The organism is Acinetobacter terrae (genome assembly GCF_002135195.1).
Lineage (GTDB): Bacteria > Pseudomonadota > Gammaproteobacteria > Pseudomonadales > Moraxellaceae > Acinetobacter > Acinetobacter terrae.
The window spans coordinates 1-57,671 of record NZ_NEGF01000007.1; the positions used below are offsets into that span (position 1 = coordinate 1).

Annotated in this window: 57 protein-coding genes (1 of these 57 running past the window's edge); 23 read left to right on the forward strand and 34 right to left on the reverse strand. The window is 41.1% G+C overall.

Features of this window, described 5'->3' with window-relative positions:
- Positions 1-648 precede the first annotated feature (648 nt).
- The 3 genes from B9T23_RS09100 to def form a co-directional block, all read right to left on the reverse strand.
- Positions 649-2,712: a TonB-dependent copper receptor gene (locus B9T23_RS09100; protein ID WP_086193888.1), complete on the reverse strand. Its 2,064-nt coding sequence runs from the start codon at positions 2,710-2,712 to the stop codon at positions 649-651.
- Between the two features lie 88 nt (positions 2,713-2,800).
- The gene (locus tag B9T23_RS09105) at positions 2,801-3,226 is read right to left on the reverse strand and encodes a DUF2946 family protein (protein ID WP_086193889.1); all 426 of its coding nucleotides are present in this window, start codon (positions 3,224-3,226) and stop codon (positions 2,801-2,803) included.
- A 91-nt stretch (positions 3,227-3,317) separates the two neighbouring features.
- Complete coding sequence (gene def, locus B9T23_RS09110) at positions 3,318-3,848, reverse strand: peptide deformylase (RefSeq protein ID WP_086193890.1); 531 nt, start codon at positions 3,846-3,848, stop codon at positions 3,318-3,320.
- Positions 3,849-3,967: 119 nt separating this feature from the next.
- On the opposite strand from def, the gene B9T23_RS09115 reads away from it, so the two are divergent.
- The 3 genes from B9T23_RS09115 to B9T23_RS09125 all read left to right on the forward strand — a co-directional run bounded on the left by B9T23_RS09115 (position 3,968) and on the right by B9T23_RS09125 (position 6,988).
- Positions 3,968-5,125, forward strand: a complete 1,158-nt coding sequence (locus tag B9T23_RS09115; protein ID WP_086193891.1) for a LysM peptidoglycan-binding domain-containing protein — start codon at positions 3,968-3,970, stop codon at positions 5,123-5,125.
- A 90-nt stretch (positions 5,126-5,215) separates the two neighbouring features.
- Positions 5,216-6,373: a DNA-processing protein DprA gene (dprA, locus tag B9T23_RS09120; protein ID WP_086193892.1), complete on the forward strand. Its 1,158-nt coding sequence runs from the start codon at positions 5,216-5,218 to the stop codon at positions 6,371-6,373.
- Positions 6,374-6,418: 45 nt separating this feature from the next.
- Positions 6,419-6,988, forward strand: a complete 570-nt coding sequence (locus B9T23_RS09125; protein ID WP_086193893.1) for an L-threonylcarbamoyladenylate synthase — start codon at positions 6,419-6,421, stop codon at positions 6,986-6,988.
- A gap of 418 nt (positions 6,989-7,406) precedes the next feature.
- Here B9T23_RS09125 and B9T23_RS09130 read toward each other — a convergent pair whose 3' ends face one another.
- Positions 7,407-8,321, reverse strand: a complete 915-nt coding sequence (locus B9T23_RS09130) for a DMT family transporter (RefSeq protein ID WP_086193894.1) — start codon at positions 8,319-8,321, stop codon at positions 7,407-7,409.
- Positions 8,322-8,483: 162 nt separating this feature from the next.
- On the opposite strand from B9T23_RS09130, the gene B9T23_RS09135 reads away from it, so the two are divergent.
- The 5 genes from B9T23_RS09135 to B9T23_RS09155 all read left to right on the forward strand — a co-directional run bounded on the left by B9T23_RS09135 (position 8,484) and on the right by B9T23_RS09155 (position 12,090).
- The gene (locus B9T23_RS09135; RefSeq protein WP_378321002.1) at positions 8,484-9,263 is read left to right on the forward strand and encodes a helix-turn-helix transcriptional regulator; all 780 of its coding nucleotides are present in this window, start codon (positions 8,484-8,486) and stop codon (positions 9,261-9,263) included.
- Positions 9,264-9,465: 202 nt separating this feature from the next.
- Positions 9,466-10,014 carry a hypothetical protein gene (locus B9T23_RS09140; RefSeq protein ID WP_086193896.1) on the forward strand — a complete coding sequence of 183 codons (549 nt, stop codon included), beginning with the start codon at positions 9,466-9,468 and terminating at the stop codon, positions 10,012-10,014.
- A gap of 175 nt (positions 10,015-10,189) precedes the next feature.
- Positions 10,190-10,735, forward strand: coding sequence for a glutathione peroxidase (locus B9T23_RS09145; RefSeq protein ID WP_086193897.1), 546 nt, complete (start codon positions 10,190-10,192; stop codon positions 10,733-10,735).
- 210 nt (positions 10,736-10,945) lie between these two features.
- A complete protein-coding gene (locus B9T23_RS09150) occupies positions 10,946-11,323 on the forward strand; it encodes an RcnB family protein (protein ID WP_086193898.1) in 378 nt (125 codons plus the stop codon).
- 146 nt (positions 11,324-11,469) lie between these two features.
- On the forward strand, positions 11,470-12,090 hold the full coding sequence (locus B9T23_RS09155) for a hypothetical protein (protein ID WP_086193899.1): 621 nt from the start codon (positions 11,470-11,472) through the stop codon (positions 12,088-12,090).
- 58 nt (positions 12,091-12,148) lie between these two features.
- On the opposite strand, the gene adhP is transcribed toward B9T23_RS09155, so the two are convergent.
- On the reverse strand, positions 12,149-13,183 hold the full coding sequence (gene adhP, locus B9T23_RS09160; protein ID WP_086193900.1) for an alcohol dehydrogenase AdhP: 1,035 nt from the start codon (positions 13,181-13,183) through the stop codon (positions 12,149-12,151).
- Between the two features lie 348 nt (positions 13,184-13,531).
- On the opposite strand from adhP, the gene B9T23_RS09165 reads away from it, so the two are divergent.
- Positions 13,532-13,975 carry an AAA family ATPase gene (locus B9T23_RS09165; protein WP_086193901.1) on the forward strand — a complete coding sequence of 148 codons (444 nt, stop codon included), beginning with the start codon at positions 13,532-13,534 and terminating at the stop codon, positions 13,973-13,975.
- An 81-nt stretch (positions 13,976-14,056) separates the two neighbouring features.
- Positions 14,057-15,001 carry a hypothetical protein gene (locus tag B9T23_RS09170; RefSeq protein ID WP_086193902.1) on the forward strand — a complete coding sequence of 315 codons (945 nt, stop codon included), beginning with the start codon at positions 14,057-14,059 and terminating at the stop codon, positions 14,999-15,001.
- 119 nt (positions 15,002-15,120) lie between these two features.
- On the opposite strand, the gene B9T23_RS09175 is transcribed toward B9T23_RS09170, so the two are convergent.
- The 11 genes from B9T23_RS09175 to B9T23_RS09225 all read right to left on the reverse strand — a co-directional run bounded on the left by B9T23_RS09175 (position 15,121) and on the right by B9T23_RS09225 (position 23,948).
- Positions 15,121-15,606, reverse strand: coding sequence for a DUF2846 domain-containing protein (locus tag B9T23_RS09175; RefSeq protein ID WP_086193903.1), 486 nt, complete (start codon positions 15,604-15,606; stop codon positions 15,121-15,123).
- A gap of 134 nt (positions 15,607-15,740) precedes the next feature.
- Positions 15,741-16,160, reverse strand: coding sequence for a F0F1 ATP synthase subunit epsilon (locus B9T23_RS09180; RefSeq protein WP_067725905.1), 420 nt, complete (start codon positions 16,158-16,160; stop codon positions 15,741-15,743).
- Between the two features lie 27 nt (positions 16,161-16,187).
- Entirely contained in the window at positions 16,188-17,582 is a 1,395-nt protein-coding gene (gene atpD / locus B9T23_RS09185) for a F0F1 ATP synthase subunit beta (RefSeq protein WP_067725903.1), read from the reverse strand.
- A 26-nt stretch (positions 17,583-17,608) separates the two neighbouring features.
- Positions 17,609-18,478 carry a F0F1 ATP synthase subunit gamma gene (atpG, locus tag B9T23_RS09190; protein ID WP_067725901.1) on the reverse strand — a complete coding sequence of 290 codons (870 nt, stop codon included), beginning with the start codon at positions 18,476-18,478 and terminating at the stop codon, positions 17,609-17,611.
- Positions 18,479-18,566: 88 nt separating this feature from the next.
- Positions 18,567-20,111: a F0F1 ATP synthase subunit alpha gene (gene atpA, locus B9T23_RS09195; RefSeq protein ID WP_067725899.1), complete on the reverse strand. Its 1,545-nt coding sequence runs from the start codon at positions 20,109-20,111 to the stop codon at positions 18,567-18,569.
- A 60-nt stretch (positions 20,112-20,171) separates the two neighbouring features.
- Positions 20,172-20,708, reverse strand: a complete 537-nt coding sequence (locus tag B9T23_RS09200) for a F0F1 ATP synthase subunit delta (protein WP_086193904.1) — start codon at positions 20,706-20,708, stop codon at positions 20,172-20,174.
- 11 nt (positions 20,709-20,719) lie between these two features.
- Positions 20,720-21,190: a F0F1 ATP synthase subunit B gene (locus tag B9T23_RS09205; protein ID WP_067725895.1), complete on the reverse strand. Its 471-nt coding sequence runs from the start codon at positions 21,188-21,190 to the stop codon at positions 20,720-20,722.
- 38 nt (positions 21,191-21,228) lie between these two features.
- Positions 21,229-21,474, reverse strand: a complete 246-nt coding sequence (atpE, locus tag B9T23_RS09210; RefSeq protein ID WP_000424060.1) for a F0F1 ATP synthase subunit C — start codon at positions 21,472-21,474, stop codon at positions 21,229-21,231.
- An 83-nt stretch (positions 21,475-21,557) separates the two neighbouring features.
- On the reverse strand, positions 21,558-22,433 hold the full coding sequence (atpB, locus tag B9T23_RS09215) for a F0F1 ATP synthase subunit A (RefSeq protein WP_067725893.1): 876 nt from the start codon (positions 22,431-22,433) through the stop codon (positions 21,558-21,560).
- Positions 22,434-22,538: 105 nt separating this feature from the next.
- A complete protein-coding gene (locus B9T23_RS09220) occupies positions 22,539-22,937 on the reverse strand; it encodes an ATP synthase subunit I (protein WP_086193905.1) in 399 nt (132 codons plus the stop codon).
- Between the two features lie 171 nt (positions 22,938-23,108).
- Positions 23,109-23,948 carry a metal ABC transporter substrate-binding protein gene (locus B9T23_RS09225; RefSeq protein ID WP_086193906.1) on the reverse strand — a complete coding sequence of 280 codons (840 nt, stop codon included), beginning with the start codon at positions 23,946-23,948 and terminating at the stop codon, positions 23,109-23,111.
- 141 nt (positions 23,949-24,089) lie between these two features.
- On the opposite strand from B9T23_RS09225, the gene B9T23_RS09230 reads away from it, so the two are divergent.
- Genes B9T23_RS09230 through znuB form a run of 3 tightly spaced genes read left to right on the forward strand, consistent with a single transcriptional unit; the run spans position 24,090 to position 26,155 of the window.
- Entirely contained in the window at positions 24,090-24,587 is a 498-nt protein-coding gene (locus B9T23_RS09230; RefSeq protein ID WP_067725886.1) for a transcriptional repressor, read from the forward strand.
- Complete coding sequence (gene znuC / locus B9T23_RS09235) at positions 24,560-25,351, forward strand: zinc ABC transporter ATP-binding protein ZnuC (RefSeq protein WP_086193907.1); 792 nt, start codon at positions 24,560-24,562, stop codon at positions 25,349-25,351. Before B9T23_RS09230 ends, znuC begins: the two co-directional genes overlap by 28 nt.
- A 3-nt stretch (positions 25,352-25,354) precedes the next feature.
- Entirely contained in the window at positions 25,355-26,155 is an 801-nt protein-coding gene (znuB, locus tag B9T23_RS09240; RefSeq protein ID WP_067725882.1) for a zinc ABC transporter permease subunit ZnuB, read from the forward strand.
- 88 nt (positions 26,156-26,243) lie between these two features.
- On the opposite strand, the gene B9T23_RS09245 is transcribed toward znuB, so the two are convergent.
- Positions 26,244-26,864: a LysE family transporter gene (locus tag B9T23_RS09245; RefSeq protein ID WP_086193908.1), complete on the reverse strand. Its 621-nt coding sequence runs from the start codon at positions 26,862-26,864 to the stop codon at positions 26,244-26,246.
- 162 nt (positions 26,865-27,026) lie between these two features.
- Here B9T23_RS09245 and B9T23_RS09250 point away from each other — a divergent pair, with 162 nt between their 5' ends.
- Positions 27,027-27,947: a Dyp-type peroxidase gene (locus tag B9T23_RS09250; protein ID WP_086193909.1), complete on the forward strand. Its 921-nt coding sequence runs from the start codon at positions 27,027-27,029 to the stop codon at positions 27,945-27,947.
- A 149-nt stretch (positions 27,948-28,096) separates the two neighbouring features.
- On the opposite strand, the gene B9T23_RS09255 is transcribed toward B9T23_RS09250, so the two are convergent.
- From B9T23_RS09255 to B9T23_RS09270, 3 genes are read right to left on the reverse strand one after another with little or no spacing between them, the layout of a single operon-like run.
- A complete protein-coding gene (locus B9T23_RS09255) occupies positions 28,097-28,495 on the reverse strand; it encodes a lysozyme inhibitor LprI family protein (RefSeq protein ID WP_086193910.1) in 399 nt (132 codons plus the stop codon).
- Positions 28,479-30,047, reverse strand: a complete 1,569-nt coding sequence (locus tag B9T23_RS16960) for a pesticin C-terminus-like muramidase (protein WP_228145915.1) — start codon at positions 30,045-30,047, stop codon at positions 28,479-28,481. Before B9T23_RS16960 ends, B9T23_RS09255 begins: the two co-directional genes overlap by 17 nt.
- The gene (locus B9T23_RS09270; protein WP_086193911.1) at positions 30,047-32,911 is read right to left on the reverse strand and encodes a type VI secretion system Vgr family protein; all 2,865 of its coding nucleotides are present in this window, start codon (positions 32,909-32,911) and stop codon (positions 30,047-30,049) included. Before B9T23_RS09270 ends, B9T23_RS16960 begins: the two co-directional genes overlap by 1 nt.
- Before the next feature lie 225 nt (positions 32,912-33,136).
- Between B9T23_RS09270 and B9T23_RS09275 the strand changes: the two genes are divergently transcribed.
- The 5 genes from B9T23_RS09275 to B9T23_RS09295 all read left to right on the forward strand — a co-directional run bounded on the left by B9T23_RS09275 (position 33,137) and on the right by B9T23_RS09295 (position 40,472).
- Positions 33,137-34,291 (forward strand): methionine aminotransferase, encoded by a 1,155-nt coding sequence (locus B9T23_RS09275; RefSeq protein WP_086193912.1) that lies wholly within the window; start codon positions 33,137-33,139, stop codon positions 34,289-34,291.
- 139 nt (positions 34,292-34,430) lie between these two features.
- Positions 34,431-35,798 carry an MATE family efflux transporter gene (locus tag B9T23_RS09280; protein WP_086193980.1) on the forward strand — a complete coding sequence of 456 codons (1,368 nt, stop codon included), beginning with the start codon at positions 34,431-34,433 and terminating at the stop codon, positions 35,796-35,798.
- A gap of 173 nt (positions 35,799-35,971) precedes the next feature.
- Positions 35,972-37,342 (forward strand): LLM class flavin-dependent oxidoreductase, encoded by a 1,371-nt coding sequence (locus B9T23_RS09285; RefSeq protein WP_086193913.1) that lies wholly within the window; start codon positions 35,972-35,974, stop codon positions 37,340-37,342.
- A 309-nt stretch (positions 37,343-37,651) separates the two neighbouring features.
- Positions 37,652-39,013, forward strand: a complete 1,362-nt coding sequence (locus B9T23_RS09290; RefSeq protein ID WP_086193914.1) for an LLM class flavin-dependent oxidoreductase — start codon at positions 37,652-37,654, stop codon at positions 39,011-39,013.
- Positions 39,014-39,107: 94 nt separating this feature from the next.
- Entirely contained in the window at positions 39,108-40,472 is a 1,365-nt protein-coding gene (locus tag B9T23_RS09295; protein ID WP_086193915.1) for an LLM class flavin-dependent oxidoreductase, read from the forward strand.
- Between the two features lie 114 nt (positions 40,473-40,586).
- Here B9T23_RS09295 and B9T23_RS09300 read toward each other — a convergent pair whose 3' ends face one another.
- A complete protein-coding gene (locus B9T23_RS09300) occupies positions 40,587-41,414 on the reverse strand; it encodes an ABC transporter ATP-binding protein (RefSeq protein WP_086193916.1) in 828 nt (275 codons plus the stop codon).
- A 37-nt stretch (positions 41,415-41,451) separates the two neighbouring features.
- Positions 41,452-41,667 (reverse strand): TOBE domain-containing protein, encoded by a 216-nt coding sequence (locus tag B9T23_RS09305; RefSeq protein WP_086193917.1) that lies wholly within the window; start codon positions 41,665-41,667, stop codon positions 41,452-41,454.
- Positions 41,668-41,891: 224 nt separating this feature from the next.
- On the opposite strand from B9T23_RS09305, the gene B9T23_RS09310 reads away from it, so the two are divergent.
- Positions 41,892-42,989 carry a sigma-54 interaction domain-containing protein gene (locus B9T23_RS09310; RefSeq protein WP_086193918.1) on the forward strand — a complete coding sequence of 366 codons (1,098 nt, stop codon included), beginning with the start codon at positions 41,892-41,894 and terminating at the stop codon, positions 42,987-42,989.
- Positions 42,990-43,188: 199 nt separating this feature from the next.
- Here B9T23_RS09310 and B9T23_RS09315 read toward each other — a convergent pair whose 3' ends face one another.
- The 9 genes from B9T23_RS09315 to B9T23_RS09355 all read right to left on the reverse strand — a co-directional run bounded on the left by B9T23_RS09315 (position 43,189) and on the right by B9T23_RS09355 (position 52,943).
- Positions 43,189-44,019, reverse strand: coding sequence for an ABC transporter permease (locus tag B9T23_RS09315; protein ID WP_086193919.1), 831 nt, complete (start codon positions 44,017-44,019; stop codon positions 43,189-43,191).
- 22 nt (positions 44,020-44,041) lie between these two features.
- Complete coding sequence (locus B9T23_RS09320) at positions 44,042-44,875, reverse strand: ABC transporter ATP-binding protein (protein ID WP_086193920.1); 834 nt, start codon at positions 44,873-44,875, stop codon at positions 44,042-44,044.
- Positions 44,876-44,896: 21 nt separating this feature from the next.
- Positions 44,897-45,925 (reverse strand): ABC transporter substrate-binding protein, encoded by a 1,029-nt coding sequence (locus B9T23_RS09325; RefSeq protein ID WP_086193921.1) that lies wholly within the window; start codon positions 45,923-45,925, stop codon positions 44,897-44,899.
- An 11-nt stretch (positions 45,926-45,936) separates the two neighbouring features.
- Positions 45,937-46,749 (reverse strand): ABC transporter permease, encoded by an 813-nt coding sequence (locus B9T23_RS09330; RefSeq protein ID WP_086193922.1) that lies wholly within the window; start codon positions 46,747-46,749, stop codon positions 45,937-45,939.
- A gap of 2 nt (positions 46,750-46,751) precedes the next feature.
- Positions 46,752-47,594 carry an ABC transporter permease gene (locus B9T23_RS09335; RefSeq protein WP_086193923.1) on the reverse strand — a complete coding sequence of 281 codons (843 nt, stop codon included), beginning with the start codon at positions 47,592-47,594 and terminating at the stop codon, positions 46,752-46,754.
- Complete coding sequence (locus B9T23_RS09340; protein ID WP_086193924.1) at positions 47,591-48,841, reverse strand: MFS transporter; 1,251 nt, start codon at positions 48,839-48,841, stop codon at positions 47,591-47,593. The genes B9T23_RS09335 and B9T23_RS09340 overlap by 4 nt, the downstream gene beginning before the upstream one ends.
- Positions 48,842-48,856: 15 nt before the next feature.
- Positions 48,857-49,912: an ABC transporter substrate-binding protein gene (locus tag B9T23_RS09345; RefSeq protein ID WP_086193925.1), complete on the reverse strand. Its 1,056-nt coding sequence runs from the start codon at positions 49,910-49,912 to the stop codon at positions 48,857-48,859.
- Positions 49,913-49,944: 32 nt separating this feature from the next.
- Positions 49,945-51,426 (reverse strand): porin family protein, encoded by a 1,482-nt coding sequence (locus B9T23_RS09350; protein WP_086193926.1) that lies wholly within the window; start codon positions 51,424-51,426, stop codon positions 49,945-49,947.
- A 668-nt stretch (positions 51,427-52,094) separates the two neighbouring features.
- On the reverse strand, positions 52,095-52,943 hold the full coding sequence (locus B9T23_RS09355; protein WP_086193927.1) for an SDR family NAD(P)-dependent oxidoreductase: 849 nt from the start codon (positions 52,941-52,943) through the stop codon (positions 52,095-52,097).
- Between the two features lie 233 nt (positions 52,944-53,176).
- Between B9T23_RS09355 and B9T23_RS09360 the strand changes: the two genes are divergently transcribed.
- From B9T23_RS09360 to phoR, 3 genes are all read left to right on the forward strand, one after another.
- Complete coding sequence (locus tag B9T23_RS09360) at positions 53,177-53,887, forward strand: TetR/AcrR family transcriptional regulator (RefSeq protein WP_086193928.1); 711 nt, start codon at positions 53,177-53,179, stop codon at positions 53,885-53,887.
- 218 nt (positions 53,888-54,105) lie between these two features.
- Positions 54,106-54,816, forward strand: a complete 711-nt coding sequence (phoB, locus tag B9T23_RS09365) for a phosphate regulon transcriptional regulator PhoB (protein WP_067725841.1) — start codon at positions 54,106-54,108, stop codon at positions 54,814-54,816.
- Positions 54,817-54,841: 25 nt separating this feature from the next.
- A complete protein-coding gene (phoR, locus tag B9T23_RS09370) occupies positions 54,842-56,200 on the forward strand; it encodes a phosphate regulon sensor histidine kinase PhoR (RefSeq protein ID WP_067725839.1) in 1,359 nt (452 codons plus the stop codon).
- 23 nt (positions 56,201-56,223) lie between these two features.
- On the opposite strand, the gene B9T23_RS09375 is transcribed toward phoR, so the two are convergent.
- The 3 genes from B9T23_RS09375 to B9T23_RS09385 form a co-directional block, all read right to left on the reverse strand.
- Positions 56,224-56,874, reverse strand: a complete 651-nt coding sequence (locus tag B9T23_RS09375) for a glutathione S-transferase (protein ID WP_086193929.1) — start codon at positions 56,872-56,874, stop codon at positions 56,224-56,226.
- A 98-nt stretch (positions 56,875-56,972) separates the two neighbouring features.
- A complete protein-coding gene (locus B9T23_RS09380; RefSeq protein WP_086193930.1) occupies positions 56,973-57,371 on the reverse strand; it encodes an OsmC family protein in 399 nt (132 codons plus the stop codon).
- Between the two features lie 45 nt (positions 57,372-57,416).
- On the reverse strand, positions 57,417-57,671 hold the 3' end of the coding sequence (locus B9T23_RS09385; RefSeq protein WP_086193931.1) for a pirin family protein. 693 nt of this gene lie beyond the right edge of the window; the window shows 255 of its 948 coding nt (coding positions 694-948); the start codon falls outside the window, past its right edge; it ends in the stop codon at positions 57,417-57,419.

Here is a 57,671-nt window from a genome sequence, read left to right on the forward strand (position 1 = left end):
CCATCAATCAATGAAAATAATTTCGATCGATCAACCGGTAAAAATCCACACAAGTTGTTCTTCATAATCTCTTAATGATCTTCTTGCTACTTCGTCAGCAGCAAGCTAGGTCGGCTATATTACTCTCTATTGAAAGAAAGTCAACAGGTTTTATTGATTAATTTTCAACTTCCTCAAGACTTTCAGATTCAAACCTTTTAGGCTAAATCCTTGTTTCTCAACAAGTTTTAATCAACATCACCGCCGATGGATGTGCATTCTACAGCATTTTAGATGGCTTGCAAGCATGTTTTTAAAAGTTTTTATTTAGCTGTTGGTTTTATATTCCAACAAAAATATAAGTTATTGTTTTATATAATTAATTAATTTTAAATTATTTTTATATTTTTGATTTCTCATTTAAAACCTGCAGTCAAAACAAAACAACGCACTGATTTTATTAAGATTATAAAATAAAATCTCAAATTGATGCTTATTTAGAGAACGATTCTTGCTGCTTTCTTCGACATTTCTGTTATTTAATAAGCAAAATGGTGTGATCAAGCAAAATAAACCCATTAAAAAAGATCTAACCGATTGCCTATTTATCTAGAAAAAAAAGCCATCACTGAGACAGTAATGGCTTTTGTTAAAGAAATTCAGTTTGAATTAGAATTTCATACTGATACGTGCCCAGTAGTTACGACCAATATTATTAAATTGCTCATCAGCTGCAAAACCAAAGCCAGCACTCCCCGCTTTATTTAAGTGTTCGCTATAGGTTTTATCCAACACGTTATCAATACCCACAGAAAGGTCTACCCCATCGTAAACATGATAGGTGCCATTCAGTGATAATGTTCCAAAACCACTGCTTTCACCCAAGTCATAACCCACAATATTGCCTTGATCTTTACTGATACGATTTTGACTATCTACCACACGCCACAATGCACCCAAGGTATATTGATCTTGCACATAACGCAGATTGATACGTGCCTCCAAAGGTGAGATTTGCGGTAAAGGCTTATCGTCTGTGGTGTTTTTACCCCAAGCATACATCGCGCTGACATCGGCTTGCAGATGATCTGTAAATTGATAGCCTACACCTGCTTCTGCACCGGCAATGGTCGCATCCACATTTTTAGCACCTGCCGTTTTGCCATGACTCATCATTCCAGGCATGGCATGAACGTGATAGCTCATTAAAACATAATCATTAATTAAGCCTGTATAAGCCGATACCCAAGAACTGAGTGCGCCATGTTCATGTTGATAACCCAAATCAAGCTGTAGGGTTTTCTCCGTATCTATCCCATTAAAAGCATTGACCGAACCTGCATTACCATGCGCGGTACTAAACAGTTCCCAATAATCAGGCATACGTTCGACATAACCTACGCCGATATAAGTTTTGGCATCATGTTCTGGATGCTGATTTTCAAGACGGAGAAATGCGCTCGGCAATGTTTTGTCTAGTTTGCGATTATATCTTTTCTCTAAAGATTCCGAACGCAAATCCTTTACATTGACCTGATCGACACGGACACCACCCACCCATTTATTTTGATCACTCAACTGATAACTGAGTTCGCTAAAAGCACCATAAGAGCGGAATTTCATATCTTTATTACGCGCTTGATCTTGATACGGTGCCATTAAACTGCCGCTGCGCTTAGAATGTTCATTGTTTTGACTATCTAAACCGCTAATAAATTGTAGCTTGTTCCATTCATGTGTCACAGCCAGACGTGCATTCAAGGTTTCTCGTGCGACATTTGATGCCATGGGCATTGTCATCATCCCGCTAGGGTTAAATTCACGTAAGCTAAAGTTATCCATAACATGATCATTAAAGCTGTAGTTCACCTGCGCTTCAATTTTCTTGATGACGTCGGTGACATTTTTCTTTTCTACACGAAGTCCCAAACTTTCACGAGCAAATTGCGAGCCATCCATTTCACGTCCCGCATAGACTGCTTCACCATCTGCTTTCCCACCGGTAAGTTCGACCCACGTGTTTTCATCCGGTGTCCAACCTAACGCTACATCAGCATTCCAGCGCTCCCAATCCGAAGGAACAGCATTGCCATCACCATCTTTATAACTATCTGAAACTGAGCGATTGGCATTCAAACGAATATATTTCTGTTCATCTCCTACTGCGGCTTCAACATTATGATCAAGGCGACCATATGAACCCATCAAGACACTGGCTTGACCTCGGTAGTTTTTATCAGCATCAAATTGTTCAGGGTTACGTTCAAAAATGACCGTCGCAGCCGAACCGGTATTGGCATATTGAACCGTTTGCGGACCTTTAATCACAGAAATACGGTCATAGCTTTCCGGTGAAATATAAGAAGTTGGCGCATCCATCCGGTTTGGGCAGGCGCCCAGATTTTCTGTGCCATCCGCTAAAATTTTAATACGCGAACCAAACATACCGCGGAATGTTACATCACCATTGGTGCCGCCATTTTTAATCGAGCTGAATCCCATAATACTTTGCAAATAATCAGCGCCATCACTGGCTGGAATCGGTTGAATCGGCTGTTTAGGATCTGCATGCACAATCAAACCATTAGCATCATTGCCTTGATGTGCGGTTGCCACAATTGGGGCTAAAGTCTGGATGATTGCTGTTTGCTCTTGAGCAAATACTGAAGCTGAATAACAAGCAACACAAATCGCAGCCGCAAGTGGCTGTAAAAAGAATTTTGGCTGAGCCATTTTTCAATCTCACTAATACATAAATACGAGCTGCGGTTGAAGCAGCGCAAGGGCTAGAGTCAGTCAAGACCCGAAAATACCTTTTGATTTATGCAAATAGTGGTGGCGCTCGCCCTTGGGGCAGAAGAAAGAGTCGTTGTAAAACAAACCAGACATGACTAAAAGTCTTTTGGAATGCCAATAAACGAATTTGAATACGATCTAAAACTTCTTTGACTTCTAATTCAGGTGGCAAAACCAAATTGCCGTAAACGGTACAGTACTGACACTTATGACTGGCATCATGGTCATGCCCTGCATGCTGCTCATGCAGTTGTGTGTCTTGCTTTACTGAATGATGGGAATGTTCAGAAGAAGTTTGATGAATGGAAGTAGAACTGAGTAATAATGCACGCGTAATGGTTTCACAGACCGGAGCAATCTGATATTGCTTCGGCAGCAAGGGCTGTAAAAAAACAGCAATCTGTAAAAATACGGCTATACAAGATAGCAGTAACCCACTACGTAAAAGCACAGGTAAACCCTAAAATTTGTCGCGTCCAAGTATAACAAAGCCCAATCAAAATTGGGCTTTGTTAATTTTCATTTTATCTGAATATTGGTGCTTATCGTTTTACCTCAACTTTCTCTTTTTGGCGTTGACGAACAACTTTTTCGACTTTTTCACGTGCACGTTGACGCTTTAACGGCGATAAATAATCAACAAATAACTTGCCATTTAAGTGATCCATTTCATGTTGAATACAAACAGCGAGAAGTTCGTCTGCTTCCATCTCAAATGATTGACCTTCAAGGTTAATTGCCTCGATTTTTACACGTGACGGGCGCTCAACTTTATCGTATATTTGAGGTACTGACAGACACCCTTCTTCATAGGGCTGAGTTTCTTCAGTTAATGGGGTAACTTTGGGGTTAATAAATACCATGGGTTGATCTTTATTTTCAGATAAATCCATAACAATCAGCTGAATATGGTAGTCCACTTGTGTTGCAGCCAAACCAATGCCGGGTGCTTCATACATAGTTTCAAACATATCTGCTGCAAGCTGACGAATTTCATCAGTGACTTCTTCGACTGGTTTAGCAATGGTACGAAGACGGGGATCCGGGAAACTTAAAATAGGTAATAAGGCCATACGGTGTCCTCACTTATGCCATTGATCAAAAAACAAAATGAAGGAATGCTTCATCAAAAAAATGTGTGTAATATCGTTATTATAACGCAACTACATACATAATTTTAGGAATTATGATAATGAAAAAGGTTTTGAAGGGCATGCCAACTTTTAGTGCCTTGGGGTTTAAAAAACAATTATTGGCACTTGCCGTTTGCGTAAGTGTTGGGGTCGGCGTTGTCAGTGTAGCTGAAGCGGCACCTGCTCGAAATATCAATCCACCTGCATTAAAAGCCGGTGCGCCGCAAGTCTATGTGGTGAAAAAAGGTGATACTTTATGGGATATTTCCAAAAGATTTCTAAAAAATCCAGTGCGGTGGCCTGAAATTTGGGCAAGCAATAAACACGTGAAAAATCCACATTGGATTTTCCCGGGCGATCGCCTGCTCATGTGTACCTATAATGGCAAACCGCTTATTGGTAAAGATGAGGGTGATGGCTGTGAAGGGATTATCCGTCGTTATACTGGTGGCAGCACCAAGCTCCAACCTCAAGTTCGGGTTGAATCTTTAAATAATGCCATTCCCGTGATTCCACTGGAATATATCAAACACTGGTTAGAACGTAGCACCATTGTGGCTCCTGAATCTATTACAGGTACGCCATACATTTTAGGTACTGCGGATCAACGTGTTCTTGCTGCTAAAGGTCAAACGGTTTATGCACGCGGAAATGGTCTGGAAATCGGTCAACGCTATGCAGTTTACCGTGAAGGCGAACCGTATATGTTTACGGATGCCAAGGGTAAAAAATACAATGCCGGTCTTGAGTTAATTCAAGTTGCATCAGGCATTGCTGTTCGCGGTGAAAATGACATTACTACCCTTGAACTGACAGATACTTATAATGCTGAAGTTCGTCGTGGTGATCGGGTTCTTCCTGAATATGATCCAATGTTGCCAACCTTGTTCTATCCAACCAATGCAGAAGATGTGGTTGCAGGGGGGCAAGTTGTTCGCGTGATGGGTTCCATCGGGACAGCGGCAAAACACAGCGTAGTGACCATTGACCGTGGTAGCTTGCAAGGTGTTCAAGTTGGACACGTGCTGACTGTCAACCAAAAAGGTGAAGTCGTCACCGATCCGAAAACAAAAGAACGGGTTCAATTACCTGGGCAACGTATCGGTAACATCATGGTATTCAAAAGCTTTGAAAACTTAAGCTATGCTTATGTACTTGATAGTGAATTACCGATTAAAGTCGGTGCTGGAATTCAGCCACCACTTATGGATGAATAATCCTTAAATCGAAATCTAGAAATGAGGCTGAGATTCAGCCTCATTTTATTTTTTAAACAATAAAAAGAAGACATATTTAAAGGTCTCGTTATGCTCAATTCATTAAGCTCCTTGCAGCTGGATTACATTCGTTTATGGTTTCTGCTACAACACTCGATAACCAGCTTTTATAAAATTAATAAATACTATCCCCATCTAGCTGAGGCAACACAGCCTGATCAAATTGAAACGTGGCAAAAGCTTGGTATTCACAAAAATCATATTCAGCGCCTGCGAGATTTTCATCTTCCTGAATCTCAGCTGCAATTTCAGCATTGTGTTGCCCTGATTCAAAAACATAGCGACTTTATTCTCACTCTCGAACATCCAGATTACCCGACTCAACTGCTGCCCTATGCAGATAAACCGCCTATTCTGTTTGGTCAAGGTGATGCTCAAGCACTGTTACAACCTCAAATTGCGATTGTCGGCAGTCGAAAACCCAGTGCCCACGGGCGACAAGTGGCTTATGATTTTGCCTATTATTTAAGTGATCAAGGTTTTTACATTATTAGTGGTTTGGCGGAAGGGATTGATGAAGCGGCACATCAAGGAGCTTTACGTCACAGTCGAACCATTGCCGTCATGGGCACAGGCTTGGACCAAACCTATCCGACACAGCATCAGCAACTGCGACAACAGATTATTGCCCAGTCAGGTGCAGTGGTGACTGAATTTTTACCCGGAACACCGCCTTTACAACAGCATTTTCCACGGCGCAACCGTCTGGTGAGTGGCTTAAGTCTTGGTGTGATTGTTGCAGAAGCGGCACTGAAAAGTGGTTCTTTAATTACGGCGAAATGGGCAGCCGAACAAGGTAAATTGATTTTTGCTATTCCAGGTCATATTTATAGTGAACATCATCAAGGCTGTCATCAACTGATTCGTGAAGGTGCCATTTTAGTCGACCATCCAGAGCAAGTGATTGAAGACTTGGCACTGCCCACCCAATGGCAGAATCAACAGCAGATTGAACAATCCAAAAATTCAAATAGCCTCCAAGTACCAACCGAAGCACCCACAGCATTACCAATTCACTTAACGCCACTCTATAACCAGCTGGATTGGGTGGGGCAAAACATAGATGACATTATTGCTAAACAGCAATCAGATATCGGCACATTGACTAGTCAACTGATGGAATTAGAGTTACTTGGCTTATGTATGCAACAGGCAGGTTTATATCTACGTTGTCGCCCAAGCAAATAAGGTTCACAATATCCCGCTTAAATGTATTTAAAGGGATAAGATCCAATGATTACCACCTCTGTTGCCGAAGCTGCTCAATGTTTAAAACAAGGACAGGTTTTAGCATACCCTACAGAGGCAGTTTGGGGCTTAGGCTGTGATCCTTTTAATGAACAGGCTTTCCTGGAAATTTTACGCTTAAAGCAACGCCCGATTGAAAAAGGGGTGATTTTATTGGCGGCACAAATTGCGCAAGTTGAACATCTCTTAGAACCCCTCACTGCAGAAATGCGTGAAAAAGTGATCGATTCCTGGGGTCATCGCTCACCGACTGAACGAGCGACCACCTGGTTACTTCCTGCAGGTGAGCATATTCCAAAATGGATTAAAGGTAACCATCCTAAAGTGGCGGTTCGTGTCACCACCCACCCTTTATGCGTGGCGCTATGCAATGCGTTTAATGGTTTTATTGTATCGACCAGTGCCAATCCTGCCGGCGGCAACCCTGCACACTCACTTCAAGAAGCCAATCAATATTTCTCAACTCAAATTAATTATTTGAATGGTGATTTGGGTCTCAGCCAAGAACCAAGCCGAATTATTGATGCTGAAACAGGTGAAGTGATCCGCGCTTAAAGCGGATCATTTTGATGACTAGATTGACAAATACCAATTTTTGGACAAAAAAAAGCTCAACCATATAGGGACGGCTGAGCATAAAAAGGATGTGCATAAATCACATCCAGAGGGTCTGTAAATCTGGTTGCAAAAGTTTAAATATTATTAAGAAATACTTAAACATTCACGATATAAATATTATCTAATAAATTGTGCTTCTATACAAATATATTATTTATCTTATAAAACACTTAAAAACTATGAAACATTCATCATATTTTCTTAACAATTTAAATTATCTCACTATTTTTTAATCATCTTTTTTATAAATAATCGTTTCAAGCTATGATTAAAACGATTATTCATCTCCCAATTCAATTAAAAATGAGTGAAAAAAATTAATTCATTTGTTGTTTTTTTAATCTATTTTTTTAATTTAAGCATTCAATTTTACTGTTTCTACTGTCGCCACTTTCTTTTGCGCCAATAAAATTCCCAGCAAAATGACCACGCCACCCATACTGTGATAAATCGTCCAAGCTTCAGCTAACCACAGATTGGCAATAATCGCAGTACAGACCGGCATCAAGTTCATAAAAATACTGGTTCGATTCGGTCCAATCATTTGTACTGCCATCATCCACACCAAGGGTGCAATCAAGGAAGGGAAAATACCGGCATAGACAACACTGCCGACATTGTGTTGATCAATCGCATCCAATCCTAACCACAAAACAAAGGGCAAATGGTAAAGCAAAGCAAAAACAATCTGCACATATAAACTAATCATTAATGGAATTTGTAGCTGCCACTTTTTCAGGAACACGCCATAAAAAGCATAGAAAAATACTGCCAGTACCATCATGACATCGCCAAGATGGCCACCTGACTGCACCAGATTCAGCGGATTTCCCTGTGCCATCACATAGAGCAAACCGGCAAAAGATAAAATACTGCCCACCACTGCAAAACGGTTAGGAATCTCCTTGAGCATGAGCATGGAAACAAAGATGGTAAACACTGGAATAAAGGCATTAATAATGCCCATATTGGTCGCCGTCGTATAATGCGCTGCGGTATAACCCAAGCCTTGGTACAGTACCATGCCAAAAGCCCCCAATACTGCGAGCTGTTTCCAGTGCTGCATAACCAACTGACGTTCACGCCAGACTTTAGCCAACATAAAGGGTGTTAAAACCAGGAAAGCGATTAGCCAACGATAAAAACTTATACTGACAGGAGAAATATAATCTGCCACATAGCGTGTCACCGTGATATTCATTGACCAGATTAAAACCGCCAGTAATGGCAAACCGAGTGCCCACCAGACGGTTTTATTTTGCTGTGCCATGTCCTTTCCTGTACTTGAATATCCAGTATTCATTTTTACTGAAGTCTGAAATAATTAGAATATCGGATTTCAGACATTCATATCGAGCTACAGACACCTATAGATCGCTTCACTGCTGTGTAAGTAAAATTCATGATCTTTATAAAATTGATGCAGTGACATATAAAAACCAGAAACAAGGACATTCACATGCTGGAACATATTGAACAATATATAGAAGTGGATGATTTCTTTTATCAAAAGGATGAAATTGTTGCGCCACACAGTTCCTTATGGGGCGATTTCAATTTTAGTTTGAACGGTATTCTGGAATATGAAATTGAAGGACAAATTTATCTGTCACCACCGAATTACGGCCTCTGGTTGCCGCCTCAAACAGCACATGCTTCTATCGCACTGGATGAACAAATCACCCATTATGTCTGTATTCGAATCCATCCGTCACTCTCTGAACATTTTGCATCTTGCAGCAAAACTTTAAGTATTCGCCCCTTTCTTCGGCATTTGATACATGAAATTTTAGAACAAAAACAGCAAGGCATAACAACCACACATTATCGGCATTTATTACAAGTGCTGATGGATCAACTGAAAACTGCACCGGCTTATGAGCATTATTTACCGCAAACCAGTCATGTCTTGCTTAAGCCGCTCTTACAGCAATTAGCCAATCCGCAGCTATTTCACAAAAGTTTGCAGCAACTGCTCCGCAACTCATCCATAAGCGAACGGCATTTACTACGTTTAAGCCAGCAAGAATTACAATTGAGCTTATCTGAATGGCGTAATCGGGCGAAAATTTTATATGCGATCACTCAGATTCGCCAAGGCAAGACCGTGAAAAAACTGGCCTATGAACTGGGTTATCAGCACAGTTCCAGCTTTATTGAATTCTTTAAACGCTATACCGAACAAACCCCTGCACAGCTGCGTGATGTCTAATATTTACATGACTTTAAATTACCTTTTTTGCAATTTTCGGTAGATAACCCAACAAAAAAACCATAGTCAGCAGCCAGAGAAGTATGCGATTTTGATAACCATACTCAACGACAACCATACTCAACTTAGTATGTGCCGTATTTTTAAATTTGAATAAATAGAATCAGGTTTGATGATTGAATTAAACTTGTGAGGATGCGTTATGAAAAAACGATTACTGGCTTCACTGTGTTTTGCGGCTATGGCATTAACGGCGTGTGATAAAAAACCAAATGAAGCACCTGCATCGTCATCGACTAGCCCAGCGGCAACTCCCCCTGCTAGCACTCAACCCGCAACCGCTGCCTTAAGCTCAAACAATGCCGCAGATATTAAAAATGATTTAAAGCAAATTGAAACGCTCTCCAACAGTCGAGCCAAAGAAGCATCAGCCTTGCAAAATAAAGCCAATGAAGCTGCACAAAAAAGTGATAAAGCTTCTTTAAATGCGATTGTTGCGGACATGAAAACCTACATTGCACGCTTTAATCAAGACCTCGATGCTTTAAAGCTGAAAAGTTCAGAGCTTGATGCTGTCCGCGACAAAATCAAAGAATCCAATAATATTGGTATAGAACTTTCTGAAGCGAGTATTGCCAATACACCCGATAGCAAAAAAATCACTGAACTGCAAAATCGGGCCACTAAATTGCAAAAAGAATTGGTTACTGAAATGCAAGCTTTGCAAACCAAAGCGAAAACAGCCCCATAATCTTGGGTTAATATCTAAAAAACAGGTCTATCGGCCTGTTTTTTAATTCATTTATCAATAATAAGATTTTCTCACAAATACTAAATTATCAACAAGCCCTAATAAATGCTTGTCGATAGGCGCAATAACCGTTAAAACAAAACAGTGATAATCTCAAGCATTTAAGGACAACAGAATGAGCCAATCCGTTTATGACATTCCTGTCAAAACCATTCAAGGCAATGACACCACACTGAACCAATATCAAGGTAAAGTTCTGCTCATTGTAAATACCGCATCTAAGTGTGGTCTTACACCGCAATATGAAGGCTTGGAAAAACTGTATAAAGAAAAGAAAGAGCAAGGACTTGAGATTTTAGGTTTTCCTGCCAACAACTTCTTGGCACAAGAACCGGGTTCTGATGAAGAAATTCAGGAATTCTGTTCACTCAATTACCAAGTCAATTTTCCACTGTTTTCTAAAATTTCGGTTGCCGGGGAAGACAAGCACCCGCTTTATCAAACTTTGACTCAAGCTATTCCAGAACGTATTGGCGAAGGTCCGTGGTGGAAAGATTTGGTTGATTATGGTTTAACCCCGAATCCTAAACCGGAAGTGCTGTGGAACTTTGAAAAATTCCTGATCAATAAAAATGGTGAAGTTATGGCGCGTTTCGCACCGGATATTACTGCAGATGATGCACGTATCGTTGATGCGGTTAATGCAGAACTTGCCAAGTAATTTGTAACAGTAATGTAAGTATCTATACCGGTTATAGATACTTACATTTTTTATTCAAAAACAAAAACTTAATCACATAAAAACTCACACTTTAATACTTCACACTTTATCCTTTATTTTAATTATTCAACAACACTCTCTTCACCATCTATCAATAACTTAGGCATAAGCTGAACCTATAAACAAACCGCCATGAACACAAGGTGAAGTATGAATACTCTAGTAAAAGCAATCGTTTTATCATTATCTACTGCTTTGGTTGCTGCACCTGTAATGGCTGCTCCACAAGATCATCATTCGCAACAACACAACCAGCAACATAGCCAACAGTCTGCTCAAAGTCACCATAAAGCACCTGTTCAGCAACACCATAATGCTGCACATAAAAAAGCGGTGAATCCGTCACATGACTGGAGAGTGGGGCAAAAAGTACCAAGTCAATACTATGCTCAAAGCTATAAAGTAGACCACAAAAAATTTAAAAAACTGAGTAAACCCGGTAGAAACCAGCAATGGATTAAAGTGAATGGCGATTATGTTTTAATCAATGTGATGAGCCATAGCATCATCAAAATTATTGGTGGTTAATTCCAGCAATCTCGGTGAAAAAAGAGTGCTTCGGCACTCTTTTTTAATGCCTGAAAATAAATTTGTTATCGCTTTGCAACAATCGGTTTTTTCTACACATTTCACCCTTATATTAAGCAGCATTAAAGTAATGATATGAATTGATTATGAAAAAATTCATCCAAAATGTGGTTTCTCCTTTTGTGATGTTTAGTGCGGGCATTTTGTTGATGGGTTGCGAGCAAGCCAACTCTCCTGATTCAACAGAAAACCAAACTTCACAATCAAGCGAAGTATCTGAACAGGTTTCTAAAGAATCAGCAGAAACATCTAAGGCTGAACTGAAAAGTGGCAATATGTTTTATATCGTGCGTGACGTTGCAGATATGCAGCTGAAAGCTGGCGATTATGTTGAGCAGCTCAAGCAAACTCAAACTGATTTAGAAACTGCAATCAACGACAAAGATCAACAGCAGCTACAAACTACTGCCAAAACCCTGCAACAACAACTGACGGGTTTTAATCAGGCACTCACTGGTTTGAACCTGAAAAGTCAGGAAATTGATTCGATTCGTCAAAATATCATGCAAGCCAATCAGCAAGTCCTTGCTACTCCATTTTTAAATGGAGAAGTGGATTTGAGTCAGGTCGATTTCAAGAAAATCGAAAAACAGATGGGCAGCATTCAAATGGAAATGATCAAATTGGCCGGGATGATGATTCCACAAGGACAGGATGAACCAGAACAGAACGAACAAGACTCAAATGAACAAAATCAGGAAAGCTAATACTTAAACCAATTTAGACCAATTCAGTTGAGCCGAATTGGTCTAATAAAATTGATCCTTAAAGTCTCATATCGATCACAATACGCCCGTCGATTTTCCCGTGCTCCATACGGTCAAAAATATCATTAATATTTTCTAGTGGTTCCACATGAATATGGGCCTTGACCTTGCCACGCGCAGCAATATCCAGTGCTTCTTTCAGGTCTAAACGTGTTCCGACAATCGAACCACGTACCGTAATCCCTTCCAGTACCATATTGAAAATGGACAAGTCGAATGTGCCGGGCGGCAAACCATTCAAAACCATGGTCCCACCACGACGGACGATGGCAACCGCTTGTTCAAATGCTTTAGGCGATACAGCGGTTACCAATACGCCATGACATCCCTCACCGCCTGTGGCTTTCAACACTTCTTCTTTCACATCGACTTTAAGTGCATTCAATCCAACATCTGCACCCAAACTTTTTGCCAAATCAAGCTTGGTGTCATCGACATCAATGGCGACTACATTAAAACCCATGGTTTTGGCATATTGCACCGCCACATGACCCAAACCGCCAATCCCGGAAATGGCAACCCAGTCCCCTGTTTTGGCTTCCGTCATTTTCAAGCCTTTATAGACTGTGACTCCTGCACACAAGATCGGAGCTATTTCAAGAAGATCGACACCTTCGGGAATGACACCGACATAATCACCATCTGCCAGGCAATATTCGGCAAAACTTCCGTTGACTGAATAACCTGAATTTTGTTGCTTTTTACACAGCGTTTCCCAGCCTGCATAGCAATGATCACAGTGACCACAAGCCGAATAAAGCCATGGGACACCGACAATATCGCCCACTTTTAAGTGGTCAATGCCCTCACCTATTTCGATAACTTCACCCACGCCTTCATGTCCCGGAATAAAGGGTAAACTCGGTTTCACCGGCCAATCACCATGCATGGCGTGTAAATCGGTATGACAAACACCTGTGGCAATGATTTTCACCAATACTTTGCCCGGACTGATTTTTGGTATTTCAACTTCTTGTATTTGTAGTGGTTGATTAAATGCAGTCACCACCGCTGCTTTCATGGTATTTGCCATGTTGATTCTCTCCATATAACCCATACTGAGATGGTTCTTTTTTAAAGACCATAGTTCACTATATCGGGCAATAAATAGCCAACAGTAGGGGTTTTGTAGAGGATTTGCTCGTTTTGAATTATTGTTGCAGCCCATCTATAGGGCATCTTTCAGCTAAGATTTAAATGAATAAAATAAATTGCTTATTCATCAATTCCCCATAAAAACTCGATTTCTAGGCATTTTAAAAATACTGAAGCGATTAGCCGCCGTCCACAACATTCAAAATGTATGTCTTTTAATGGAATTTTGCCACATTGGTGATTGCATGATTTAATGAAGATTCTCTTTCTAGTTCGCAGATTTTTCATGCAACTGATTATTTTTACCGGTGTTCAGGCTTCAGGTAAATCCTCTTTTTATTTACTGAATCTGCATCACAGTCATTTGCGAATTAATTTGGATATGCTAAAAACACGGCATCGTGAAAATCTAATTTTTGAAGCGTGTTTAGCGGGTAAAGCCAAATGTGTCATTGATAATACCAACCCAACAAAAGCAGATCGCGCACGTTATATTGAGCGTGCTAAAGCTGCCGGTTTTGAAGTGATTTCTTATTTCTTTGAAACGGATTTAAACAGTACTTTACAACGAAATAATCAACGTATTGGCAAAGCCAATATTCCTGAAGTCGGTGTTAAAGCGACTTATAAAAAATTAGAACAACCCAGTTTAGATGAAGGTTTTGATGAAATTTTTAAGGTGAAGATTGTGGGAAATGGAGAGTTTTCTATTTCAGCTATAAATAATTGATGTTTTTATAAAAAAACAGTAACCACTTCTCATTTTTCCTATAAAATGTGCAAATAGAAATATAGAAAAACATTTTATATAATGAAAAAAATTGTTCTTGGGGTGGTCTGTTTAGCAATCATGGTATATGGCGTGTTGCATTTCATCATGCCTGAAAAAACCACGCCACGCTTAAATCAGTTTTTTTCTAAACAAATAAAAGATGTTCAACTGATTCAAGACTGGCTCAAACACAATCAACAACAGCAATTGTTATTGGTTGATGTCCTTCAACCGGTCAATCCGAAGCAAAAAGGTGCTTATGTTGAATACATAAAACAACGAATTGAATTCAACCAGCAAAATATTCAGCGTCTTGAGCTCAGTCACTATCAAAGCAAGGCATTTAAAGAAATTCAACAACTTGAAATTCATGCTCTACAACAATGGAATAATATCCATCAAAGCAATATTGTTGATGCTTTTGAACAGCAACAACATTTTCTAGATCTGCCCATTGAAGAGTTTGAGCAACTTGATACTGGAGCACGTTATGCATTTCAACAACAAGAAATTAGCGTATTGCAACAATTACAACAGTTAGTACAGCAAGATAGCGATTTTGTTGCAGATATTGACCACAGCCTACTTGGCGACTGGCTTAACTATCATTTAATGCAACATGAGATTCATCCGATTGTTGCTGAATGGCAAAGTTCATCCTCAACTACAACACGTAATCGTTCAGAAGCGTCGCAAGATTTACAACTATATAAACATTTTCACCCAAATACGGATGAATACAAATACATTAAGGCTCTTTCAACTCAGCTTTGGCATGTTGAACATCCCGCTTCATCCAATTTGGTCGCAGCAAACCCTCGACCTGTTTCATATGCTGATCAATCTGAAAAAGACATTTTTATCCCTGAAGATGCACCAAAAGCTGAAAAATTAAAGCAAATGATTAAGATGCAAAATGACAGAGTGAATCATCTGTTGTTAGGTCAGCTCAGACAGGCTTTCTTCGAGGACAATAAAAACTAGACTTTTGATTTAGGAAAATAGCTCAAACAGTTTTGCTGAGGTTTTTAAGATGAAGGTTGTGGGGAATGGGGAGTTTACGACTCAAACTTTGTCTTAATCGCAAACTCAGTTTTTAAGGCTTAAGATTTTGGTAATTCAATAGAAGGTTTATAGCATGTACCTGCAACTGCCAAGCTATATTTTTCAATAGCTTGCTTTCCTTCAGCCTCATCGACTAACTTAACATTTGCCCCACCGATAAATACGCCTGGCTTAATGTACTGCTGAATATAGTAGTTTTTACCTGACTCAGCACTCACGCTTAAATGATTCGGTGAAAATTCTGATTGGGTTGATACCGTATGTGGTTTGCCCCCTTCAACTTCTTTATAGAAATACACACCTCGTGCAGTTTCACCTAAGCACTGTCCGTTAACCCAAATATCTTTTTTAAGTGCAGAGCCGATTACATTGTTTGAGCGATAAACAAAAATACCTGCATTACCTGCCTGAGGTGCTTGAATTGATTTTTGTAGTTGTACGGCTTGCTGATCTGCTTTAGGAACAGATGCACAACCTACAAATGCTAATGATAATAATAGTGGGATAATAACTTTATTAGACACCCGAAAATCCTCTTATTTTTATTACAAGAGCATAAAATATAACAAATATGTATTTTATTTACTAATATTATTTTAAAAAACATAGACATAAAAAAACCACCCTTTCGGGTGGCTTTTCAATCTCGAACCGTCTCTTATTGAGCGCGGTTTTTGATTTTGCGGATCGTTTCCAACTGTGCAACAGTTTCTGCCAAGGCAGCCAAAGCAGCAGCAGCGTCCAAATCGCTCTTTTGATTCGCTAGCAAAGTTTCAGCGTGTTTACGCGCTTCAATAATTGCCGCTTCATCTAAATCGTGTGCACGAACTGCAGTATCTGCAAGAATCGTAACCACGTGCGGTTGAACTTCTAGAATACCACCTGATACATAAATTAACTCTTCTGTACCATTTTCAAGCAAAACGCGAATTGCGCCTGGCTTGAGCAAAGTTACCAACGGAGCATGGCCAGGCATAATACCCAACTCACCGCCAGCACCTTTTGCAATTAGCATAGTTACAGCGCCAGAGTACAAAGACTCTTTTACACTTACAACATCACATTGCATAGTCGCCATGAGAATCTCCTAAATTAGAGTAGCTAATTAAAGTTTCTCGGCTTTAGCAATAACTTCGTCAATACCACCAACCATATAGAACGCTTGTTCTGGAATGTGATCGTATTCACCAGCTAGAAGACCTTTAAAGCCACGAATCGTTTCTTTAAGAGATACTAATTTACCAGGCGCGCCAGTAAATACTTCAGCTACGTGGAACGGTTGAGAGAAGAAACGTTGGATTTTACGCGCACGGTAAACAACCAATTTATCTTCTTCAGCAAGCTCGTCCATACCCAAGATCGCGATGATGTCTTTAAGCTCTTTATAACGTTGCAATACGTTCTGTACAGAACGTGCAATTTCATAATGCTCTTGACCAACAACTAACGGATCTAATTGGCGTGAAGTTGAGTCTAGTGGATCGATCGCTGGGTAAATACCAGAAGATGCGATGTCACGGCTCAATACAACAGTTGCGTCTAAGTGAGCAAACGTTGTAGCAGGCGATGGATCTGTTAAGTCATCGGCAGGTACGTATACCGCTTGGATTGACGTAATAGAACCAGACTTAGTCGATGTAATACGTTCTTGAAGAACACCCATCTCTTCTGCAAGAGTTGGTTGGTAACCTACTGCAGATGGCATACGACCTAGAAGTGCAGACACTTCGGTACCAGCCAATGTGTAACGGTAAATGTTGTCAACAAACAACAATACGTCACGGCCTTTACCGTTTTCGTCTTTCTCGTCACGGAAGTATTCAGCCATAGTCAAACCAGTTAACGCTACGCGTAAACGGTTTCCTGGTGGCTCATTCATCTGACCGTAGACCATTGCTACTTTGTCTAGAACGTTAGAATCTTTCATTTCGTGATAGAAGTCATTACCTTCACGAGTACGTTCACCAACACCAGCAAACACAGATAAACCTGAGTGAGCTTTCGCGATGTTGTTGATCAATTCCATCATGTTTACGGTTTTACCAACACCCGCACCACCGAACAGACCAACTTTACCACCTTTAGCAAACGGGCAAAGCAAGTCGATGACTTTAATACCAGTTTCTAAAAGGTCAGTAGAAGCAGCTTGTTCAGCATAAGAAGGTGCTTGACGGTGAATTGGCAAACGCGCTTCAGTAGCAACAGGACCAGCTTCATCGATCGGGCGACCAAGAACGTCCATGATACGGCCTAAACAAGCAGTACCTACAGGAACAGAAATCGGCGCACCAGTGTTAGTTACGTTCAGGCCACGTTTAAGACCTTCAGTAGAACCCATTGCAATAGTACGAACTACGCCATCACCAAGTTGTTGCTGAACTTCTAAAGTAGTTTCAGTACCATCAACATGGAGAGCGTCATAGATCTTAGGAACGCTGTTGCGTTCAAACTCGACGTCGATAACCGCGCCGATGATCTGAATGATACGACCGCTATTCATTGCTGTCTCCTCAATTCAAAATAATGTTAAACGGCAGCGGCACCACCAACGATCTCAGAAATTTCCTGAGTAATCGCGGCTTGACGCAGCTTGTTATAAATAAGTTGTAGGCTCTTGATGATGTCACCCGCATTGTCGGTAGCAGCTTTCATTGCCACCATACGTGCAGATTGCTCACATGCGATGTTTTCAATCACACCCTGATACACCACAGACTCGATATAGCGAACCAACAAACCATTTAATAGCTCTTCAGCTTCTGGTTCATAGATATAATCCCAACCGTATGAACGGTTCAGATTCTCGCCTTCTTCAGCAGCTGCCAAAGGAACGAGTTGCTCAATCTTTTGATTTTGAGTCATGGCATTCACAAAGCCGTTAGACACTAGATAAATACGATCTAACTCGCCTTTATCAAATGCATCTAACATCACCTGTACAGAACCAGATAACTGTTCAAGACTTGGAGCATCACCCACTTGGGTCGTTGCACCAAGAACTTTACCGCCGTAGTTTTTAAAAAACGAAACCGCTTTTTGACCAATTAAAGCAAATTGAACTTCAATTGACTGCTCTTGTTGCTGTTGGACGTGTTTTACCACTTTCTTGAACAAGTTAATGTTCAAACCACCAGCAAGGCCACGATCTGAAGAAACAATGATATAGCCAACGCGCTTAACAGGGCGTTCAACCATATAACGGTGTTTGTATTCAGGGTTCGCTTGGACCAAATGAGCAATTACACGGTGCATATTTTCGGCATACGGACGGCCTTGAGCCATGCGCTCTTGCGCACGACGCATTTTAGAAGCAGCCACCATTTGCATCGCTCGAGTAATCTTTTGCGTGCTCTTGATACTGGCTACTTTGGCGCGAATTTCTTTTAAATTTGCCATACGCTTAACCTAGTATTCGAAGGCTCTTTCAAGCCTCCGAAGGTTGATTCCGTGAACCAAACCGACTAGCTTTTAGCAATTGCTAAAATTAGTAAGTTTGAGTCGCTTTAAAGCTTTCAACACCTGCTTTGATAGCAGCTTCGATGTCTTTGTTGTAATCACCAGTTTCATCGATTTTTTGCATTAACGCAGCATGTTCTGAACGGAAGTAAGAGATCAACGCAGCATCAAAGTCTACGATTTTCTTCACTTCAACGTCAGCCATATAGCCTTCGTTAGATGCATAAATTGAAACAGCCTGGTCAGCAATTGAGTAAGGAGCATATTGTTTTTGCTTCATTAACTCAGTTACACGTTGACCATGTTCAAGTTGTTTACGAGTTGCTTCATCAAGGTCAGAAGCGAACTGAGCAAACGCTGCCAATTCACGGTATTGAGCCAAAGCGGTACGGATACCACCAGACAATTTTTTGATGATCTTAGTTTGCGCAGAACCACCAACACGAGATACAGAGATACCCGCGTTCACAGCAGGACGAATACCTGCGTTGAATAATGATGTTTCTAAGAAGATCTGACCATCTGTAATCGAAATTACGTTGGTCGGTACGAATGCAGATACGTCACCCGCTTGAGTTTCAATAATCGGTAATGCAGTTAATGAACCAGTTTGGCCTTTAACTTCACCGTTAGTGAATTTCTCAACGTAGTCAACAGATACACGAGAAGCACGTTCAAGTAGACGCGAGTGTAGATAGAACACGTCACCTGGATACGCTTCACGACCTGGTGGACGGCGTAAAAGCAATGAAATTTGACGATACGCAACAGCTTGTTTAGACAAGTCATCATAAATGATTAACGCGTCTTCACCGCGGTCACGGTAGTATTCGCCCATTGTACAGCCAGAGTACGGAGCCAAATACAGCATTGCTGCTGGATCAGATGCACCTGCTGCTACAACAGTGGTATACGCCATAGCGCCAGTTTCTTCTAGCTTGCGCACAACGTTAGCGATAGTCGATTGTTTTTGACCAATAGCTACGTATACACATTTAATGCCAGAATGTTTCTGAGCGATGATCGCGTCGATCGCCATTGCTGTTTTACCAGTTTGACGGTCACCAATGATCAACTCACGTTGACCACGGCCTACAGGGATCATTGTATCTACTGATTTATAACCAGTTTGTACAGGTTGATCCACTGATTGACGCCAAATTACGCCTGGTGCTACTTTTTCAACAGCATCAGTTAATTTTGCATCAATAGGGCCTTTACCATCAATTGGGTTACCCAAAGCATCTACTACACGGCCTAAAAGTTCTGGACCAACCGGAACTTCTAATACACGACCTGTGCAACGCGCTTTTTGACCTTCTTGAAGGCTTAAGTAGTTACCTAAAACAACGACGCCCACTGAATCCTGTTCTAGGTTCAGTGCCATACCAAATAAGCCGCCGTCGAATTCGATCATTTCACCGTACATTGCATCAGCAAGGCCGTGAATACGCACAATACCGTCGGAAACCATAACAATGGTCCCTTCGTTCTTAGCGGTCGCGCTGGTGTCCAGATCGCCGATACGCTGTTTAATGAGCGCACTGATCTCGGATGGATTCAGTTGTTGCATTGCGCTATACCTCAATCTTTTTAAAGTTCAGTCTTCTTATACGTCGCTATTTTCAGCTAATTACGCAAGAAGACGAGTCCGCATTTTTTCAAGCTTGTTAAGTGCAGAGTCATCTATCACTTGGTCGCCTGCACGAATAACAACACCCGCAATTAACGCTGGGTTAACTTCTACAGTAACATTTACAGCAGCGTTAAATTTTTTCTCTAACGCTTGAGCCAGTAATTGTTCTTGTACAGAAGTTACAGGGAATGCTGATTCAATCACAACATCCACAGTATTGTTATTCTGTGATTTGAGCAGTTCGTATTCTGCTTCAATTTCAGGTAACAACGCTAAACGATCGTTGTCTGCAAGAAGAGTCAAAAAGTTTGACACTTCTTGAGTTTGATTCTCACCTAAAACTTTTGCAAAAACACTTACCTGCTCAGCAGGAGTAAGCTCAGGGCGATTCAAATAAGCGGAAAATGCTTCGTCTTGCACCGCAGCACTGAGCACTTGTAACACATTCGACCAATTGTCAGTTGCACCTTGCTCAGAAGCGAAAGCAAATGCTGCTTTTGCGTACGGGCGTGCCAACGTCAAGAGTTCAGCCATAATCGCCTCGCTTAAAGTTTAGCAGCCAGCTGAGTAAGCATGGCATTGTGAGCTTCCGCATCAACTTGCTGGTTCAGAATTTTTTCTGCGCCAGTAACTGCCAAGGCAGCAACTTGTTGACGTAATTCTTCGCGTGCAGCATTGATTTCAGTATCAACAGTTTCTTTCGCCTGTTGACGGATACGCTCACCTTCAGCAGATGCTTGAGTACGCGCTTCTTCGATCAATTGTGCACCACGACGGTTCGCTTGTTCGATCAATTGAGCCGCTTGTGCTTTTGCCGCATCTAATTCAGCTTTCACTTGAGCTTGCGCATCGGCAAGGTCAGCTTTTGCTTTTTCAGCAGCATTTAGCCCATCAGCGATACGACGCTGACGTTCACTAATCGCATTGATTAGTGGTGGCCATACAAACTTCATGCAGAATGCGACAAACATCGCAAATGCAATTGCTTGGCCAATCAATGTGAGGTTGATATTCATAGCTATTCCTCAATAGTTTAATTTAGGAATTAAGCTGATTAACCTACAAATGGATTAGCGAAGATGAAGAACAAGCCAATACCAACACCGATCATAGGCACAGCATCAAGAAGACCTGCGATTAAGAACATACGAGTTTGAAGTTGTGGAGCCAATTCTGGTTGACGAGCAACAGCTTCAAGGAAACGGCCGCCTAAAAGACCAAAACCAATCGCAGTACCTAAAGCACCAAAAGCGATCAAGATAGCAGATGCAATTGCAACTAGACCTAAAGTGAGTTCCATGATAATTCCTCAGAGGTTAGGTTTTATACCAAATTAAGTTAGAAAACTGTACCCAACCATCTCGTGATAGTCAGGTAATACCATTAATGTTTTTCGCTAGCCATACTCAAGTATACGATAGTTAGCATCATGAAAATGAATGCTTGTAGCGTAATAACAAGAATGTGGAAGATCGCCCAAGGCACAGACAACGCCCACTGGATCCAGAACGGTAATAACGCGATAAGAATGAAGATTAATTCACCCGCATACATGTTACCGAACAGTCGTAGAGCCAATGAAACTGGACGTGCAAGGAAGGTTACCAATTCCAAAATTAAGTTCACTGGAATAAGCAACGCTTTTGCAACTGGGTTACTTGGATTGAACGGGTTAAGTGCCAATTCGCCAACGAAACCGCCAATACCCTTTTCACGGATACTGTAGAACAAGATAAGGACAAATACAGACAATGACATACCAAGGGTAATGTTAGGGTCAGTAGATGGAACAATCTTGAAGTAAACGTGGTGAGGATCCATACCAAATACGTTTGAGCCAATAATTCCTGCCAGATGCGGAATGAAATCTACTGGAAGTAAATCCATCGCATTCATCAGGAAAATCCACACAAAAATTGTGAGGGCTAAAGGCGCGATCAAACGTGATTTGCCATGAAAAGTATCGCGGACACTTGAGTCAACAAACTCGATAATCATTTCAATTGCAGACTGGAACTTGGTAGGAACACCAGAGTTTGCAGCTTTCGCTACACACCAGAACAACAAACAGAAAATCACACCAAGCGTGATAGACCAACCCATTGAATCCAAGTGAATAGCAGTGAACCCCATCTGTTGAGCTTCATCAGCAGTCTCAGCCAATTTCCAAGAACCATCCGGCATTTTGCCATAGGTTAAATTGGTCAAGTGATGCTTGATATACTCGGTCGAAGTAAGCGCATGTTCTTCAGCAGCCATAAATCACACCTGGTCAATGTCAAATACTAAATAGAGTGAACGAACATCGCGTGCTGCCTGATATCTCGTCCATCTCCTAAAAAACTTTTCAATTTTTTGTTGTGCTTAAACCCGTTTTTGTAGACGTGACGCCAAAAAAGGAGCGACCCACGACATGGTTTGAACGAGGATAAAACCACAAAACAACGCCACCGCTGACAACGGTTTAACGTTACTTAAAATTAAAATGAAACCAACGATCACAATTGCAAACTTGCCCATCAAGCCTCGATACATGTTCGAAAGAACCTGTTTTGAAGCTCGCGCACCTGCGGCTCGAAACGATTGCCAAGAAAAATAACAACTTGCAAGCCAACACACCAACGCACCAAGTGCGGCACTGTAGGCTGCAGTCGAGTCTTTCAGGACCCACGCTATCAAGGCTGAAACAGGGATCATGCATGCTTGTAAGATGACCAAAGCTTTCGCTAATCGTCGATCAATCATGCGACTAGTTCGGCTCATTATTTATTCACTCACAGCATTCATGCTTGACAAGTTTAGCTGATGATCGTTTTTAATCGCAGGCATTATAGAGTTACACCCCTGAACATGCAATCTTTTCCCGACCTAAGTCTGGTTTTTTTCAACGAAAAAGCTGCTTTGATACTAATCAATAGTTGTTTATTTTTTGTATTACTTTCGTGCATTTAGCACACAGTTATGGGTTTGCTCGGCAAGTTTTTTCCAAGCCACGACAAAATCCCCTGCCCCACCCATGCTTTCATCTACTGCCTGAAAGGTAATCGGATTCAATTTCTGGTATTGATTTTTACTGGCATGTCCTTCTGCCAACAGGCACATATTGCGACTTGGACGGCTATCATTTAGGTATTTAATTTGCGCCATAGTCGGTGCGACATGTGGATCATCGGTCAATGCACCGGCAAATTTCAAATTTAAGGCACGTTCCAAATATTGATAAGCATCGTGATATGCCCAGTAGGTCTTTGCAGATGAAGTTGCGTTATATTGTTGTGCAGTCAGCAACATCTCTTGGGCAAAGCGCTTGGCATTGGTCCAATAGGCATCTTTATGTTCTGGCATTTGCTGTGAACGCAGTGCAGCAATAAAGAAGCCAATCCGCACCGCATTATTCGGATCAAGCCAAACATGGGTATCTACGGTATTGTTTAAAGCCACACCACGGGTATTGCGCTGTGGCAATGTTTGCACGATACCAGAATCTAAAACAGAAATGGCTTTGGGATTATCAGACAACAACTTATCCAGCGGTGCTTCATGTGCTTTGCCCAACCAGATCACCAGTGAAGCATCCAGAATAGCTTTGCGATGTGCAGGCGTAAGTGTGACATCGTGTCCAGTTTGATCTGCCAATAACAGTACAGGCTTTTCAATCCCTTGCGTGATTTCTTCAGCAATAAGATAAATTGGATGCGTAGAGACCACTAAACTTTGTGACCAGCTTAAGGTACTGAATAAAGCAAGCGCACAAAATGCAAAGAAACGGGACATGAAAGAAGATCACCAAATTTTCAACAGGTGTTATAATATAACAAATAGACAAAAATACCTACGGCTAATCGAAACGGGTATCGCTTCATGTTAAGATTTAATGTCCATTTGTTTTTATAAATTTCGCACTTGAGGTTGGCTATGAGCTTATGTTCGCACGAACATCACAATGCATTACATGGCGTACATGACCATCATAATGTCGAAACACGACTGGCTGAAGCTGAAAGTCTCTGTGCGCTGACTGGCGCACGTTTAACCCCGTTACGCAAAGAAGTATTAGGACTGATTTTAAATGCCACAGGTCCAATGGGTGCATATGACTTATTGGCTAAAATCAAGAGCGATTCAGACCGCCCTGCTGCCCCCCCGACGGTTTATCGTACTTTAGACTTCTTATTAGAAAAAGGTTTAATCCACCGTTTAACTTCTATTAATGCCTACATTCCATGTTGTCATCCTCGTGAAGGACATCAGGCGGCATTTTTAATTTGTACCCATTGCAAAAATGTGACAGAAGCTTCTGCACAGGGTTTATTAACACAATTAGATGCGCTTTCAGCATCTGATCAATTTACTGCACATCACAGTATTATTGAAATTTCTGGGATATGTCAGCAGTGTCGCAACAAACAGTAACAGCTCACACACTGATTGCCTTAGACAAAATCAGTGTGCGCATCGATGAGCGTGACATTTTAAAGAATATCGATTTCGCCTTACATGAGCGAGAAATTGTCACGCTGATTGGTCCGAATGGCGCAGGGAAATCCACCCTGATTAAAGTCCTATTAGGGATTGTTAAAGCCAATTCAGGCAAAATTCATAGTCATAAAAAATTAAAATTTTCTTATGTGCCGCAAAAGTTTAATCCGTCGCATAGCTTGCCTTTGCGTGTACGAGACTTATTGGCTTTAGAAAAATGCGATGCGGATAGAAAAGCAGAAATTATTTGCGATACCGGTATTACCAAACTCCAAGATTCTAAAGTACAGCAACTATCTGGCGGTGAACGACAACGTGTTTTGTTGGCACGTGCTTTACTTCGTCAACCCGATGTTCTGGTTCTTGATGAACCGATGCAAGGTTTAGATATTCAGTCAGAAGCTGAACTGTACGAATATGTAAGAAGCTTGCCGATAAAATATGGTTGTGCCGTGTTAATGGTATCGCACGACCTACAATGGGTGATGCAAGGTACGCACCGCGTAGTGTGTTTGAATAAACACATCTGCTGCAGTGGCTTACCTGAAAATGTGCAGAAGCATCCAGAGTATCAAGCTATTTTTGGTACCAACCGTGCGTTCTATCAGCATCATCATGATCATTGCGCACATGGTGATAGTGCAACCTCGTGCCAGCATGATCCTCGCCCACATATTCACCCCGAACCGGAAGCTTAAGCCATGATGGAATGGTTACAAATATTGTTACCTGCATGGACCATGGGAACGCTACTGGTGTTTCTGACTGCTCCACTGGGTTGTTTAATGTTATGGCGACGGATGTCTTTTTTTGCGGATACCATGGCGCACGGTACTTTACTGGGTGTTGCGATTGCCGGTGCTTTAAGCCTGCCACTCTGGTTAGGCGTGACCTTTTTGGCATTCTTGTTGGTCGGGATTTTATGGGTACTGCATGACCCTCGCCTACCCAATGATGCTTTACTGGCCCTTTGTTCAGCCACCCTGCTCTGCTCAGGTTTATTGTTTATTCAGCATATTCCAAGCTTAAGACCGGAACTGCTCAGCTATCTATTTGGCGATCTACTACAAATTTCGTGGTCAGATCTACCGATGTTTGCTTTTGTCATTATTGCCGCTTTGGCTGTGCTGTATAAAAACTGGCAAGCACAAATTCAAATTGCAATTGACCCTGATATGGCAATCAGTGAAGGCGTGAATGCCAAATGGCAACGTCTGGTGTTTATGTTGTTATTGGCATTATTTACCGTGTTGGCTTTACGTGCCGTAGGTTCATTGTTGATGGGTGCTTTACTTGTTATTCCGGCATTAACTGCACGCTTACTCGCACACTCGCCAAAACAGATGGTGGTTTGGGCTTTTGTGATTGCACAAATCGGGATTAGTGTAGGTTTATGGTCAAGTGCAGGTTTAGATACATCGACTGGCTTAACGATTGTGCTCACCATGGCGATTTTATTTGCCGTGATTTTTGCAGTGCAGAAGTTTAAAAAGTTGGCTTAGTCTTTCCTTTATATATCTATCATTTTTACGATGCTTTTTATTTTCCAACAACCTCTCCTTAAAGGAGAGGAAAAACAATCTTTACTGATTACTGATGTACAAAACTAAGTAATCCAGCTGCACAGCTAAACAACACTGCAAAAGTTCGGTTCATATATTTCTGCTGTTTTGGTGATTTCAGTAACCGTAAAACTTTGGCTGCCAATCCGGTATAGCCGGCCATGACAATCAAATCAATCGTGACCATGGTCAACGCCATAATCAGATATTGAATCCACTGTGGTTTGGATAAATCTAAAAACTGCGGCAACACTGCAAGTAAAAACACAATAGCTTTGGGATTACTCATATTGACCAAGAAGCCATGCAAGACCAGTTTAGCAATCGATTTATTCGGTTGTTCGTGTTGAATCTCAATCGACTGAGTTGGTGCTTTCCATTGCAGATAAGCCAGATATAACAAATACAACACCCCAAACCATTTTACTACCAGAAAAGCCCATGGTGTAGTCGCAAAGAGTACCCCTACCCCGGCTGCGACAATTCCGATTTGCACTAATAATGCAAGTTGCAGACCTAAAGCATTCCAGTAGCCACGGCGAAAGCCATAATTTAAACCACTCGACATGGAAGCGATTGCACCTGCACCCGGCGAAATACTAATCACCCAACAAGCCAACATATACGCTAGCCAAATTTGGTAAGACATAAAATACAAGAAGATAGAAAGACCGACTTATTATATGACTTTTCATCTTTTAGAAGCTTTAAAAATCAACTATCAAAATAAAACTTTGGGCTATTCACTCAGGCAGTGATAAGGCACAATAAAGCCAGCCACATATTTTATAAAAATTGTTAGGAGCCATGTATGACTGCCCAATCTGTAATTTTACCATTACCTTCAGATCATGCTCGGTTTATTGTTTTACGTTTAAAAGACTTAACGATTGATGAGTTAAAAGAAAAGCTTGCAGATTTATTTACTACACGTGATCGTTTAATCACACAGCATCCTAACGCGCAAATTAAAACGGGTGTAGCGTTTGGTCCTGCACTTTGGGCAAAACTCTATAATCAAACCCCTGAAGATTTTAAACAATTGGAACCGATTCAAGGTTCATTTCAAATGCCTGTTGTCCCTGCTGATGTTTTAATTCATGTTGCATCTCAACGCACTGACATTTGTTTTGCATTAAGCCAATCTTTCTTTGAAGGTATTCAAGATAAAGTTGAAGTGCTGGATGAACGGGTATGCTTCCGTAATTTTGACGGTCGTGACCTGACAGGTTTTATTGACGGAACTGAAAACCCACAATTCCCAGATGACCGTGCCGAAGTCGCTTTACTCGGTGAAGATGCTGGCGTTTTTGCTGATGGTTCATTCGTATTTGCACAACGCTATGCGCATAACTTGGCAAAATGGAAACAACTAAAAGTTGATACACAAGAAAATGTGATTGGTCGAACCAAGTTAGAGTCTATTGAACTGGATGACGAGGTTAAGCCTGAAAATGCGCACATTGCCCGTGTTGTGATTGAAGATGAGGAAGGTGAAGAAATGGAAATTTTACGCCACTCTCTTCCTTATGGTGATGGTAAAGGTGACCAAGGTTTGTTCTTTATTGCTTATACCAAAAAATTAGAAATTATAGATCATATGTTGCAACATATGTTTGGTACCACTGGCGACGGTATTCATGACCGCCTTCTTCACTTTGTAACCCCAGTTGATGGTGCTTATTACTTTGCACCGAGTGAGGAATTGCTGGAAGAAGTTTTGGAAGGGTAAAGTAAAATGTAGCTATTATTTACATTAGCCAAAATTACAAGAAAGAATTTAATGTGAAATAAAGATAACTAGAAGCCACTTAGGAAGTTAATTTACACCTTAAAGCTTCTAGTACACTCTTTTAATTTAATTTTTATCACTTCCTTCGGCTATTTATAATTTTCTAAAAATTTTATTCGTTTATGATTTTCTTGTGCATAACAATCAATTAAATAAATGGGTGCTTCTCTCCCCCCTTCTGCCTCTTTATATTCAGCTGTACATTTATTTTTTCGGTTTTTCAACCATACTCTTTGGCTTACTAATAATTCTTTTTTCTTAACTTTATTCATTAATTTAATTTTGTCTTTATATTTTATATTTAAAAATTTATCTGACTCTAAATAATCTTTTGAGACACAATACATTAAATCCTCTTGCATAGGACTTCCTTCTTTACATTTGACTTTTAGAGCATCTTTATATAAAAAATCCTCAGGAATAACTGCATGAGCATTTAAAGAAATTAATAAAATTAAACAAAATAAAAATTTATTTATAGCAATCACATTTTAATCCTTTTTCAAAAATTTTTGCTTCATCTTCGCGTCTTGCTTGTAAACCTCTATTTTGTTTTGTTGTCCACAAACGTTTCATACTTCTTAAAGATATAGGAACATTACTTCCACTTTTTTTCAAATCTCCCTGAATTTCTCTCATTTCTTTTCGTCTATTTCCTTTAAGACCTATATATCGATTATATACAAGCGATAAAATAGCACCTTGACAATGAGGATGATATTTTAAAATATCAGGGTAAATTTTTAATGTATCCTCTGCATATCTTTTCTTTACTATCATTACCATATCATAAGCTTTATTTTTACTTATCGTAATATCGGATAGGCTACTAACTAAGGCTTGTGCAGATACGCCTTTTTTCCCTTGAGCTTTTAATAAGCGTTGAATTTGATTTGGAGTATAATATAAAGTTAAATCTTTTTTAATTTGTTCTGTACTCTGTTGTCCTAAATCATAACCATATCCTAATGTTACTCCACTTTTACCATCTCCTCCTTTACTCGGCACATAAGGTTGAGATTCATATTTTTCCCATTTTAAAATTGATTCAAGAGATTCTTTTGAAATAATCATTATTCCTAAAGATGTTTCAAAAGAATATGTTTGAATAATACATTCAGAAGAGCAATCTTTATGATTAATGCTTTTATTTATGACTGGTTTATCTTGTTGAGTACTTCCCTTCGTTACATCCACATCTAAATGCAACTTAACAGAACGTGCATTTATTCTTTGTGGCAAATAATCTACAGATTTTAGTGGAGTACCATCAGGTCTATATACTGTTATCTTCACCCATTTTCCGATATGACCCCGAACTACAATCTTTCCATTTGAAGCAGTGATTATATTTTTTTCTCCACTATCTAGAGCTAATATTTCAACGTTTGTTTTTTCTACAATATAATTATTGTCATTTTTATCCAACAGAGTGATCGTCGATAAACTTTTAAAACTATCATATGGTTCATCTAATTTAATAAGAATTGGCTGTTTGGAACCATTGCCAGAATTTACAGATTTTTTTAGAATAAATTTATCATTAGATGTCAGAACTAAAATTTCTATTTCTCTATTTGGGGAAGATTCTATTTCTGCAACCCCTTCTTTATTAGTAGAACGTTCAAAAGTTTTTTTCCCTTTGGGTCTAGATTGAATAGGAAAATTAAACATAACTTTTCCTGTACTATCTACAACTTTAAATAAAGTAAACACTGTTCCACTTGCAGGCTGTTTTACATTTCCCTTTTTATATTCCTCAATAGTTTTTGGCAATTGAACTTTTATCGGATTATGGTCAGATGAAACTATGGATGAGTTGATCGTTTTAAAAACTGTATAATCTTTAGCATTCGGTGGTTTAGCTAAAATTTCGACTATCCTGTTAGAAGAAGATTGAAACACGAATAATCCATTATCATCTGTTTTTTGAAGATTCTCTCTTATTGACCCTTTATAACGAGACTTTACATTTAAATTGATAACTCGACGTCCCGACTTGTCATAGAATTTAGACGTAATGGTGACTAAACTACTCATTAATCAAAGTCCTCTTCTGTATAAACTTCATCATCCTCAAAAATCTCTCCTTCTATTTCTTCTATCAGTTCATCAATATTGTCATTTGATATTTCCTGACTTAAATAAGTATTTAAAGAGTTAAATCCCAATGCTGTAAATTCTGATTGTTGCGGAGTATAGAACCTTAAGGAACTAATGATTTTTTCACTATTTAATTCATTTTTAATATTTTTAATTAATTTTCCATCTGATTTACCAACAATAAAAATCTCCTTTTCACCCTCAGATGGCTTGTTCCACATATAATCAATTTGATTGCTATAAGGAGTTTCAAACATTGGCAAACTTACCTGAGGTGTCAGTACTTTTGCCCCTCCCACAAAACTATGCTGCCCAGCCTTACTCTCAAACTTGCCACCCGTAGTTGTAAAAACACCTTCGGCATTGATCTTTAACTGTGAACCGCCTGCAGTCAGTACAATCTCTTTAGGGCTAGTAATTTCAATTTTATCTTCGGTAGAAATCAGCTTAATGACCTTGCGAGCGATGGCTTCAATTGCATCATCCTGCGCTTGAAGTTCAACTTTACCTTTTGCAGCAAAGGCTCTGAATCCTTCTTGTGCTGCAAAAAGACTAATTTTTTTACTTGCATGCCCAATCAAAGACTTTTGTGTACTGAAGTTGATACTCTCTCCTGCACTATGGTTAATCTGTTGATCTGCTGAAATATGGATATCTTCATTTGTTGCAAGCGCAATCGAATTGGGTGCAGCCAATAGCATTAAAGCCTGTTTAAATGTATCCGCTTGCTCTTTTTCCCCACTTTCAATGTGGTCAAGAAAAGCCTTCAAATTTTCCAAAACATCTAACGGATCCGTTAACTGATTTTCCGCAACTTGACTCAATGCTTCAGAATTATTCAAACTCGATTGCAGTTGAGTTCTTGCTTCATTTGTACCGAGATGATGACCATTGGCTTGATCTTGAGAATATGTCGAAATCAGCAGACCTTTCCCCGCACGAACAGCTCCATATTGATCGGTTCTTAACTCAAATCCTTCACCACGCCCATCACTGATTTCTTTATCTTTGGGATGGCTCAAGTTACCCAAATTCAATTGGCTTGCCCCATGACTGCTGTGCAATTGGGTACTGATCTGTCTGGTGGTGTCATCAAAACGGAGTTGGTTAAAGCCTGCTCCAGCCACTTCTTGCGAACGGATGCCACTGAGCTTTTTGGTATCGGGTAACTGCCCTTTGATATCAAACATGGTTTGATGGCGTTCAGCTTCATGAATTCGCCCAACCACAAATGGCCGATCAACATCACCTTCAAAGAAGTCGATCACCACAATTTCACCAATTCGGGGATGGAATCGCGCGCCATAACCTTCACCTGCCCAAGGGGTCAACACATCTACCCAGGCTGAGTCGGTATCGTTTTCATTACTCCCCGCACCGCCATCGTGACCATGGTCGTCCACACGAGTAAACATGAAGCGAACTTTGATGCGTCCCCATGCATCCACAAAAATAGTTTCACCTTCAGGTCCAACGACTTTGGCTCGTTGTGGATAGGCCGCAGGTCGATGCATTAAAGGACTATATTCAGGCACTACGGGGACATTACGACGTACTAGATACAGCTCATTGGCTTGTCGTTCATCTCCTTGGTGTTGCCAACGGCTTAAAGTTAATAAGACATCTAACTGACGGAGAATATCTTTCGGTAAATTATTCTGGTTATAAAAAGCTTTGCCTAAAATCAGGAATTCTTTATCTGAACCTGAATGCAGATCAATTTCAGGATGATCGATTAATTCAAACCAATAACCCACCTGTGCATCACGTACACTACTATTGGCGGTGAAGTATTTGGCCTGCAAGTCTTGGTATTGGGACAGCTGCTGATTAAGCTTTTCTAATTGGTTACTACCTGAAATCGTGGTCTGATCGGTACCGGTTAAATCTGATGTCCATGCTGGGCTGATGGTCCAGGCTTGCTCCAAACTTAAAGTTTCATTATCTTGCAACTCACTATGTTGATGATTACTGAGCAGACTATTGGCTTGATCTTGCGACAGGCTGTTGGCTTGCCAACGCTGTACCTGAATTGCGGTGGACTGCAAAGAGCGTTCGGCGATAAAACTGGTGATGCTATCTAGGCGTTCTGTGGCATGACTACGATGAAATCGGATTGATCTTCTGCTTAAAGCACTATATTGATGATTATCATCAATCAAACGTAGTTTCTGCGGCTGAATCGCGGAGGAGGAAACTGCAACTCGGTGTTCAGACTCATCAATCAGCCAATTAATGCCTTCACTGCGCCACAGTCGTGTGAGAAATTCATAATCCGTTTCATTGGCTTGCATTACGAAAGGACGAATATCGTATTCTCGGGTTAAGCCCTGAATATTTAGACTTAAGCTGGCGGCAAATAAGGCACTTTTACTTTGCCATTCTCTAAACAGTATTTCACTGATATCACGCACGCTTTTGTTCATAAACACACGACTATTCTGGCGCTTGTGCCAGAGTGCCGACGCATCTTCAATGGTGATTTTATAGAGGGTGAGTGCCCCATCACTTTGACCTTGGCTGGCACCAGTAATGATACCAGTGATTCGTGAGAGTTCACCTAAATCAGTGACTTGATCGACAGCTACACGTCCACCTATAAATTGCTTTAGGGGAATATGGGCATTGGTCGACAAGCAAATCAATTCAGCCTTAAAGCCATGATTAATGCGATGTTGTCCTTCAATTCTTTGAATAAAGACCTGAGGATTAAGCAATTCGTTGGAAAAATATAAATGCAGGGCACGTTTTTGCAAACTTAAGCCCATACCTTCAATCACAGCATGGATAGTGTTTAACATAATAATTTATTGTTTTAAGAATATTATTTTAATGAGTGGCTGCATTCTAAGAAATGTTGTTTTTTTAGTCTAGTGAGTTTTTTGTTAATTCGATAAAAAAACCATACATCCAATTCAACCTATTTAAATCTGTTAAAAAATACAGAGATTAAATTAGACTTTTATTTTTCGGTTCCTGTCTTACTGCTACACTGAAAAGAATAACAATATTCAAGAGTTCGGGTCATGATTGACATCCATTCCAAACTGCCTGCACAAGGGATCACCATTTTCAGTGTGATGACCGCAATGGCACATCGCCTGAATGCCTTAAATCTCTCTCAAGGTTTTCCCGATTTTGCAGCCCCTCCTGCACTGTTAAAAGCGTTAAGCCAAGCTACTTTGGATGGCTTTAATCAATATGCACCAAGTGATGGACTGATTTCACTACGCGAACAATTGGCACATCAATTTTTAAAACGCGATCAACTGGTGATTGATCCCGTCACTGAAATCACCATTACCCCAGGCGCAACCATCGGGATTTTTTGTACTATTCAGGCGCTGATCCATGCGGGTGATGAAGTTATTATTTTCGACCCCTGCTATGACAGTTATGGCCCCAGCGTGAAACTGGTGGGTGGCAGAGCCATTCATATTCCTCTGGTTGCACCCGAGTTTTCCGTAAACTGGAATCAGGTTAAAGATGCCATCAACGACAAGACCCGAATGATCATTGTGAATACCCCTCACAACCCTACTGGTGCAATTTGGTCACGTCAGGACTGGTTAAATTTAATTGAGCTGATTCGTGATAAAAACATTGTGGTGCTGTCCGATGAAGTCTATGAACATCTGATTTATGATGGTAAAAAACATTATTCCGCACTGTCTTTTCCTGAATTGCGTGATCGCAGTATTGTGGTGGGTTCTTTTGGTAAAACCTTCCATGTCACGGGCTGGAAAACCGGTTACTGCATTGCCTCACCCGAACTGATGAAACTATTTAGACAGGTTTATCAATTTGTCAGTTTCTGCGGTGTCACGCCGATACAAATGGCACTGGCGACTTTTATGCAGCAGCATCCTGAACATATTGAACAACTTGCCGACTTCTATCAGGATAAACGCGATCTATTTAATTCAGGCATTCGCAACTCACGTTTTCATTTTACTCCGTCACAAGGAACCTATTTCCAGAACTTAAATTACAGTGCCATTCGCCCCGATTTAAACGATATCGAGATGTGTAAATTTCTCGCGGAACATCATGGCATTGTGGCGATTCCTATTTCAGTTTTTTATCAGCAGGCGCCCGAAAATTTACGTTTAATTCGCTTTTGTTTTGCCAAAAAAGATGAAACCTTAGAACAAGCCTCTGCCATTTTATCTGCTGTTTAAGTTCATGATTTATTAATAAATTTAAGCCTTAGTTACTTAACAACGCTTAGTTACTTAACAGCTAAGGCTTTTTTAAGCGAACTCAGGTAGTGTGATTTTAAATCTGAAAAATGATAAAAATACCTTTACAGGACGTTCAATGTCTCAACATCAATCACTGCTCGATCAACAAAAATTATGGAAAACCTTTTTAATTTTCCTGTTGCCGTTGATTGCAACCAATATTTTGCAAAACCTTTCAGGAACGATTAATACCATTTTTGTAGGGCAAATGATGGGGGTGAATGCCATTGCAGCAGTGGCTGTATTCTTCCCGATTTTGTTTTGTCTGCTGGCTTTTGTGATTGGCCTTTCAGCGGGTGCAACCGTATTGGTTGGACAAGCTTGGGGGGCGAAAAATGTTGAAAAAGTTCGCTGTGTGGTCGGCTCTACCCTGTTTATGACTTTAATTGGCGGCAGTATTATTGCCCTGTTTGGGGTGCTTTTTGCTGAACATATTTTACTTGCCTTAGGCACGGATCCGGATGTCATGCACCTGTCACTGCCTTATGTACAGTGGATGCTTGCCGGCAGTCCCTTGCTGTTTATTTATATTATTTATACGTCAATTTTACGTGGAGTCGGTGACAGCACCACCCCGCTGATTGCGTCAGGCATGACCATTCTGATTGGCGTATTAATTACCCCTGTGCTGATTGCGGGGTATTTTGGCTTTCCGAAAATGGGCATTATTGCACCTGCTATTGCCACCATTGTCGGTTACCTTGCAGTACTGATCTTTTTGGCCGTGTACTTAAATAAAAAAGATCATCCGCTTAAGCCTGACCGTCATCTGCTCAGTCATATTCGCCATCAACGCGAACTCAGTATAATCATTCTACGTTTAGGCATTCCAACCGGCATTCAGATGGTGACAACTTCAGTTGCCGGTTTGGTGATTGTAGGTTTGGTGAATCGTTATGGTTCCCATGCCACTGCAGCCTATGGTGCAGTCAATCAGGTGCTGAATTATATTCAATTCCCTGCCCTATCTATCTCTATTGCCGCGTCGATTTTTGCTGCTCAAGCTATTGGTGCAGGTAAATCGGAACTACTGAACAAAGTCACGCGTACTGCACTGGGTATGAATATCGTCATTACGGGTGGATTGGTAGCTTTAGCTTATCTATTCTCAAAATATCTGATGGCGCTATTTATCACCGACCCGACGGTGGTTGTACTTGGGCAGCAACTTTTATTTATTGTATTGTGGTCGATTATCTTCTTTGGTGCGAGTGCCATTTTTGCTTCCATCATGCGTGCCAGCGGTACCGTAACTGTCCCAATGATCATTAACATTGTTGCCATTATTGGCATTGAAGTGCCATGCGCTTATTTGTTCAGTCAATGGTGGGGCTTACAAGGCATTTGGTATGCGTACGCACTGGCATTTGTTTGCTTAAGTATTCTTCAAGGTCTGTATTATCAATTTATCTGGAAGAAAAAAACCGTTAAAGCGTTAATTTAAAAGTCCTTTAAGCAAATCAATGCTCTTTGCAAAACCCGCTGCAAAAGGCTGATAAATGTGATTTAAATCCTTATCCCATATATTTTATAAGGATTTAATTTTATCGTATTTTCCAAGCTTCTAATTCCTTGTTATAACCCTGTGAAAATGAATGATTACAACAGGGTATGACCATGTCGAAACGACAAATTAAACTGGGTGCTTTTATTCCCACCACCTCACAGCACGCAGCAGGCTGGCGTCACCCGCAGTCTCGTCCACAAGATCATCTAAGCATTGATTACGTTATTGAATTGGCAAAAACTGCTGAGAAAGGTTTATTTGATGCCTATTTTCTTGCCGACGGTTTATCGGTGAACTGGAGTCATGGCGCTTCCAAAAACAAGCAAAGTATTGGTTATAGCGACAAAGTTGTCGGTTTTGAACCCGTAACATTATTTGCTGCCATTTCAGCAGTGACCAAGCACATTGGTTTTATTGCCACGGCCTCAACCACCTATGAAGAACCTTACCTTTTGGCACGTAAATTTGCCTCACTAGATCACATTTCAAAAGGTCGTGCTGCATGGAATGTGGTGACCACTATTTCGGCGGATACGGCACGTAATTTTGGTTTTACTGCGCATCCAGATGCAAAAGTCCGTTATGAACGTGCCGATGAATTTATTGAAGTCACCCAAAAACTTTGGGATTCCTGGGAAGACGATTCGTTCTTATATAATAAAGAAAGCGGTCAATTCTTTGATGCCAACAAGCAGCATGAACCGCGACATACAGGCAAATATTTCAATGTACAAGGTTCACTGAATGTTCCTCGTCCACCGCAAGGCTATCCGGTCATTGTACAAGCCGGTCAGTCGGAAGATGGTCGTGAACTTGCAGCAAAATATGCCGAAGTCATTTTCACTGCGCAACAAAGTTTGGATGATGCACAAACCTTCTACCGTGATGTCAAAGCACGTTTAAGCAAATATGGTCGCCATGCCGATGACTTAAAAATCATGCCAGGCGTGTCGATTTTCGTGGCAAAAACCGAGCAAAAAGCGCAAGAAAAATATCAGTTGTTGAATAGCCTGATTCATCCAGATGTTGGTTTAGGCTTACTTTCCGGTTTGGCAGGCAATATTGATTTATCTCAATTTGATTTAGATGCTCCATTTCCAAAACTTGATGAAACAGAAATCAATTTTAGCAGCCGTCAGCAAATGATGATTGAAATTGCACAAAAACATAATTTTAGCATTCGCCAGCTGTATGAATATATTGCCTCAGCACGTGGTCACTGGACCTTGATTGGTACACCTAAACAAGTGGTCGATCAATTACAACAATGGTTCGAAAATGAAGCTGCGGATGGCTTCAATGTATTGCCCCCTTCGACCCCCGCGGGTCTGGATGACTTTGTGGAATTTATTGTGCCTGAACTGCAACGTCGCGGCCTGTTCCGTACCGAATATGAAGGTACAACCTTACGTGAAAACTTAGGTTTAAAACGTCCTGAAAATCAATATGTGCTGGCACAACAACAAGCTCAGACATCTTAATCCAAGAACGATTTAAAATGCCCTTCGGGGCATTTTTTATGCCGCTTTTTAAAGATCACACCATTTTGATCTATCTAAAAAACAACATAAGAATAGAGATTATCCCTTTTCGACCAATACATAGCTTTTCATATAAGTACTGCATTTTTTCTACTGTCTGATTTGAAACAAAGCAACGTTTTTACTGTTGAATCTTAAACACATAAAAATATTATGTATTTTATATTATTGTTTTAATTAGTATTTATCATTGGCACAAAGTTTGAATGAGATGTTCTGAATATTTATTAGAATCCATAGGATATAACAATGTCAAAACGTCAAATTAAACTCGGTGCCTTTATTCCCGCGACCGCTCAACATGCTGCAGGCTGGCGTCATCCTGAATCTCGCCCTCAAGATCATTTGAATATTGATTACATTATCGAACTGGCAAAAACCGCAGAGAAAGGTTTATTCGATGCCTACTTTTTAGCAGATGGCCTATCCGTTCGTTGGGGTTCGGCAATTGAAGGTGAATTGGGCTTAGGGGATAAAGGCGTCGGCTTTGAACCTGTGACCTTGTTTGCTGCGCTGTCTGCAGTGACTAAAAATCTGGGCTTTATTGCGACGGCATCAACCACCTATGAAGATCCGTATCTATTAGCACGTAAATTTGCTTCGCTGGACCATATTTCTAAAGGTCGTGCCGCATGGAACGTCGTGACAACGGCTTCAGCTGATACCGCGCGTAACTTCGGCCTAGAACAGCATCCGGATCCTAAAACACGTTATGAACGTGCCGATGAATTCATTGAAGTAACCCAAAAGCTTTGGGATTCTTGGGAAGATGATGCCTTTATTTACAACAAGGAAAGTGGTCAATTTTTCCATGCCGATAAAATCCATGAACCTCAACATAGCGGCAAATATTTCAGTGTACAAGGACCATTAAACGTCTCTCGCCCACCGCAAGGTTATCCTGTGATTGTGCAAGCGGGACAATCCGAAGATGGCCGAGAACTTGCAGGCAAATATGCTGAAGTGATTTTCACCGCACAACAAAATCTAGCCGATGCACAAGAATTTTACCGTGATGTGAAAAGCCGTTTGGCCAAGTATGGCCGCCAGCCAGATGATCTTAAAATCATGCCAGGCGTGTCAATTTTCGTTGCGAAAACTGAACAAGAAGCGCAGGAAAAATACCAATTACTCAATAGCTTAATTCACCCAAAAGTCGGTTTAAGTTTACTGTCAGGTTTATCGGGCGGGATTAATTTAGAGAAATATGATTTAGATGCCCCGTTCCCGAAACTTGAAGATGCCGACATTAACTTCTCAAGTCGTCAGCAAATGATGATTGATATTGCGCGCAAGCATAATTTCACCATTCGCCAACTTTATGAATATATCGCCAGCGCACGTGGTCACTGGACCTTGATTGGTACGCCGAAACAAGTAGTAGATCAGCTGCAAAACTGGTTTGAAAATGAAGGTGCAGATGGCTTTAATATTTTGCCGCCGACGACCCCTGCCGGTCTGAATGACTTTGTTGATTTTATTGTGCCTGAACTGCAGCGTCGTGGCTTATTCCGTACCGAATATGAAGGCACGACACTGCGTGAAAACTTAGGTTTAGCACGTCCTGAAAATCAATATGTTTTAGAAAAACAGCAAAGCAAAGCTTCATAAATTGTGCTTGAGCCTGTTCATTTAGAGCAGGCTTTTTACGTTACTTCAAATGAAGTACAAAGATTGAAACAAGATAAAAAATAGGATAATTAACATGGCTAAACGTCAAATTCGCTTAGGTGCTTTTGTACCGGGAACATCACAACACGTTGCAGGTTGGCGCCATCCCGAAGCTCGCCCACAAGACAGTCATAATCTAAAATATTTTATTGAACTGGCAAAAACCGCTGAACGCGGCCTGTTTGATGCGTATTTTCTTGCCGATGTTCCAGTCACAGTCGACCCAGACACCACGCCCAATTTAGGCTTAACAGGAGGTTTTTCCGCAGGTCTTGAACCTGTTTCACTGTTTTCAGCACTCGCTGCAGTCACTGAGCATATTGGCTTTATTGCCACCGCTTCAAGCACCTATGAAGAACCGTACAATTTGGCCCGTAAATTCGCCTCACTCGATCATTTATCTGAAGGTCGTGCGGCTTGGAATGTGGTGACTACTTCGGGTCCAATCGTAGCGAAAAACTTTGGTTTAAACGATGCGCCGCATCCGAAAGAACGCTATGAACGTGCCGATGAATTTATTCAAGTGGCACAAAAACTGTGGGATACCTGGGAAGATGATGCCTTTGAGTACAACAAAAAAACTGGTCAATTCTTTGACGGTGACAAACTGCATCCACCGCGTTTTAAAGGTAAACATTTAGCCTTACATGGCGGACTCAATATCGCGCGTCCACCGCAAGGCTATCCGGTAATTGTACAAGCCGGTCAATCGGAAGATGGTCGTGAATTGGCGGCTAAATTTGCCGAAGTCATTTTCACTGCACAGCAAAAAATTGAAGATGCACAAGCCTTTTATAAAGATGTTAAACAACGTTTAGTCAAATATGGCCGTCATACCGATGACCTGAAAATTATGCCGGGTGTTTCGATTTTTGTAGCGGAAACCGAAGAAGAAGCAAAAGCGAAATATGATGAACTGAACAGCTATATTCACCCATCACTCGGTTTATCTTTGCTACAGCAATTGGGCGGTTTTACCGAAGACCTCAGTCAATACAACCTCGATGAACCTTTACCTGAACATATCGGTCAAATTGAAAATGGTGCCAGCCGCAACCAACTGATTTTAGACATTGCCCGTCAAAACAATTTTACTATTCGCGAGTTGTACCAATGGATCGCAAGCGCACGCGGTCACTGGACCATTATTGGTACACCTGAAAAAGTGGTCGATGAACTTCAGGCTTGGTTTGAAAATGAAGCCGCGGATGGTTTTAATATTTTGCCACCAACAACCCCAGCGAGTTTAGATGATTTTGTTGATTTAGTGGTACCTGAACTGCAACGTCGTGGCCTGTTCCGCACTGAATATGAAGGCAAAACTTTACGTGAAAACCTAGGTTTAAAACGTCCAGAAAACCAATATGTTTTGGCACGTCAGGAAGTGAAAGCGTCTTAATTTAAAATCAGTTGAATATCCCTCATTCATGAGGGATTTTTTATGCCAGATCATTTTAATTCGACATAAAAAAACCTACTTTACGCAGGCTTTTGGATAACACATAAAGCACAATTACCAAGCAAATTGATAATCTGAAAACTTCGCTGGCTGTTTGTTGCTGTGTAATTGGTCTTTTAAAGGATCGCTAAAATCGAGCAGAATATTATTTTTAATATTGTGTAAACGCACATCTTCACGTTTACGCGGATGCGCAACCGGTACATCCACAATGCGTTTGATTCGACCCGGATGTGGCTGCATCACCACCACACGATCACCTAAAAATACCGCTTCTTCAACGTCATGGGTCACAATCACCATGGTGATTTTTTCTGCCTGCCAAATCCGCTGTAATTCATCTTGCAGGTTTTGACGGGTTAAGGCATCAAGTGCACCAAACGGCTCATCTAAAAATAAAATTTCCGGACGATTCACCAGACTTCGTGCAATGGCAACACGCTGGTTCATCCCGCCTGAAAGTTGCGATGGAAAAGCATCTTTAAACTTGGTCAATTTGACCAATTCTAAATGCTCATCGATGATTAGATCTTCTTCGGCACGGCTTAAATTGCTTTGATGCAATGCAATGCGAATATTTTCTGTCACACTTAACCACGGAAAAAGACGGTGATCTTGAAACACAATCCCGCGGTTTAAACTGGTGCCAAAAATCTTTTTACCATCAACGTGTATCTGGCCTTGATAGCTATTTTCCAGTCCAACCAATAAGCGTAACAGTGTGGATTTACCACAACCACTGCTACCGACAATACTAATAAATTCACCCGGTTGAATGTCTAAATTAATATCGTCCAGCACGGTTAATGCTTCATCATTTTGAGTCGGATAGGTTTTACTGAGTTGCTGAATAGATACATGGCCGGTCTGTTGCTGTGTCATATCTCAATTCTCCTGTAAAGCTTGAGGCAATGGCGAATTAAAGCTTCGCCAATGACACTTCTGTCGATTTGATCAATACCACCACTTCAGAACCGACTTTCAGATCAAGATCTTTGACTGAACGGGTACTAATAATTGAAGTGAACAAACCGGCTTTGGTTTCCACATTTATTTCTGAAACAACGTCCCCTTCTAATACTTCTTGAATAACGCCTTTGAATTGGTTACGTACGTTAACGGCTGTGATTGTCATTATAATTACTCTGTGTTTATGATGTTGTTAATATAAAATACTTTTGGCTGATTATTTATCTCGATTTAATATTTAGTTATGCGTGCTTCATTTATCTATTTAACAGATATATTTATCAAAAAGCGTTTATGCAGCAAAACAGATAATTAAATATCGTTTTATTATTTATTTTTCGATATTAAATATTTCATGATGAGCTCAATTTTTATAATGAAGCAAATCATATGTCTATATTAACGCATCCTAGCGTCAGTCAGACGGTTCGCTACGAACGCGCACGAGCGACCGTCTTTGAAGATCCATTGTCAAAGGCACTGCTGGAGCGCATTGAACAAATTGCGCCAAGCGATGCCAATGCCTTGATTATTGGTGAAACCGGTACCGGTAAAGAGTTGGTTGCCAGACAAATTCATGCCCTAAGTCACCGTGCCAAAGGCCCTTTTATTGCAGTCAATTGTGGTGCTTTAACCGAATCATTAGCAGAAAGCGAATTATTCGGTCACGAAAAAGGTGCGTTTACCGGTGCAATTCATCAGCGGATTGGCTGGTTTGAAGCGGCGCATAATGGCACCTTATTTTTAGATGAAATAGGTGATTTATCGCTGTCTATGCAGGTAAAATTACTGCGTATTTTACAAGAACGGGAGATTGTTCGGGTCGGCTCGCTCAAGCCGATTCGGATCAATGTACGCATCATTGCTGCAACCAATGTCGACCTTGAAAAAGCAGTGCTGGAAGGCAAATTCCGTGAGGATTTATTTTATCGCCTATATGTCGCTTTGCTACGTATTCCGAAGCTTTCAGAGCGTCGCGATGACATTTTACCCTTGGCTAAATTCTTTGTGGAACGCTATCAAACTGACCCGCATGCAACGCCGTTACGTATCAGTCCACTTTCGGTTAAAAAGCTGTTACAACATCGTTGGCCGGGCAATATTCGTGAACTGGAAAATACCATTCACCATGCAGTTTTGGTCAGTCAGAATGGTGTGATTGAACCGGAGGATATTCGCTTCTCAAACCTGTTACATAGTCGTAGCAAAGGACAAAATCAAAGTGCACCGCAAAATGATTTAAACAACAACGCTTTGCCGGAAATTTTGGCCAACACCGATGCTGAAAAATTGTTGCAATCGACCTTTCAACATTTGTTCCAAGCCTCACAGCAATTGCCGCAACTCAATATCAATGAGTTAATTGAAGAACAATTTATTCGTAGTGCCTATACTTACTGTGAATACAATCAGGTGCATACTGCAAGGTTACTGGGCGTGACACGTAACGTGATTCGCACGCGTTTAATGAAATATGCATTATTATAATTAAATCTATTTTTTAAAATAAAAACCTAGCATAAATATTAAAAATCTATATCAATTATCTTAAAGGCTTTATTTTAATTCAAAATAAAAAATTTAATATTTTATTTATTTTAAAGCTCGTAGATTTCTTATCTTAGAAAACATAAAAAAGCAGTGAATCAACACTGCTTTTTTGCATTTTAATTTTTAGATATTAATATTATTCTGATGGATTACGTTTCCAAGCGGTAAAGTATTTTTCCAACCCAATCAAAATATAGTTAAAAGATAAGCCCACTAAAGTAATCACTAAAATCCCCACAAACATTTGTGGAATTTCAAAACTAAATTGTGAATACATAATCAGGTAACCCAGACCGGCTTTGGCACCAAACATCTCAACCGCAACCAGCGCAAGGATGGAGATCGCCCCTGCCAAACGGATACCAACGAAAATGGTTGGTACTGATGCTGGTAAAATGACTTTACGGAACAGTTGATACGGTTTTAAGCCCATGGTGCGTGCTGATTTAATCAGCAAAGGATCGACTGTTTGTACACCGGTAATGGTATTTAACAGAATCGGCCATGTGCAGGCGTAAACCAATAAACTGATTTTAGATGCTTCACCAATGCCTAGAAATAAAATAAACAACGGCATTAATGCCAGCGCTGTGGTATTACGAAACAGCTCCAACAATGGGTTTAAAGTTTCTGCCACCAATTTATACCAACCAATGATCAAACCCAGTGGAATGGCAATGGCTAAGGCCAAAACAAAACCAATAATCGAGCGTTGAATACTGGCGCTAAAATGCGTACCCAGTTGTCCACTTTGGTACAGCTGCCATGCAGTATCCAACACTACAGACAATGGCGGTAAAAAGGCTGGACTCACCACACCTAAGCGCGGCAAACTTTCCCATAATAATAAGAACAACACGATGGCAATACTGCGTTTAAAAATCGTATTGAGCCAAGTCAGTTGTAAGCGTGGTTTTGCCACAGTATAAGTTTGGCGATGTGGAATCGCCTGTTGAGTCGATGACATAATGAATAATCCTCTAATTTATTTATGCGTGAGCAAGCTGTTTGTCTTTTTCGAGTGCTTGCGCCTTAATCACCTCTTCGCTGAGCTGCGACCAGATTTGATGACGAATTCTGCCGTATTCAGCCGTTGAACGGATATCCTCACCTTTGGCTTTCAGGCTGGCTGGAATGTCGATGACTTCCTTAATCCGTCCCGGTCTTGAGGTCATAATCGCCACGCGTTGACTGAGGAAAATCGCTTCATCAATACTATGGGTGATGAAAACAATGGTCTTCTTCGAGGTTTGCCAAATCTTAATCAGTTCTTCTTGCAAGGTTTCACGGGTTTGCGCATCCAGTGCGGCAAACGGTTCATCCATCAATAAAATTTCAGGTTCATACGCTAAGCTTCGCGCAATCGCGACACGCTGTTTCATCCCGCCTGAAAGCTCATTCGGATAATGCTTTTCAAAACCTGAAAGCCCCACCAATTGCAGATAATACTGGGCTTTTTCCCGACGGGTTTTCTTGTCCACGCCTTTGGCTTCCAGACCAAATTCAATATTTTCTAAAGCAGTCAGCCATGGATAAAGTGCGTATTGCTGAAACACAATGCCGCGATCCAGACCTGGCTGAGTAATTTGCTTACCACTGAGTAAAATTTGCCCCGAAGATGGCTTAGTCAGTCCAGCAATCAGGTCAAGTAAGGTTGATTTACCACAGCCACTTGGCCCCACAATGGAAACAAATTCACCGTGTTGGATATCTAAAGTGACATTTTCAACCGCGACAAATTCAGGTTTATAATTTTTGCTATTGGGATGATTCTGCGCAGGAAAAACCTTACGCACATGATCTAAATTTAAGGCACTGGTCATTGTTGTATTCCTTTTCTAATCTTAATTTTTCTGTGCTGCATAAGGGTTGAATTCATTGCTATACAGCGTGCTCACATTCAATTGATTCGGTTTTAATTTTTGCTCTTGCACCAAGGCATTCACCCATGGCTCGAAGTCTTGATTTTTTTGTACGCCGCCGACATCTTTCACTCCAGTTCCCGTGTAATACGGAATCAACACTTTGGTTTCATTACGCTGACGTTTATCAATAATGCTTTCCATACGTGCCACAATTTGTTCTTTTGGTGTGTGATGCAACCACTCTTGTGCACGAGCCACACCGTTCACAAAGGTTTTTGCTGCATCACGATGCTCTGCCATGAAATCCTTACGCATCGCGTAACTGCCCGCAGTAAATGGACCATACAGCTCAACATCTTTAAAGATTGGACGAACTCCACCAGTTTTAAGTGCACGTTTTTCTAAAATCCCCGAGAACACCGCAATATCAATTTGACCATTACGGAGCGCTTGTTCGGTGCTGACAGGTGGCAAGACAATCAATTCAACCTCACGAATTTCTTTTTCTGTTAAACCGTGACGCAATAAATAATCTTTTACGACAAACTCATAATGTGCACCAAAGGCATTCACTGCGACTTTTTTACCAATAAAATCGCGTGGACTACGAATCGGGCTGTTCTCTAAAACATAAAAACCCACGTTCATGTCTTCATCACTGCCATAAGATGCGATCACAGGCACCACATCTAAACCCGCAGCAATGACTTTCACCACGGCGCCATTGAACGCTGAAGCAAAATCGACGTCACCGGACACCAAAGTGAGTAAGTCTTGTGGTCCACCTTGTACTGTGCCGACGTAATCCAGTTTAAGTTTGCCCAAGTAACCCAAGTCCTGCGCCAATTCAGGCAGCGACACCAAACCTGGATAACTTTGATAACGTAAATGCGTCACGTCCTTTGACGTGGTTTTATCAACCTTCTGCGTCGTACAACCTGCCACCAAACTGCTAGTTATGACGGCTGCCAACAGGGCTTTTTGCCAAAATTTCGGGAGTATTTTCATTGTTATTTCTCCTAACTCCGCTGCTGCCAGCGCAGTACTTTACGTTCGATACGGCTGAGGATGCTGTTTAAAATCACCCCGACAAAACCAATGGTCAGCATGCCTAAAATAATCAAAGACACATTAAATTGCTCACGACCACGAATGACCAAATTACCGAGTCCAACGCCGTAATTTGCCAGTAAAAATTCTGATCCCACCGTTGCCAACCACGCGAAAATTAAACCCAATTGCAGACCGACAAAAATCTGTGGACTCGCTGCCGGCAAAATGAGTTTGCGGTAGGTATACAGTTTCGGAAATTGATAGACTCTTGCGACTTCACTGTATTTCGCGCTGATGCTGCTGACACCTTCCAAGCTGTGTAATGCCACTGGATAAAACACCGATAGACTGATAAATAAAATTTTTGCACCGTTGCCATAGCCTAAAAAGGTCGAGATCAACGGCAACCATGCAAACAGTGACACCTGACGTAATACGTTAAAGCCCGGTGCAAATAACCAATTGACCCAACGGGTTGTGCCCAGTGCCACACCAAAAGCCACCCCTAGACTTGCACCAATCACATAACCGGTGAAGTTACGACCGAGGCTTGCGGCAAAGCCTTGCCAAAATTCGGGTTGGCTAAAGCTCTGGATAGCACCCGTTAATACCGTGACTGGCGATGGAATCAATTTAGGATCGAGCCACTGTAAAGCTGACGCCAGCGACCAAAGTGCAATAAATGCGATCGGTAAAATCAAGGCTTGCAGTACTTTAATGCTTTTGTCCAAGTTTGAATTTGCAGGAATATTGGATTGTTCAAGACTGAGTTCTGACATGATTAGCCCCCTACTCGTGTTGCGTAAAAACGAGCAAGGCGTTCAAAGGCAGCCAATACGCTGTCCAAAACAAAGCCCGTGATGCCAATTAAAATGATGCCCATGAAAATAATATCCATCTGCATCAATTGACGTCCCCAAACCATCAGGAAGCCAATCCCTTCACTGCTTGCCAGTAATTCCACAAACACCAAGGCTAACCATGCTTGCATCACACCTTGACGTAAGCCACTAATAATGGCGGGTAGGCTTGCCGGTAAAATCACTTTGGAAAAAGTCTGAAATTTAGAGAATTGATAAACCTGCGCCACTTCAAGCAAACGGTTCGGTACTTGTTGAATACCTTTAAAGGTTGCAATCAACACTGGAGAAACCACCGCAAGCGAGATCGCAACAATCTTCAAGGCTTCATCAATGCCCAAGAAAATCATTAACAGTGGAATCCAGCCAATGATCGGAAATTGCGTAAGCAAATGAATGCTCGGTAAAACAAAACTTTGCGCGCGTTGTGATAAAGCAAACCAGATCCCAAGGCTCAGTCCAAGACTGACACCGAGTAAGACGCTCCATAAAATACGCTTAGCACTGGTGGCAAAGTGAAATTGCAAATCACCCGATTGCCACAGTTCAACGGTTGTGCTCCACACCAATTGCGGCGCAGGCAAAATTTGTTCTGGCAACCAGTGCTGCACTGTTGCCACATACCAAACACCCAACAACAACACCGGTAGCAGTAGACCACAAGCCAATTGCAAGGTTACTTTTAGGTATTTCTTAAAAAATTCAAATGCACTACGGTAACTTTGCCACTGTACCGAATGTGCGGTTACATTCGTAAGGCTCATGATTCTTGTCCTTCTGCTATATGTTTTAAATCATCAGGTTTTAAAAAAGAGAGAAACGCCTGATCACGAGAGATCACTAAAATCAGTCCGATAAAGGCCAGACCGATTGGGAAAAATAAATTCTGTAAGCCGATGCTGGCACCGAAGGCTGCTCCTAAAAAGCCGCCAAACAAGCCACCTGCCGGACCAACTAAAGCCAAGATGGGTGAGATTTTTGCCATTGCGGTTTGTTCACCCACTTTGGCAAAGGACATAAAGTTGGCAATGTGCAACATGCCCAAACCGAGTCCTAACATCAGTGATGCTGGCCACATCCAAAAAGTGACTGAGGTAAAGGCTAAAATCAGTAATGAGCTACTAATTAAGCTCAGTCCGATCCAGTAAAACTTCGGATAACCAATCAGTTCAGCCAAGCCACCCAATGTGAATAACGAACCGACAAAAACAATGCCTTGTGTCGTGAGTAACATTACCGCTACAGATTCAGACAGTGAGAAACTTTGAATGGCGATAACCACAATGAAAAAGCCAAAATAGCTATTCGCTACGCTGCTTAAAAACTCTAAAGCACAGACCATGCGCAGAGCTGTATGGGTTTTCAGTAATGCCAGTGGTGCAACCACATCACGCCATTGAAAGCTCGGTGCATTGGCTGCGGTTTGATGAATCTGCTGAAAGCAAAATGGCGCAAAAATCAGGGTTGCCAAAAATAACAACGCCACGCAGTAAAAGCTGCCACCATAACCAAACTGTTGAATCAGTAATACCGTTAAAACAGGTGCGATGAGGAAAAAACCCATCATGTGAGAACCGCGGAACCAACCTGCTTTGGCCGGCCCAAGACGTTTTAAATTGCTCAGAAAAACGGTATTAATTGAGACAAAGCGCATCGGTAAAACAAAGCTCACCAATGCCGTCACAATGAGTAAATACCAAGCACTTTCCTGCAGCGGTGTCAGTGCATATAAAGCTGCACCAATCACACTGCCCATACTAAAAACTTTTAAGGAACCCAGGCGCTGCACCAAAACACCAATCGGCAGCGCCATAAACAAGATACCGACACTTTGTGCTGCAGCAATCAATCCAAGCTGAAGCTCTGTCGCTTCAAGTTGCACGGCGTACAATGAAATCAAGATACGGGCAACCCCAACCCCTAAACCGGCGATAATCGTCAGCAGCACAAAACTGCTCATGAATTTCGCGGTTAAAGGGGTAGAGACAACATTTGTTTCAATCGGATTCATGACCACATTCCTGAATTATTTTGGCTGGCCATTGGCATTAAATGCACGCCAATAGTTCTGCAAATTCAGTTCTTTTAAAGCATTGTTTAAATACTTTGGTTCGTACCAGGTTTTGGTATCCACATCGCGGCGGATGAGTTTTGCATCTTTGGCAATTTTTAATGCGCTGTCGATTTGTGAACGATGAAATTCATCTAGCAATGGATTGGTACGATCTTTTAGGTTCCAGCCATCCCAGGTTTTTTGATAGTCGACCAATGGAATACCGCTTTGTGACCAAAGCTTATATTGGGTGACACGGTTGGCTTCTTCCGAACTCCACTGTGCTTGTTTAATCAGTGTCGTGACGACACGTTGTGTCACTTCTGGGTATTGTTTTTCAAAACTTTCAGTTACCCAAAAATGTGCAATCGGGGCAACTTTAGGATCTTTAATTTCAATTAAAGTTTTTGCGACTCCACGTGAAACCAAACTAAATGGTGAAGTAATCGCGGCATCAATATCACCTGTTGCTAGAGATGTACGCGCAGAATAACCATCTTGCGAAATCACGCGTAGGTCACGTTCGGTAAAGCCATATTTCGCCAAGACACGGTTAAAAACGATTTGTTGATTTGTACCTTTAAAAATTGAAAACTTCTTACCTTTTAGATCAGCAAAAGACTTAGCACTTGATCCAGCAGGAACCACCACATAGGTTGGACCAAAACGACCGGTTGAGAACAAAACCTTAGTTTTAAGTCCAGTAGAACGACCCACCAATGAAGGTAAGTCACCATGTAAAGCAAAATCGACTTTACCGTTGGCTAAACCTTCATTGGTTGCAGGGCCTGCACCTGGGAAGAATAACCACTTCACAGCAATGCCATCTTTCTTAAATTCTTGCTCTAATACACCGCGTAAATGCGCTGAAGCGACAAAGCTACCCCCTGTTTTAGGCTTACCACCTTCACCCGCACCTGACATAGAAATGCGGATTTCTTTGGGATTGGCTGCATGCAGTTGCAAGCTGAGTCCCAGTGCCGATAAGGCCAAGAATGTTGCGGCTATTTTTTTAGAAAAAAGTTTCATATTTAACGGTCCTATAGAATTAAATGATTGAATTAGAATGTGTATTGGAATTGCGCTTGCAGTTCATTGGTGTCTTTCTGTGTCGCAGCCTCAATGTCATAGATGTAATGATTGAGCTGTAACTGGAATTTGGTGGTCTGGGCAAAAAACAGATTTAAACCTAGTGAATGAATGTCGTATTCACCGATGCGGCCACTCGCGGTATCTAAGTAATCTTTTTGATTTTTATTTGGGTTATAGCTGTCGTAACGGTAGTAACCTTGAATCGATTTCGGCCAGAAATCGTCAAATTTGGCATTGGATTTAATACTGTTATAGAACTGGTCACCCAAGGTATAGAACGCGGTAAAGGTATGCCCTTCTGCTTTGGCTTCTTTTACAGCAAGTGCAGTCGTGTCGATGTAATCAGTCTTGCCTTGTAGATATTCATACGTCACGCCAAACGGTGCGTGATTGTAATAGACGTCAAAACCAAGGCGGTCACGCTTTGCTTTATTGTCTAAAATACCAAGACTAGAAAGTTTGGCTTCACCTTTGATATAAGACGCGCCAACTTTGAATTCACGTAACCAACTTGCATAGTCCACAGGTAAGGTAAATGCCACACGACCAATATAATCTTTGCCGTTATTGTCATCGGTTTTGTTACTGCCATTACCGTTGGTCACACCAATCGCATATTCAAACAACGGCGCACGGTAGTTCGCACCGTAGTCGACAAATGGCTTTGCATCGCCACGAACAATCAAGCCATTTTGACGGGTAAATAAACCCAAATAAGTTGGTGCGGTTGCTGTACTGATGGTTGGACGTAAATCTTCAGGTGACTGCACGTCTAGACCAAATGGCAGCAATTGCTGACCTAAGGTTAGGTTTAATTTAGAGACCTCTGCGCCACCATTGGTCGACAGCACGTGATAGCGTAAGTAAGCATCGAGCAAGTTAAAGTTGCTGTTGTTGGTGCCGTCGTTACGCTTTGAATACCCAAAAGAGGCTTGGTAATCGAGGTTCTTTCCTTCGTTATAATCTTTAAATAAATTACCGCGCACCCCAAGTAGTGCCGTACCGACATCAAAGGTTGATTTTGGCGTATTGGGTGCAGTGTTATTGTCTTGCACATTGGCACGCAGTTGCACCGTACCGAATAAAGTCGTATCACGTGCTGACTTCACTGTTTGGCGTTCATACTGACGCGACTGATCATATTTATAGTTTTCTAAATCGGAACGTACACCTTCAATATCATCTGAGGTTGCCGGTGTTGGACCAGCAGCCAATTCAGATCCTTCGGCATCTTCACTGCTATAACTGTCTACGCTGTCATTCACTGGTGCAACGACAGCAGCTTTGGCTTGGGGTTGTGCTTCAACAGCATTTAAGCGTTGTTGAAGGGTTTCAATTTGTTGTTTCAAACTGCTCAGCTGCTGTTTTAAGTCAGCATCACTGGCAAAACTCAATTGACTGGTTGCAGATAAAATCAATGCCACTGCAAGATTTAACGATGTTTTTTTCATACTCTAATTTCACTTCTTTTTTGTGCCCCAAAGCGCAAAGCTGCCCCAACCCCAAGCCAAGGACTTGAGGTAAATGTAGTGCGTGGGAAATACGGGTTATGCGGCCTGTTTGTTTTTCAGTTTTTCTTTATTTCCTGAAACGAACTTCGGATGATTCACGTGATTAATAATCAAGATCATCCAACAGCCATTTTTTTTAAATTAGTTTCTGTTAGCGACAGCATGTATAGCCACACATGGTCATGCACATCACTAAATGAGCTGAAGTCATGTTGGCTATACTCAAGCACTGCGGTTTTGCTTTTAAATGGTTTAAATTACGCATAGGTTTTGGCCTATTCTTCATGTTTTCGTTCTTGTTATTTCGCAACAACCATGCCAACTATATAAATTATTGTTTTAACGCAATTTATTAATTTTATTCCAACTAAACATGTTGGTTTTAACGCGGTATGTGTGTTGATATTTCAACACTTGCTTATTTAAATTCAGCTGGTTTTTTTATTTTTATTTCTTATTTTTAGATATAAGGCTACTTTTTCGAGTACCCGCTACAGCTCCAATTTATAAGCTAAAACTTAAGGAAAAATACTTTTGGGATATTCGAAAACCGCAATTTTAAGGCATAAAAAAACCCGCCATTTGCGGGTTTTTAAGCGCTTTTGGTTTTAAGCAGATTTCTTGCTTTTATTGCCTAATTTTGTAGCGAATGCCATGACACGCTGATAACCGGTCGGCAAAATGCGCTGCATCAAATCAATGGCTTTGGCATCATTACCTATCAATAAACGGCGTTTATCTTTTTGCACCGCTTCAATGATTTGACGTGCTGCTTCTTCTGGTGGGCAACGTAATAATTTATTAAAGGATTCTGCCGATTTTTCCGGATGCATACCTAAGCTTCGAATACTGTCATTCATCTTGGCTGCATTGGCAATATTGGTACGAATACCGCCTGGGTGAACACATAGCGCACTCACGCCACAATTTTCCATGTCCAGTTCCTGACGCAGTGATTCAGTGAAACCACGTACCGCAAATTTGGTGGCATTATATGCAGACTGGGTCGGTTGTGCAGTTAAACCAAACAGACTGGAAATATTAATGATATGCCCTTCACCGGACTTCTTGATTAAAGGTAAAAACTCTTTGGTGCCATAGACCACACCCCAGAAGTTAATATTCACAATCCATTCCAGTTCTTCGTAACTTGCCCCTTCAACGGTTGAACCCAGTGCAACCCCCGCATTGTTAAAAATCATGTTGACTGAACCGTGATTTTGCACGGTATCCGCAGCCCATTCTTTCATGGCATCACGGTCAGCCACATCCAGTTTTTGGGTGGTTACACGTACATGACTTTGTTTTACCAATTCAGCCGTTTGCGCTAAACCTTGTTCATTCACATCACTTAAGGACAAATGACAACCTTGCTTTGCCAAAAGTACAGCCAATTGCTGACCAATACCTGAACCCGCACCGGTAATTGCTGCGACTTTATTTTTAAAATTTTTCATGACTCATCCTTTTCCAATTTTTTCTGCACCATTCACCTAAACATCTCGATTGTTTTTCTGTGGTGATGATGTGCAGTTCATCCATCCAATATAATTTTGACAATACTCATTGTCAATATAATATATGATCAATAGCAAGATCAAAGACCATCTGGCCATTTTCAGCATAGGTCTGTGAATAAATTATTGTTAACATAGGGCAAAACCCAGATTTAATTCGGCACACCATATTTATGACTGAACAACACGAAAATCTTGAAGAAAAACAAAATAAGCCGTCAAAAACCAAAGAACGTCAATTTAAAGGCCTGTCTTTAACTGAGCGCAAACAAGCACGTCGTGAAAAGCTGATTGAAGCGGGCATTGAAGCCTATGGCACGCATGGTTTTTTTGCGGTGACGGTAAAAGATATTTGTAATGAAGCCAAACTGACTGAACGCTATTTCTATGAATCTTTTAAGAAAAGTGATGAGCTTTTTCAAACCATCTTTTTAAAATTAATCGATCAATTGCAGCACAATGTCATGCAAGCCATCATGCAGGCATCGACCGATCCGCGAAAAATGATTGAATCCGGCTTAACGGCGTTACTCACTACATTAAAAGATAATCCACGTATGGCACGGATTATTTATATCGATGCCATGCTGGTTCAGGAGCTGCATAATCAAGCCACTATTCATGAAACCATGTTGCGTTTTGACCGTATGATTCATGCCTTTGTCATGTTAATGATGCCGCATATTGACCGTTCTGAACGTGAAATTTCTTTAGTCGCAACAGGTTTGAATGGCTATGTCACTCAAATTGCGATTCGCTGGGTGGTCAGTGGCTTTAAACAATCGATGCAAGAGGTTTTATCGTCTTGTAGTATCGTTTTTCTATCTTTGCTCGATACTTTTTCAGAAAAAGAAAAAATAATGAAAAAAGAAAGTTCATCTTAATCTTTAGATTGAAATTCATACAATATGTTGAATTCATTATATTTAGATGACTGATTTATTTTAAATTGTTCATTTTTCACTATAAAAATTGTCACATTTCTTTGCGAAAACTGGCCTATCGCCCTTTTCTGCAATGATACTGTCATAATTAATCTTTGTAATAAGCCTGTCATAAATACAAAACGGTTCACCGTTAACATCAAATAGGATATTGCGTTGTGAAAGATGACTATATATTAATCGTCGATGACGAACTTCCCATTCGAGAGATGATTCACACATCTTTAGACATGGCAGGCTTTCAATGCTTACAGGCAGAAGATGCCAAACAAGCCCACCAAATGATCGTGGATCAACGCCCTGCGCTTATTTTACTAGATTGGATGTTACCGGGTGGTATCAGCGGGGTTGACCTGTGCCGCCGCTTAAAACGCGACGAGAGCTTAAATGAAATTCCAGTGATTATGCTGACGGCACGTGGCGAAGAAGACCATAAAGTACAAGGTCTTGATGCGGGTGCAGACGACTATATGACCAAACCTTTCTCGACTCGAGAACTGGTTTCACGTATTAAAGCGGTATTACGTCGTGCCAATGCCTTAAGTGGTGAAAAAACCATTGATGCCAATGGTCTAATGCTTGATCCGGTCAGCCAGCGCGTCAGTTATGCTGATAATATTTTAGAGATGGGTCCCACAGAATACCGTTTATTGGCATTCTTCATGACTCATCCCGAACGTGCCTATACCCGTGCTCAATTGCTTGATCAGGTTTGGGGTGGTAACGTATATATTGAAGACCGTACCATTGACGTGCATATTCGCCGTTTACGTAAAGTGCTGGAACCTTTTGGGGTAGACCGCTATATACAAACCGTTCGTGGCACAGGTTATCGTTTTTCGACCCGCGCGGATGTCGCTTTAGGTTAGTCGTTTTTTAGGTAAATTGCGTTTTATGTATGAACCCTACCCCGTCCCGGAAATTGCACGAGAACATAAACGATTCCGTTACAGCAGTTTATGGACTTTTGCCAAGCAAGATTTACGTTTACTCGCCTTTTTACTGCTAATTGCAGGTTTAATGGGTATCGGGATTGGGTATTTCTGGATTTTTATTTTCATCGCTTTCGCGATATTTTTTGCTTTGCAACTCCGTTCACTGTATTTGGTAAATGAATGGATTTCCAACCGCCCTTATGATGTTCCGCCCAACTTGGATGGCATCTGGGGCGCATTGCTGTTTAATGTTTATCGCGCCCAGCGCCAAGAACGTATTGTTCAGGCAGAAATGGTCGGTTTAATTGATCGTGCTCAATCTTCACTGATTGCCCTGGCCGAAGCCGTGGTTTTGATTGATGAATTACACCAAATTGAATGGTGGAATCCCGCAGCGGAAAAGTTGCTCGGGATACAGCCTTTAGATCGCGGGCGTAATATTTTAACCCTGCTGCGTCAGCCGAATTTTATTCAATATTTCAACCATATTGACGAGGCACCTGATGGCTTGAAAATGAAATCTTCAGCCTTTGAAGACCATTATGTGCAAGTCAAAATGACTCGTTTTGGTGGTGAAAGCCGTCTATTGGTGGCCTATGACGTCACCCGCATGCATAATCTGGAACAAATGCGTAAAGACTTTGTCGACAATATTTCCCATGAACTGCGTACGCCCCTGACCGTACTCAGTGGTTATATTGAAACCTTTACCGATCAGGAAGATTTAAATCCACGTTGGAAACGTGCCTTTGACCAGATGCAAGCACAAACCAGACGTATGAATGCCTTGGTCAATGACCTATTGTTGCTCTCTCGTTTAGAAAGCAACAAGCAAATTGCCAAAAATCAGATTATTGAAATGCCGAGTCTGATGAACCAGCTGTTTGATGATGCTCAAGCCTACAACGTTGACTATCACCACACGCTGAATTTAGATATCGACAGTCATTGTGACCTGATTGGTTCAGATACCGAACTTGCCAGCGCCTTCAGCAACCTGATTACCAATGCCATTAAATACACGCCTAAGGGCGGAACCATTACTATGGGTTGGCATGATGATGGCGAGCACGGTATCTTTACTGTTGAAGATACCGGGATCGGGATTGATCCCAAACATCTGCCGCGTTTAACCGAGCGTTTCTATCGTGTCGATAGTGCCCGTAGCCGTCAAACTGGCGGAACAGGTTTAGGGTTGGCCATTGTGAAACATGTGCTCATGCAACATGGCGCACACTTAGAAATCGAATCAAAAGAAAACCAAGGCTCAACCTTTAAAGTAATCTTCCCTAAAGAACGCCTCTACCACATGAGCTAGACGTACAGTACATCTAGCTCAATCTAAGAAGCTAGATTCTGTTCTTTAAACTTTGCTCGCTGATAAGCCGGACGCTCCGCCAAACGTTTTACATAGGCCGCAATATAAGGATATGACCCTGATGTTCTCGACTGCAGGGCTTCTAGCGGAAAACCCATCTGAATATCGGCAAAAGAAAATGCCCCTGCCACGTACTCATGCTTAGCCAGATAATCTTCCAGATAGTTAATATGATCTTTTAAACGCGGTTGAATAAATCCTGCCTTTACCCCTGATGTAATTTTTTTCGCGACCGGCTTTACCAGCCATGGTACATGTTTGGGTACGTTGCTCATCACCAACTGCATCACCAGTAAAGGCATCAATGAACCTTCCGCATAATGCATCCAATAGCGATATTGCTGCTGATCTTTTTTATTCTGCAGATTAAATTGCTGTTGCTGATCATAGGTTTCTTGCAGATATTGCAAAATCACCGCAGATTCGGCAATGGTTTGATCCGCATCGGTCAATACCGGTGCTTTGGCTAAAGGATGAACCAGTTTTAATTCTGGAGGGGCAGCAAAAGTGGGTAAGCGTTTATAAAATTTAACCTGATAATCCAAAGCCAGTTCTTCTAACGCCCATAAAATTCGAAAAGAACGCGATTGATCTAAGTGGTGCAATGTAATCATTATTTTGCTCTCTATTTTTTCTGCTTTGACTATACGCATAGCCCTAAAAAAATGACATCCTGCTTTACACAAAATGTCATTTCGATCTGTTCATCAACTTAGACAAGTACAGTATTAATGTCTAGGCTACGTAATAATGTTTTGGTCACTGGCGTTTTATTGCTGATCTCTAAAACCTTTTGCTTTAGCTCATCCGACAAGGGCTGCGCAAAAGACAAACGACGTTCAATCCATTCTTTGCCTTCTTTATTGGCATTAAAATCAGCTTCAACAGAAAACTCCCCCAGCTCTATGCCTTTATGACTGGCATACATGCGCAGCGTAATCATGGTACAAGAAATCAGACCTGAACAAATCAAATCATAAGGTGCAGGACCTTTATCTTGCCCACCAAAAGATTCGGGTTTATCAGTCATAAATTGGTGTATACCCGTCTTGATCTCGCCCGACCAAGGTTCAGCCAAGCGATGTACTTCTGCATTTGCAATAATGGCCATGAGGAGGATGATTCCTAAATGTTATCTTTATTTTAAATTTTATCTTTATTTAGAGGCACGCATTTTATCTGGGAATGCCGGCGCTTCTAAGCGTGGTCCAGGATAATCAGCAATATTGCCAAAGCGTTCATGTTGTTCAATCCAGTGGTCACGAGCATTGCAAAGTTCTTCCTGAGTACGACCGACAAAATTCCACCACAGCAATATTGGCGACTCAAAAGGTTCACCACCCAACAGTAGAATACGGCTGCCCGCATGGAGCTGAATTTCAATTTCAGTAACACCCGGCTCAAGAACAAC

Bases quoted from the DNA above. Each gene is read 5' to 3' on its own strand.
- def (WP_086193890.1), bottom strand. From the start codon at position 3,848: ATGGCCTTATTACCTATTTTAAGTTTCCCGGATCCCCGTCTTCGTACC.
- B9T23_RS09200 (WP_086193904.1), bottom strand. From the start codon at position 20,708: ATGGCTGAACTCTTGACGTTGGCACGCCCGTACGCAAAAGCAGCATTT.
- atpG (WP_067725901.1), bottom strand. From the start codon at position 18,478: ATGGCAAATTTAAAAGAAATTCGCGCCAAAGTAGCCAGTATCAAGAGC.
- B9T23_RS09170 (WP_086193902.1), top strand. From the start codon at position 14,057: ATGAAAAAAATTGTTCTTGGGGTGGTCTGTTTAGCAATCATGGTATAT.
- adhP (WP_086193900.1), bottom strand. From the start codon at position 13,183: ATGGCAAATACCATGAAAGCAGCGGTGGTGACTGCATTTAATCAACCA.
- B9T23_RS09145 (WP_086193897.1), top strand. From the start codon at position 10,190: ATGAGCCAATCCGTTTATGACATTCCTGTCAAAACCATTCAAGGCAAT.
- B9T23_RS09155 (WP_086193899.1), top strand. From the start codon at position 11,470: ATGAAAAAATTCATCCAAAATGTGGTTTCTCCTTTTGTGATGTTTAGT.
- B9T23_RS09380 (WP_086193930.1), bottom strand. From the start codon at position 57,371: ATGGCCATTATTGCAAATGCAGAAGTACATCGCTTGGCTGAACCTTGG.
- B9T23_RS09140 (WP_086193896.1), top strand. From the start codon at position 9,466: ATGAAAAAACGATTACTGGCTTCACTGTGTTTTGCGGCTATGGCATTA.
- B9T23_RS09115 (WP_086193891.1), top strand. From the start codon at position 3,968: ATGAAAAAGGTTTTGAAGGGCATGCCAACTTTTAGTGCCTTGGGGTTT.
- B9T23_RS09330 (WP_086193922.1), bottom strand. From the start codon at position 46,749: ATGTCAGAACTCAGTCTTGAACAATCCAATATTCCTGCAAATTCAAAC.
- B9T23_RS09150 (WP_086193898.1), top strand. From the start codon at position 10,946: ATGAATACTCTAGTAAAAGCAATCGTTTTATCATTATCTACTGCTTTG.
- B9T23_RS09250 (WP_086193909.1), top strand. From the start codon at position 27,027: ATGACTGCCCAATCTGTAATTTTACCATTACCTTCAGATCATGCTCGG.
- B9T23_RS09130 (WP_086193894.1), bottom strand. From the start codon at position 8,321: ATGGCACAGCAAAATAAAACCGTCTGGTGGGCACTCGGTTTGCCATTA.
- B9T23_RS09275 (WP_086193912.1), top strand. From the start codon at position 33,137: ATGATTGACATCCATTCCAAACTGCCTGCACAAGGGATCACCATTTTC.
- B9T23_RS09165 (WP_086193901.1), top strand. From the start codon at position 13,532: ATGCAACTGATTATTTTTACCGGTGTTCAGGCTTCAGGTAAATCCTCT.
- B9T23_RS09325 (WP_086193921.1), bottom strand. From the start codon at position 45,925: ATGAAAATACTCCCGAAATTTTGGCAAAAAGCCCTGTTGGCAGCCGTC.
- B9T23_RS09220 (WP_086193905.1), bottom strand. From the start codon at position 22,937: ATGAGCCGAACTAGTCGCATGATTGATCGACGATTAGCGAAAGCTTTG.
- atpE (WP_000424060.1), bottom strand. From the start codon at position 21,474: ATGGAACTCACTTTAGGTCTAGTTGCAATTGCATCTGCTATCTTGATC.
- B9T23_RS09355 (WP_086193927.1), bottom strand. From the start codon at position 52,943: ATGAAAAATTTTAAAAATAAAGTCGCAGCAATTACCGGTGCGGGTTCA.
- B9T23_RS09205 (WP_067725895.1), bottom strand. From the start codon at position 21,190: ATGAATATCAACCTCACATTGATTGGCCAAGCAATTGCATTTGCGATG.
- atpB (WP_067725893.1), bottom strand. From the start codon at position 22,433: ATGGCTGCTGAAGAACATGCGCTTACTTCGACCGAGTATATCAAGCAT.
- B9T23_RS09180 (WP_067725905.1), bottom strand. From the start codon at position 16,160: ATGGCGACTATGCAATGTGATGTTGTAAGTGTAAAAGAGTCTTTGTAC.
- B9T23_RS09245 (WP_086193908.1), bottom strand. From the start codon at position 26,864: ATGTCTTACCAAATTTGGCTAGCGTATATGTTGGCTTGTTGGGTGATT.
- B9T23_RS09340 (WP_086193924.1), bottom strand. From the start codon at position 48,841: ATGAATCCGATTGAAACAAATGTTGTCTCTACCCCTTTAACCGCGAAA.
- B9T23_RS09125 (WP_086193893.1), top strand. From the start codon at position 6,419: ATGATTACCACCTCTGTTGCCGAAGCTGCTCAATGTTTAAAACAAGGA.
- B9T23_RS09280 (WP_086193980.1), top strand. From the start codon at position 34,431: ATGTCTCAACATCAATCACTGCTCGATCAACAAAAATTATGGAAAACC.
- B9T23_RS09300 (WP_086193916.1), bottom strand. From the start codon at position 41,414: ATGACACAGCAACAGACCGGCCATGTATCTATTCAGCAACTCAGTAAA.
- znuB (WP_067725882.1), top strand. From the start codon at position 25,355: ATGATGGAATGGTTACAAATATTGTTACCTGCATGGACCATGGGAACG.
- atpD (WP_067725903.1), bottom strand. From the start codon at position 17,582: ATGAATAGCGGTCGTATCATTCAGATCATCGGCGCGGTTATCGACGTC.
- B9T23_RS16960 (WP_228145915.1), bottom strand. From the start codon at position 30,047: ATGAGTAGTTTAGTCACCATTACGTCTAAATTCTATGACAAGTCGGGA.
- B9T23_RS09290 (WP_086193914.1), top strand. From the start codon at position 37,652: ATGTCAAAACGTCAAATTAAACTCGGTGCCTTTATTCCCGCGACCGCT.
- B9T23_RS09230 (WP_067725886.1), top strand. From the start codon at position 24,090: ATGAGCTTATGTTCGCACGAACATCACAATGCATTACATGGCGTACAT.
- dprA (WP_086193892.1), top strand. From the start codon at position 5,216: ATGCTCAATTCATTAAGCTCCTTGCAGCTGGATTACATTCGTTTATGG.
- B9T23_RS09350 (WP_086193926.1), bottom strand. From the start codon at position 51,426: ATGAAAAAAACATCGTTAAATCTTGCAGTGGCATTGATTTTATCTGCA.
- B9T23_RS09270 (WP_086193911.1), bottom strand. From the start codon at position 32,911: ATGTTAAACACTATCCATGCTGTGATTGAAGGTATGGGCTTAAGTTTG.
- B9T23_RS09320 (WP_086193920.1), bottom strand. From the start codon at position 44,875: ATGACCAGTGCCTTAAATTTAGATCATGTGCGTAAGGTTTTTCCTGCG.
- B9T23_RS09345 (WP_086193925.1), bottom strand. From the start codon at position 49,912: ATGAAACTTTTTTCTAAAAAAATAGCCGCAACATTCTTGGCCTTATCG.
- znuC (WP_086193907.1), top strand. From the start codon at position 24,560: ATGTCAGCAGTGTCGCAACAAACAGTAACAGCTCACACACTGATTGCC.
- B9T23_RS09315 (WP_086193919.1), bottom strand. From the start codon at position 44,019: ATGTCATCGACTCAACAGGCGATTCCACATCGCCAAACTTATACTGTG.
- phoR (WP_067725839.1), top strand. From the start codon at position 54,842: ATGTATGAACCCTACCCCGTCCCGGAAATTGCACGAGAACATAAACGA.
- B9T23_RS09285 (WP_086193913.1), top strand. From the start codon at position 35,972: ATGTCGAAACGACAAATTAAACTGGGTGCTTTTATTCCCACCACCTCA.
- B9T23_RS09375 (WP_086193929.1), bottom strand. From the start codon at position 56,874: ATGATTACATTGCACCACTTAGATCAATCGCGTTCTTTTCGAATTTTA.
- B9T23_RS09335 (WP_086193923.1), bottom strand. From the start codon at position 47,594: ATGAGCCTTACGAATGTAACCGCACATTCGGTACAGTGGCAAAGTTAC.
- B9T23_RS09225 (WP_086193906.1), bottom strand. From the start codon at position 23,948: ATGTCCCGTTTCTTTGCATTTTGTGCGCTTGCTTTATTCAGTACCTTA.
- B9T23_RS09295 (WP_086193915.1), top strand. From the start codon at position 39,108: ATGGCTAAACGTCAAATTCGCTTAGGTGCTTTTGTACCGGGAACATCA.
- B9T23_RS09100 (WP_086193888.1), bottom strand. From the start codon at position 2,712: ATGGCTCAGCCAAAATTCTTTTTACAGCCACTTGCGGCTGCGATTTGT.
- B9T23_RS09305 (WP_086193917.1), bottom strand. From the start codon at position 41,667: ATGACAATCACAGCCGTTAACGTACGTAACCAATTCAAAGGCGTTATT.
- atpA (WP_067725899.1), bottom strand. From the start codon at position 20,111: ATGCAACAACTGAATCCATCCGAGATCAGTGCGCTCATTAAACAGCGT.
- B9T23_RS09310 (WP_086193918.1), top strand. From the start codon at position 41,892: ATGTCTATATTAACGCATCCTAGCGTCAGTCAGACGGTTCGCTACGAA.
- B9T23_RS09360 (WP_086193928.1), top strand. From the start codon at position 53,177: ATGACTGAACAACACGAAAATCTTGAAGAAAAACAAAATAAGCCGTCA.